The organism is Paracoccus albus (genome assembly GCF_027913035.1).
GTDB classification, from domain to species: domain Bacteria; phylum Pseudomonadota; class Alphaproteobacteria; order Rhodobacterales; family Rhodobacteraceae; genus Paracoccus; species Paracoccus albus.
Genome location: NZ_CP115775.1, coordinates 2248369 through 2303803 on the forward strand (window position 1 = coordinate 2248369; position 55435 = coordinate 2303803).

Genomic DNA, 55435 nt, shown 5'->3' on the forward strand with positions numbered 1-55435 from the left:
TGTCCGGTATCGACCCTGAACGCGTCGTCCGCATGACCTGGATCATCGCAGCGGCGCTGATGACGATTGCGGGCGTTCTTTACGGTCTGGACAAGGCATTCCGGCCCTTCAACTACTTCCAGATCCTGCTGCCAATCTTTGCATCTGCCATCGTCGGCGGTTTGGGCAGTCCGATTGGCGCGATTGCCGGTGGCTTTATTGTCGCCTTCTCCGAGGTGGCGATCACTTATCCCTGGAAGAAGGTGGTCGAGTATCTGGGCTTCGATACCGGATCCTCGCTCCTCCAACTGATGTCGACCGAATACAAGTTCGCCGTCAGTTTCGTCATCCTCATCATCGTTCTGCTGTTCCGGCCAACCGGCCTGTTCCGCGGCAAATCCGTGTAAAGGAGGTCAGAGTTATGGCAACCTCTCGTCAAGCCGAAGCCTCCAGCCGCTGGCGCGCACCGATCATGGCGCTTGTGCTGGTGGCGCTTTTCGTCCTGGAAGGCACAACCAGCAACGCGTTGTTCACCGGGTCCTGGAACACGTCGCTCGCCATTCTGAACATGGGCCTGATCTCTGCGATCATGGCGCTTGGGCTGAACATGCAATGGGGTTACGCCGGGCTGTTCAACTCTGGCGTTGTGGGTTTTCTTGCCATCGGGGGCCTTGCGCCCGTGCTTATTTCCGTCGCGCCTGTTGAAGGTGCATGGGGCGCGGGCGGTCCGCGTGTGATACTGGCCATTATCGTCGGGCTGGGCACGTTGGCTTTGTCCGCCATGACATGGAAACGAGCGGGCCGGAAGCTGCGCGTCCCGGCCATTCTGACGGTGCTGATCATCGGTTTCGTGGCCTATCGCTGGCTGTTCGACCCAGCGGTCGACGCGATCGAGGCGAACCAGTCCGCACAATTCGGTAACCTCGGCGGGCTGGGCCTTCCGGTCCTTATCTCATGGCCTGTCGGCGCCTTGTTCGCGGCCGCCGCAGCATGGGGCGTCGGCAAAGTTGCGCTTGGTTTGCGGTCGGATTATCTGGCCATCGCAACGCTCGGCATCGGTGAAATCATCGTTGCGGTTCTGAAGAATGAAGAATGGCTGGCCCGCGGCGTCAAGAACGTCACTTCGATCCCGCGCCCGGTTCCGTATGAAATCAACCTGCAACAAGACCCCGATTTCCAGTCGCTCGCCAATAGCTGGAGCATGTCGGTAGCAGAGGCATCGGGTATCTGGGTGAAGCTTTGCTATGCGGGGCTATTCGCAGTCGTGCTGTTGTTGCTGATCCTGCTGGCAGAGCTGGCGCTTAAATCGCCCTGGGGCCGGATGATGCGCTCTATCCGCGACAACGAAGTCGCGGCAGAGGCGATGGGCAAGGATGTGACGGGTCGCCACCTGCAGATCTTCGTGATCGGCTGTGCGGTAATGGGTCTGGCCGGTGCGATGATGATCACGCAGGACGGGCTGATGGCACCTACGCAGTATAACCCGCTGCGCTATACCTTCGTGATCTGGGTGATGGTGATCGTCGGCGGCTCTGGCAACAACTGGGGCGCGGCGCTTGGCGGCATCCTGATCTGGTTCCTTTGGATCAAGGCGGAAAGCTGGGGGCCACAGCTGATCGGGCTTCTGACATCGCCGCTGCCTGCCGGGGACATCAAGTCGCACCTGCTCGCAAGCTCTCCGCATATGCGGTTTATAGCGATGGGGCTGATCCTGCTGCTGGTGCTGCGCTTCTCGCCACGCGGTCTGGTGCCAGAGAAGTAAAGCCATCGGGCAAGCACAAAAAAGGGGCCCTTGCGGCCCCTTTTCCATGTCAGCACCCTGCGAAAGGTCAGCGGCAATTATCGGCCATCACGACGGACCACCAAAGCCTTCCGCCCATGTTGACCACGCCTATCCCGGCGTCGTCGAATTTCTGGTGAACCAGAACTTCCTCATCCGGCTCATGCGCCATCCAGTTCGCCATCTGGGAATAGGCATCGCCCGAACGACCGATCAGCTGCGCTGAAGAGCAGGCCGAGTATTCTACCGCCCGGACACGGTGAACAACTGACGACCCGTTCGAGCCCGCGACCGAGGCGCGGCCCATCGTTGCCATATCGCAGGCATGCGCCTGCGCGGCGAAGGTCAGATTATCCCGGAATGTAAGCGGAGAACGACCCAGTGCTGTGCGCTCTGCGTTGATACGTTCCTTCATCTGCTCCACCGCGCCAGCGTCGGCGGGTGCGCAAACCGGGCCTATGGCCTCGACTGCGGGCGCAGGCAGACCGGGATCAGCAGCAGGAGTTACACTGATAGGCGTGTCGCTGTCGCCTGCAGCGGCTAGATTATCAGCTGAGCAGGCAGATAACGCAATTGCCGCGCCAGCAAGCGCAGCTAAGGTGGTCCGGGCCGGCGGTCTATACATTCATGCCTCTCCTGTGAATCAAGTCGTTGTTTCGGAAGTCTAATTCACAACGCTGCGATTTACGAAAGGGTTCCTGACGCTTCCCGGAGCAGCTCCACTCTTGCCACGCAGGCATCCGCGCCGTAAATGCCGACCATGACCCAGCATCAGCGCCTTCTCATCATCGATTTCGGATCTCAGGTCACACAGTTGATCGCGCGCCGCCTGCGCGAACTGGATGTGTATTGCGAGATCCATCCCTACCAGAACGTCACCGACGCGAGCCTTGCCGAGCTTGCGCCCCGCGCGGTGATCCTGTCCGGCGGCCCGGACAGCGTGACGCGCGAAGGCAGCCCCCGCGCGCCGGACTCGCTGTGGTCTATGGGCGTGCCGATTTTCGGCATCTGCTATGGCCAGCAGGTCATGATGACGCAACTTGGCGGCAAGGTAGAGGCAGGTCATCACGCCGAATATGGCCGCGCCTTTGTGGCACCCGCGCCGGGTCACAAGAAAGACGGTATCTTCGCGGGCCTGTCAGACCGGGAACAGGTCTGGATGAGCCATGGCGACCGGGTCACCGCACTCGCGCCGGGGTTTGAGGTGATCGGCACCTCGCCCAACGCGCCTTTCGCCATCACCGCCGACGAATCGCGCGGCTTCTTCGCCGTGCAGTTCCACCCCGAGGTGCATCACACCCCGAACGGCAAAACCATGCTGGAGAATTTCATCCGCATGGCGGGCTTCACCGGCGACTGGACCATGGCCGCTTACCGGGATGAGGCGATCCGCAAGATCCGCGAACAGGTCGGCGACAAAAAGGTGATCTGCGGCCTGTCCGGCGGGGTCGATTCCTCGGTCGCCGCCGTGCTGATCCATGAGGCGATCGGCGACCAGCTTACCTGCGTTTTCGTCGATCACGGGCTTTTGCGGCAGAATGAGGCCGAGGAAGTCGTCTCCATGTTCCGCGACAATTACAATATCCCGCTGATCCATGCCGACGAATCCGACCTGTTCATCGGTGAGTTGGAAGGTGTTTCCGACCCCGAAATCAAGCGCAAGACCATAGGCCGTCTGTTCATCGACGTGTTCCAGAAATATGCGAACGAAATCGAGGGGGCAGAGTTTCTGGCGCAAGGCACGCTGTATCCGGACGTGATCGAAAGCGTGTCCTTCAGCGGCGGCCCCTCGGTCACGATCAAATCGCACCACAATGTCGGCGGCTTGCCCGAGAAGATGGGTCTGAAACTGGTCGAACCGCTGCGCGAGCTGTTCAAGGACGAGGTCCGCGCCCTTGGCCGCGAACTGGGCCTGCCCGACAGCTTCATTGGTCGCCACCCCTTCCCCGGACCGGGTCTGGCGATCCGCTGCCCCGGAGAGATCACCCGCGACAAGCTGGACATCCTGCGCAAGGCCGACGCGGTCTATATCGACCAGATCCGCAAGCACGGGCTTTACGACGAGATCTGGCAGGCTTTCGTGGCGATCCTGCCCGTGCGCACCGTCGGCGTGATGGGCGACGGGCGCACCTATGATTACGCCTGCGCGCTTCGGGCGGTGACTTCGGTCGATGGGATGACGGCGGATTACTATCCGTTCAGCCACGACTTCCTTGGCGAGACAGCCACGCGGATCATCAATGAGGTGAAGGGTATCAACCGCGTAACCTATGACATCACATCCAAGCCACCCGGCACGATTGAGTGGGAGTGATCGCGTAACAGCGCGTCTTAACTTCGATTGCCCTCGGCGTGCCGGTGTATCCGGGGCGCTACCGTGGATCCGGATACGTGTCCGCTTCGGATGCGCCTAACGCGCGCATTCATCCAGTGGCGGATCAGATATTTGTAAAGCAGCGCCTTTAATCCAACGATATTCTGATGGTGCTTGGCGTAGAACGCGTCGGGGCTGTCAAAAAGACCAAAATCCGCGTTAATGCCGGTCCGCTGGATATAGGTGTCCGTTCCACGCCAATCCACGGGCGGATCGGACAAACACATTGTGCCGACGCCATACCCGCAAAACTCGCTGACCTCATTGTTAAAGCGCTGTTGGATCGCCGACAGGAAGTCCCGGTCCAGAATGAAGCCTTCAAGGTTGATCCAACGATCCTGATGGCGTATCTCGACCCAGCTGTGCAGGATATTGTCAGGCGCTAGCGGGTATACGAGTTCCGGCACAACGCCGCGCTGTAACTGCTTGTGAATTGCAAACCCATGCAGTCGGCACGGGATACCAAGTCGGCGCAACATAGCCATCAGAAGCGTGCCCTTGGTGTTGCATTGACCATAGCCATCGGCGAGCACCTCGGACGCGAGGATATCGTCGCTGCGGTTATAGCCGAACTTGATTTCATCCCGGACGAAATCATAGGCGGCACCGATCCGGTCAAACTCCGCCATATCGGGCCACCCGCGCCGCTTCACCAGATTGGCTATCGCCGGGGCGCTGAAGTCCAGCAACTTCGTTTCACTGAGATATCTTTCCATATCGAAGCCCTCCATCACTGGCCGGGGCGGCTCCATCTCGAAAACTCGCCTCGGCAGCTTTTATACTCAGGCCAACGTCGCGCTAATGCGCGTGGCCGTGCTCGTGGTCTTGGCCATGGTCGGTCTGCTCGCGCCTCTCTGCCAGCGATTGCCGGATGATCTGGAAGGCAGATGACAGAAACAGCCCCGCCATGATGATTGCGACGATCACGTCAGGCCAGCCCGTCGCCGTTCCCCAGACACCAAGCGCCGCAACCATCACGGCGACATTGCCAATTGCATCATTGCGCGAACACAACCAGACAGAGCGGACGTTGGCGTCGCCATCCTTGTATTGAACCAGCAGCATGACACTTGCCAGATTGGCCGCCAGTGCCATGAAACCTATGATGCCCATGATATTCGCCTCTGGCACGGCGGTGAAGAATACGCGCCAGATGGTAGAGCCGAACACCCACAATCCCATTGCCAGCAGGCTGATGCCCTTTGCCATCGCCGCAATGCTGCGAACGCGCAACGACGCGCCGATCACCGCCAGCGAAATCCCATAGGTCAGTGCATCGCCCAAAAAGTCCAACGCATCCGCCTGCAGCGCCTGTGATCGCGCGGCGTGGCCCGCGAACATTTCCACGCCGAACATCACGGCGTTCAGCGCGATTACTATCCACAACCGCCGTTTGTAGTCCGCTGAGACCCCATCAAACTTTGCGTCGTGGCCGCAACATCCGCTCATCTCGTATCCTTTCGAATCATCTGAGTTTCTGTTCTAATTGCTCTAGTCGCTAGAGGTTCAAGGACTGATTTCATGTATTCCATCGGCCAGATGTCAAAACGCACCGGAGTGAAGGTTCCGACCATTCGCTACTACGAAGAGGTGGGGTTGCTGGATGCAAGTGGACGGACCGAGGGCAATCAACGTCGCTACGACAAAGCCGGTCTTGAGCGGCTTGGTTTTATCAAACATGCGCGCGAGCTCGGCTTTTCACTGGACGCGATTAACGCGCTGATCGACCTTCAGGATCATCCTGACCGCAGCTGCGCAGAGGCAAACGAGATCGCCCAAGCGCAGCTTGTCGATGTCCGGCAGCGTATCGCTCGACTTCGCGCGTTGGAGGCGGAGTTGATCCGGATTGCCGACGGCTGCTCTGGCAATGGGGTGACCAGCGATTGCTATGTTCTGGCCTCGCTTGCCGATCATCAGCATTGCTGCGCGGATCACTGAAATCGCCATTTGCAGATCCTCAACTGCGCTCAGGATATTGCAGTCCTTCGCACGATCCGTTTGGCTGAACCCCGGACCTATCTGATGGAGATTCGAGATGACATGCGGATGTGGACAGGATCACTCTGGAAGCGGCGGACATGCCCGGCCAGATCCGAAACCCGGTCAAATTGCACTTTCAGGCACGATCACCTGCAAAAACGCCGAACAGTTGAAAACCGTGCTTGAGCAGGTTCCCAAGCACATAGCGCTGAGCCGGCAAGAGCCGGGATGCCTGTTTTTCGAGATCAACCAAACGGACGATCCGATGGTCTGGCGCGTTGAGGAGCTATATGCGGATCAGGATGGGCTCGACGCGCATAAAGAGCGGCTTGCCGCCAGCGAATGGGCCAGCAAGACGACAGAGCTCACGCGCGACATCCAGCGAATCGACGGTTAGGCCGAAAGCTTGCAGACGCGCCTGACCGCTGCGGCATAGCCGTCTGTCCCGAGGCCGGCGATGACCGCGTCGGCCCGGTTACTGACATAGGAGTGATGGCGGAACGCCTCGCGCTTGTGGATCTGGCTGATATGAACCTCGATCACCGGACCTTCGAAGGCGTTCAGCGCATCCAGCAATGCAATCGAACTGTGGGACAGACCACCGGGATTTATCACGATACCAACAGCGGTTTCGCGTGCCTCATGTATCCAGTCGATCAGTTGGCCTTCCCAGTTGGATTGCATAGCCTCGATCCGGAAGCCCTCGGCGCAGGCGCCCTGTGCCAATGCTTCGACATCGGCCAGTGTCTCATGTCCGTAATGCTCTGGCTGGCGCTTGCCCAGCAGGTTCAGGTTCGGGCCGTTCAGCAAAAGGATCGTCTTCACGCCTTATCTCCAACAGGGAAGTCGCGCTGATATTTGATGAATGGCGTGCGCGTGGCAACCCGGTCATACAGCATCCGACCCGCATAGTTGTCTTCGGCGGTCAGCCAATAAATGGCCTCGGCGCCGCGAGATTCGGCAGCCGAAGCGACTGCCTCGATCAGGGCGCGACCGACGCCTTTGCCACGGGCATCTGGGGTTGTGAACAAATCCTGCAGATAACACACGCCGCCGGGCCGCCAGAGGTTCGGATGGAAAACGTAATGCGTCAGTCCAAGCAACGCATCGCCTTCCTCGGCAACAAGGCCCATGAAGTCGTTTTCGTTGCCAGAGGTCAGCCGGGTGAAGGCCGAATCGAAAAATGACTGTGGGCGGTCGGGATGGCCATAGAACTGCTGATAACCATCCCATAGCACCTGCCATCTCGCTTTATCGTCGGGTTCGAGCGCACGAATTTTCAATGGTTTACCTTCCCTGACGGCGAGCCATAAAGGCCAGTTTTTCAAACAACGCGACATCTTGTTCGTTCTTCAGCAAGGCACCGTGCATCTTAGGCAGCATTTCACCGGGCGCCTTCTTCAGATCCTCTGGCGCAATATCTTCGGCAAGGATCAGCTTCAGCCAATCCAGCAGCTCGGACGTTGACGGTTTCTTTTTCAGCCCCGGAACGTCGCGGATCTCGAAGAACTGGCTCAACGCCTCTTGCAGAAGTCTTGGCTTCAGACCGGGGTAATGGACGTCCACGATGCGGGCCAGACCTTCCGCATCCGGGAAGCGGATATAGTGAAAGAAGCAACGCCGCAGGAATGCGTCAGGCAATTCCTTCTCATTGTTCGAAGTTATGATGACCACGGGCCGATGCGTGGCCTGCACGGTCTGGCCTGTTTCGTAAACAAAGAACTCCATCCGGTCGAGTTCCTGCAATAGGTCATTCGGAAATTCGATATCGGCCTTGTCGATTTCATCAATCAGCAGAACGGTTTTCCCATCTGCCTCAAAGGCTTGCCACAGCTTGCCCTTGCGGATGTAGTTGGCCACGTCATGCACACGCGCATCGCCCAACTGGCTGTCGCGCAGCCTGCTGACCGCGTCATATTCGTAAAGACCCTGCTGCGCCTTGGTCGTGGATTTCACATTCCATTCGATGATCGGCAGACCAAGCGATGCGGCCACCTGCCGGGCAAGCTCTGTCTTGCCGGTTCCGGGCTCTCCCTTCACCAGAAGCGGCCGTTCCAGCGTGATCGCGGCATTGACCGCCATCGTCAGTTCAGGCGGCGCGACATAGCTTGCGGTCGAGGAGAATTGCATTATCGGCATCCTTCTTATGGCGCGGCGACCCTAGCTGCCGCGCGATGCCGCAGCAAGCAGCCTCACCGACATTTGCGACCAATGCCCTAGTGACAAGTGCCGATGCTTACCGTAAAGGGGGGCGCGAGGATCGGGGGACAGGCACCTCGACCCGTCGGAGGACGTATGAAACAGCAGATTTTCCTGCCCGATGATTACCGCCCAGCCGAAGACGAACCGTTCATGAACGATCGCCAGCTGGAGTATTTCCGTCGTAAGCTGGAGGCCTGGAAGGCCGAGTTAATCGAACAGTCCGCAGAAACGCTGGAGGGGTTGCAGGACAGCGCCCGAAACGTGCCGGATCTGGCTGACCGCGCGTCAGAGGAAACCGACCGCGCGTTAGAGCTTCGGACTCGCGACCGTCAGCGCAAGCTTGTTGGCAAGATCGATTCGGCGCTTCGCAGGATTGGAAACGGTGAGTATGGTTATTGCGAAGTGACCGGAGAGCCTATCAGCCTCAAGCGTCTGGACGCGCGGCCAATCGCCACGATGACCCTTGCGGCACAAGAAAAGCACGAGCGGCGAGAGCGCGTTCACCGCGACGACTGACGGTCCCTGGCGGGATCGTTGAGTGTGTGTCGGGCAGGACCATTGCTGGCGGCACGTATGGCAGGACGTGTCATCAGCTGTGCGGCACGGTTAACTATCGGAGCATAAGCTGAGCCGATATCTTAAGAACAGGAACGTCGCAGTTATCGGCGGCGGCATTGCGGGCCTTACGGTGGCCATCGCGTTGGCGCATCGCGGCGCAAAAGTCACGGTGCAAGAGCGAGCACCTCAACTGACAGAGGCAGGTGCAGGTTTACAGATTTCGCCCAATGCCGGGCGGGTTCTGGAGGCACTCGGACTAGGCGCGGCCTTGGATCAGGTCTCGGCCCGGTCGGCTGGCGTCCTTCTGCACGACCATCACGGCAAGCAGGTCGCGGCACTGGCCTTGGCCGCACGACGTCCGGGCGCAGCATTCAGGATGGTGCATCGTGCGCGACTGATCGAGGTGCTAGAGCGCGGTGCGCGTGAAGCAGGCGTTCTGATAGAACTTGGCAAGGAGGTTGGCGAGGTGTTGCCCGATGCACCGCTGGTGATTGGGGCTGATGGCCTGCACAGCATCATCAGGCGCAAGCTGAACGGGGTCGAGCATCCGTTCTTCACCGGCCAGACTGCGTGGCGTGCATTGATCCAGGATGGGTCAGAAGATGCCTGCGCCCGCGTGTTCATGGGGCCGCGAAAACACCTCGTCACCTATAGGCTTGGCGGAGGGTTGCGCAACATTGTGGCTGTGCAGGAGCGCCCGGATTGGGCCGCAGAGGGCTGGTCACATCAGGATGATCCCGCAAATCTGCGCCGCGCCTTTGCCGGATTCGGCGGTCCGCTTCCGGGGTGGCTTGCGCAGGTCGACACTTGTGGGGTCTGGGGCTTGTTCCGACATCAGGTCGCGCAACGCTGGCACGACGATCGGCTCGCTATCCTTGGCGATGCGGCGCATCCGACCCTGCCCTTCATGGCGCAGGGTGCCGTCATGGCGATCGAGGACGCATGGACAATGGCCGAGTGTCTGGATCGGATCGACGATCAATCAGCAGCGCTTGCGCGCTATCAGGCGCTTCGCCGCCCGCGCGTCGAAAAGATCGTTGCCGCCGCCAATGGCAATGCCCGCAACTATCATCTCAGCGGGCCGGCGCGGGTCATCGCCCATGCCGGTTTGCGCAGCCTGTCACGCCTTGCGCCGAACCGGCTGATGGGCCGGTTCGACTGGATCTACGACTATGATCCACTGGCGGAAGCGGTGAGTTAAGCCGCGTCCTCGACCGCGGCGACGATGCTGTCGACGACCTCACGCAGAACTCCCTCATCCTCAGCCTCTGCCATGACACGGATCAGCGGCTCTGTCCCCGATTTGCGGATAAGGACGCGTCCGGTTCCGTTCAGTCGTGTCTCACCCGCTGCGATGGCCTGCTGAACCGAGCCGGCGGCCAGCGGATCGGCCCCGGCAGCGTAGCGCACATTCTTCAGCAGCTGCGGCACAGGGTCGAACTGGTGAACAAGTTCTGATGCAGTCAGCCCGGTATCGGTCATCGCCGACAGGAATTGCAGACCGGCGATCAGGCCATCCCCGGTTGTCGCATAGTCGGTCATCACGATGTGGCCGGACTGTTCGCCGCCAAGGTTGAACCCGCCTTCACGCATCCGCTCAACCACGTAGCGGTCACCGACTTTTGTTCGTTCCAGCTTCAGCCCTCGACCGGTCAGGAAGCGTTCGAGACCCAGGTTCGACATGACAGTCGCAACCAGTGCGCCGTTCTGCAGCTTGCCCTTATCGGCCCAACGCCCGGCCATCAGGGCCATCAGCTGATCGCCATCGGCGACGCGGCCCTTTTCGTCGATCAGGATGACACGATCCGCATCGCCGTCCAGGCAGATGCCCAGATCCGCCTGATTGTCCAGAACAGCCTGCGCGGCAGTCTCTGGATGGGTAGAGCCTACGCCATCATTGATATTGCGTCCGTTCGGGTTGACGCCGACGGCAACGACATCGGCACCGAGTTCATACAAAACATCCGGTGCCGCGCGATACCCGGCACCATTTGCGCAATCAATGACGATTTTCAGACCGTCCAGTCGTTGACCGGCGGGAAAAGTTGTCTTCGCATATTCGACATAGCGGCCAAGCGCGTCGTCTATCCGCTTGGCGCGACCGATATTCTGGGGCTCCGCCGGGCGTATCTGACCCTCGACAATCGCCTCGATCTTCGTCTCCGCATCATCCGAAAGCTTGAACCCATCGGGACCAAAAAACTTGATTCCGTTGTCATCGGCAGGATTGTGGCTGGCGGATATCATGATTCCAAGGTCCGCGCGCATCGAGCGGGTCAGATATCCAACGGCCGGGGTCGGCAGCGGCCCCAGCAACAACACATTCATCCCGGTGCTGGTCAGTCCGGCGGTCAGTGCATTTTCCAGCATATAGCCGGAAAGCCGGGTATCCTTGCCAATGACGACGCGGTGCCCGTTGCGCCCGTCGCGGCGGAAATAGCGGCCCGCCGCGGCGCCCAGCCTCATGGCCAGTTCGGCCGTCATCGGCTCACTATTGGCCCGGCCCCTTACGCCATCGGTTCCAAAAAGCTTGCGCACCATCTAGTCATCCCTTTCCGTCACGGCCCGCCACAAGGCCAATCCCTGCACCGCATGCGCCACGTCGTGGACACGGTGCATCTGCACACCCTGCGCCACAGCCGCAAGCGCGACGGCAAGTGTTCCTGCCTGCCGCGCCTGCGGATCTTGCGCCTCTGTCACCTCGCCGATGAACCGCTTGCGCGAAACACCCAGCAAGATCGGGCAACCCAAGCTGTGAAACAGGCTGATCCTGTTCAGAATAGACAGGTTATGCGCCAACGTCTTGCCAAACCCTATACCCGGATCGATCAAAATGCGCTCGTGGCGGACACCGGCCTCGGCAGCGCGCAGGATACGCGTCTGCAGCGCATCATAGACGTCGAGCAACACATGCTCATAGCGCGGATTGTCCTGCATTGTTTCCGGCAGACCCTGCGCGTGCATCACACACACAGGAAGGTCATTCTGCGCGACAAAACCGGGCAGATCATCGTCGAAATCAAATCCCGAGACATCGTTGACCATCGATGCACCGGCCGCGACGGCCTGCCGTGCGACTGCTGCCTTGCGCGTGTCGACCGAGATCGGCAGCGCCCCGGCCATTTCCCCGATCACAGAAACAACACGCTCGGCCTCGTCGGCGAAGCTCACCTCTGCCGCGCCGGGCCTGGTGGATTCGCCGCCGATATCCAGAATATCGGCTCCTTCTCGGGCCAATCTGCGCGCCTGCGCCAATGGGTCGTAGGTGCCGCCGTCTGAAAAACTGTCAGGCGTCGCGTTGACGATGCCCATGATAGAAGGACGAGACATATCGATATCGCAGATACTCGCCCGCGTGGCCGTCAGACGGTCAATCACTTCCGGCGGCGCGGCAGAGGCAGGTACGATCTGCGGCAAAGCACGTCGCGAAAGCCGCTCAACACGCGAAAACCGCAGCCAGCCGCCCGCAAGCGGATGCGATCCGCCCTCTTCCGGGATCGGGCGCCAATAGTCGCTCATTCAGTGATCCGCCGAACGGGAATATCAGTGGTCAGGGAAGGCGTGTCTTTTCCCTCCGGCAAGGCAATATCCAGCCGTTCCGCGCCAAGACGCTCTGCCAGCCATAACGCTACCGCAATAGGATCAGCCTCCAGTCCCGAAACATCGGCAACCATACGCGAGGGCGCCCAGACAATCGGACGGGCTTCCTTTATCGCCCAGTCAAGCTCTGTCCTGTTATCGGCGACATCCAACCCAAGACGACCGCCAAGCGACCACGCAGCCTGATCTAGCGCGAGCAGCGCCACGCGGCGCTCATTGCCGCCTGAAGGAAGCGGCAGATCCGGCGCATCAGGAGACAAGATGACAGCGCCGGTGTGCCGTGCGATGTCGGCACCGTGAAAAACCACGACCGGAGACAGGCTGCCGGCAGCGGTATCGACCCGCCCCTGCTGTCTGACCAGAGTTACACCAAGTGCTCCGGGCACCCGGTCAAGCTTTTCAACGCAAATCCTGACCCGCTTTGCCTGGGCGTGCTTAAGCACATCCGCGGCGATACGTTCCGCCAGTGTTTCCAAAAGGTTATACCGCTGATCTGCCAAACCAGAGGCGACCGCGTCCGTCAAAACGTCATATGACAGAATGCGGTCAACATCGTCACGAACACCAATCACCGGATCGGCAAGGTCAACGCAAAGGTTGAAGCGCAGACGCTGGCGGCGACCACGCTCTGACTGGAAAGCACCGATCTCGGCTTCCACCACATAGTCACGCAGGTGAATTTGGTCTGGTTCGTTCATTTGATCCAGATTTCAAAGAAAACGCCCCACCGCAAGGGGTGGGGCGATACTTGGCATTCAGAGCGATATCAGCGGTGCATCAGTTCGATGCGACGCGGCGGCCCTGACGATAGAAGATATGTGCGCCGATACGGGTCGTGCGAGTGAACCGACGCGACCAGGACGGGCTGACGGCGGTGGTGTGGAAGTAGGTCGCACCATCGGTCAGCGAACGCGGCGCACCGGCCAGTGCCTCGGCGGCAATCTGACGCGCACGGGCAGCCGATGCTGCATTCGACATCCGGCGACCCTTTTTGTAGCTGAACTGACCGCGTTGGTACACGACACCGCAGACAGAGTTCGGGAACGCGCCACTGTCGACACGGTTCAGAATGACCTCGGCAACCGCACGTTGACCGCTGCGGCCTTCGCCACGGGCTTCGAAATACAGTGCTTCGGTTAGACAGGCGAGGGAATCAGCACCGCCATAGCGGGCATTGGTCACAGTCTCGGGACCGCGGGCGGGATCGGCCTGGGCCACAGTTGGGGCAGCGACCGGCAGTGCAAGCGAAAAGCTAAGACAAAGCGCGGCCAGTTTACGGGTCAGCGTCGGCATTCAGCAGTTTCCTGTTCGTGGGTGCCGGTCCGGTGGCAGCTGGCCGGCGAAATCCCGCGGAAACTACACAGAGCGTTTCAAACGCTGCTACGCGAGAGGACGTGAGGTTCCAGATTCCATGGCGTTGGCGAAGATTCAGGCAGTTTCTTGCCGACAGGTTTCCGCCGTTCTGGCGAGAACACGCCAATTCGCGCTTGCGGCATGGTCCGCGCGCAAGCGACAACCCACCCGAATCAGTCGTTTTTCTTTACTTGGGCCCGAATCGATTCCTGCGCTGCAGCAAGCCGCGCGACGGGTACCCGGAAAGGCGAACAGGAAACGTAGTCGAGCCCGGCCCGATGACAGAAAGCAATAGATTGCGGGTTGCCACCATGCTCTCCGCAGACGGCTATCGTGATTTCCGGCTGCGCCTCGCGCGCACGGCTTGTGCCGGTCAGCAGCAACTCCCCCACACCGTCGATATCAAGGATGTGGAACGGGTCCTCATCATAGACGCCCTGTTGAACATAGGTTCCCATGAATCGCCCCGCGTCGTCGCGCGACAGCCCATAGGTCATCTGCGTCAGGTCATTTGTGCCGAAAGACAGGAAAGCCGCATGCCGGGCAATATCGCCGGAGCGCAGCGCCGCACGCGGCGTTTCAACCATGACGCCCAAACGATAGGTAAAGTCCCTGCCCGTTTCGTTCCGCACGGCAGCAGCAACGGAATCGACACGGTTCTTGACGATTTCCACCTCGCGCCGCGCACTGACAAGCGGGATCATGATTTCGGGCACGACCGCCGCGCCTTCTGTGGCGCTTGCAATCGCTGCTTCAAAAATGGCGCGCGCCTGCATGTCGTAGATTTCGGGGACAGTAATGCCCAGCCGCACGCCGCGCATACCCAGCATCGGGTTGAATTCTGACAGCGCCTCGATCCGGCGCGACACATCGGAAATCGGCAGGTCCAGGGATTCCGCCAGCTCCCGGATGCCTTCGCGATCCTGTGGCAGGAATTCGTGCAAGGGCGGATCGAACAGCCTGATCGTGACCGGCAAGCCAGCCATGATCCGGAACAGCTCGGAAAAATCCTTACGCTGGATTGGCAGAAGCCGCGCAAGGGCGACGCGTCTGTCCTCTGGCCGGTCGGCAAAGATCATCTCGCGCATGATCGGCAGACGCATTTCGTCAAAGAACATATGTTCCGTCCGGCACAGGCCGATACCTTCCGCCCGGAACATCCGCGCTGTGCGGGCGTCCTCGGGCGTGTCGGCGTTCGCCCTGACGCCCAGTTCACGGAAGTTGTCGGCCCAGTCGAGCAACCGGTTGAAGCTATCGTCAAGCGCCGGCTCCATCATTTCCGCCACACCGGCCAAGACCTCGCCCGAGGTGCCATCGACCGTTATCTCTTCACCTTCACGGAAACGACGATCACCAACGCGCAGCTCTCGGGAACGGACGTCAATCGCGATGCCGTGGGCACCCACGATACAAGGCAAGCCCAGACCACGCGCGATCACGGCGGCATGGCTGGTCGTGCCACCGCGTTCCGTAAGGACGGCGACCGACGCGTGCATGCCGCGAATATCTTCGGGCGATGTTTCGCGACGCACCAGAATGCAGGATTCGCCACGCGCGGCAGCAGCCTGAGCGGCGGTCGCAGAAAAAACGATCTTGCCAGAGGCAGCACCGGGGCTTGCATCAATGCCACGCGCGATCACATCGCGTGGCGCGCGCGGGTCGGTCTGATAGTGCATGAGCTCTGAAAGCGCGCGCGGCTCTACCCGCATGACTGCCTCTGCCGGCGGAATAATATCGTCCTCTGCCAAGGCCACAGCGACCCGGACCGCAGCACGGGAAGAGCGCTGCACGCGCAGTGCGTCGATGATCGACAATTCGCCGTCCGAGATGACAAATTCGATCTGCATTTCATCACGCAGACGGCTGCGTGCCAGGCGGCAATATTCAACGAGATCCGAAAACGCGCCCGGCGCGATTTCTTCCAGCGAAGGCCCGCGCGGATCCTTTGTCAGATACATCGTCTCGGCACCTTCGGCACGCAGACGGCCATGCATCTGCCCCCGGAAGCGACCATTGATGCCCGACACGCCGGTCACGCTGTCAATCATCTGAATGGTGCCGGAACCGCTGATGCCGGGTCCGACCGCAAGCGCCATGGCCTGCACCACCAGCCCGAGGGGTGCATCCTCTGGCGCACCCTTTGCCTGACGCAACAGCCGCGCTGTCGGGGAATCCCACGCCCTTGCCATCGAACGCAGAACCTCGGTCAACTGACGCTTAGGGTCCTGCGGGAAATCCTCGTCCATCTCGGCACGATAGGCATCGAGTGATCGGGCCAACGCGCCCTCTCCGCTTTCGGCAAACATGTCCGGGTCGAGGCGAGCGACGTTCACGGCGTAGGATTGCACGAAGCTGAGATATATCGCGTCAGCCGCCTCTTGCCCGCGAGCTTCAACGATCTTGCGGTGGCATTCGTCATTGATACCGACGTTCAGCACCGTTTGCGGCCCGCCCCATTCCGGCATCACCGCCGAAGGGCGCACACTGACCAGGCCGTCGCCTTTTTCGAACAGCCCGCCAAGCAGGCTGGCCTGCGGTGTCGCGCCCTGCGCCATCGCCCGCACCGCTTCGGCGGACAATGCGAATGAGGTCGGAACAGGCATGTCCATGCGAACGAGGCGCTGAAGGCATTTTGCCCGCCAACCGTGCACAGTTGTCTTGACCCCCGAGGACGGGGTGATTTCAATCAGCTCGGAATGGTCTAACACGCGATTCATTACGAATGCACATTACGCATGAGCCCACAAATGCTGCAAGTGCGAGATCGTGTGCAACCCACGAAACACGCAATCCCAAGGCCGCTGGATCACGAAGGAAGCAAAACGATGAAACTGACAGAGCTTGCACATGGTGGCGGCTGCGGCTGCAAACTTGGCCCGGCCGTGCTGAGGGAGTTGCTGACTGATCAGCCGGTCGCACAGATGTTTCCCCAGCTTCTGGTGGGCAACGCGGAATCCGATGACGCCGCCGTCTGGCAGGTGGATGACAAGACCTGCGTGATTGCGACCACGGATTTCTTCATGCCGATGGTCGATGATCCGCGCGATTTCGGCCGGATCGCCGCAACGAATGCGATTTCGGATATTTATGCGATGGGTGGCAAACCGATCATGGCACTTGCGATCCTTGGGATGCCGATCAACGTGATGGGCCCAGAAACCATCCGCCAGATTCTTGCAGGTGGTGCCGAAATTTGTGGAGATGCCGGTATCCCGATTGCCGGCGGGCATTCCATAGATGCGCCCGAGCCGATCTATGGACTGGCAGTCATTGGCATATGCTCTCCTGAACAGGTGCGGCGAAACGGCGGCGCACAACCCGGCGACAAGCTGATTCTGACCAAGCCGGTTGGCGTCGGTATCTATTCCAACGCGATCAAGAAAGGCACCGCGACCGCCGAGGACATTGCGGAAATGGTGAAAACCTGCACCACCCTGAACCGTATCGGGCAGGATCTGTCAGGTCACGACGGGGTTCATGCGATCACTGATGTTACCGGCTTCGGCATTCTGGGGCATGGGCTGGAGATGGCGCGGGGTGCGGGTCTCGCGCTGAAAATCGACCGGTCCTCAATCCCGCTTCTTACTCGCGCTGCTGATTTGGCAGGCTCAGGCCACAGGACGGGCGCGAGTGACCGGAACTGGGATGCAGTAGGCCCTGACGTGCAACTGCCGGACGATATTACGGATGCCGAGCGCGATATTCTGACAGACCCGCAGACATCGGGCGGTTTGCTGGTTGCCGTTGCGGCGGACCGGGCAAATGAATTGCTTGCAGAAATTCGAAAACAACACCCGTCAGCGGCGATCATCGGCGAGGCGGAACCGGGCGAAGGTCTGATCGTCGTCTAGGAAAAAGGCGGCACGCCAGGGTGCCGCCTTCTGTAAACTTAACGCATTAAAATCAGGACGCGCCGGGGCAGCGATAATAGCGCAGGCCGACGCCGTCTTCTTCCATTTGCAGGATCCCGGGCGACAGACGAAGCAGAACCAGACGCTCGAAGGCCTGGCCTTCACCGCCGCAAGATAGCCGAACTTCGGCTGCATCACCTTTGGTTGTGCTATCAACAGCGGTGCATTGCGATTCGTAGAACTGGAAGCGGCTGCCCTGAATGCTCAGCGCGCCTTCGCTGGCTGATTGACCACACTCTGTCGAGCGTAGATTATACGAGCCGTTCAGCGTATTTGCCGGGTCGACCACACCAGAGGCTTCTTCTGGCGCTGCCGGGGCAATCGTTTCCTCGACCATAAGGTCAGCCTCGGCGCGGCTGATCGGCTCTTCTTCAATCGGCATACAGGCCGCGATGCTCAACGTGGCAATGGCACTGGCAGCACCCAGAATAACGAAACGCTTCATTCTGTCCTCCTTGTTTGACTGGGGCCGCGGTCCTCAAATCAAGCCGCGCCCTTTCAACAAAGGCTCAACACCCGGCATTCGTTCCCTGAAATTGATCCAAAGTTGATCAGCTGGTGCTGATCCACCCCTTGACAAGATCTCTTCCTCAAGCCGTCGGGCCGTCTCAGGATCAAAAATATCCCCGGCCTCGCGGAACGCTTCGAACGCATCGGCGTCCATAACTTCGGACCAGAGGTACGAGTAATATCCGGCCGAATAGCCGTCGCCGGAAAAGACATGACCAAAATGCGGGGTGGCGTGGCGCATCGGGATGGCAGCGGGCGCGCCCAGCCCTGTCAGAATTTCTGCCTGCCTCGACATGGGGTCGGCTGGCGGAGTGCCACGGTGGAACGCCAGATCGACGAGCGCACTTTCAAGATATTCCAGTGTCGAAAAACCCTGATCGGCGTTCCCCGCCGCGATGATCCGGTCACGCAGGTCGGCGGGCAAAGGCGCATTTGTGTCAGCATGGCGGGCGTGTTCATCCAGCACTTCGGGCTGATCCAGCCAGTGCTCATACAACTGGCTGGGCAATTCGACGAAATCGCGCGCAACCGATGTGCCCGAAATAGAGGGCCAGCGGACGTCTGAAAGGATGTGGTGCAAGGCATGACCGAATTCATGGAACAGCGTTTTTGCGTCGTCCCATGAAAGGAAGGCATTGGCGCCTTCTGACGAGGGAGGTGTGAAGTTGCAGACATTGACCACAATCGCGCACTGCCCGTCGCCGATTTTATGCTGGTAGCGCAATGCGCTGCACCACGCACCAGAACGCTTTGACGGTCGCGCGAAATAGTCGCCGAGGAAAATGGCCATTTCCTTGCCATCGCGCATGATCCGCCATGCTCTGACGTCCGGTGACCAAAGCGGTGCCTCAAACGGTTCGAATGTCAGTCCGAACAAGCGGTTAGACACATCGAACGCAGCGGCCAGCATTGCATCGAGTGTGAGGTAGGGCTTGACCTCCGCCTCATCCAGATCGTGCTCCTGCCGACGCTTTCTGCCCGCATAATAGCGCCAGTCCCAAGGCGCGAGCGCGGCGTTGATACCGTCTTGCTGCATCATGGCTGATAGTTCGGCGCTGTCCTGCTCGACGCGCTTTTCGGCGGCTTGCCATACCTCCGTCAGCAGTTCCTCAACCCGCTCTGGGCTACCGGCCATTTCGGTTTCAAGCTTGTATGCCGCGAAGTCTTCATAGCCCAGCAATCGTGCACGTTCATGGCGCAGCGACAGGATTTCTGCGACAATCGCGGTGTTGTCCGTTTCTTCGCCGCCTGCCCCTTCACCAGAACCACGCGCAACCCATGCGCGCCACGCGATCTCGCGCAGGTCCCTGTCATCCGAATATTCCAGGAATGGCGTGATCAGCGACCTGTTCAGCGTGACAACCTGCCCGCTGCTCCCACGTTCCTTCGCGGCGGCACGCATTGCAGAGATCAGCCAATCGGGCAGCCCGGCAAGCTGTTCATCACCAACGGCCATGACGAAGTCGCGTTCATCCGCCAGCACATTCTGGCCGAACTGCGTGTACAGCACGGCAAGACGGGACCGGATGTCAGCCATCCGGTCACGGTCCATGCCAGTCAGGCCTGCGCCCGAACGGCGAAAATCGCGCATTGCAAGTTCAGTGATCCGCCGATCTTCCGGGTCCAGATTATCGGCTCCTTCCCAGACCTTCGCCACACGGTCATAAAGCCTCTTATCCATACCAACCTTGCTGCCATGTGCCGCAAGCATCGGCGCGAACTCTCTGCTAAGCTCCTCCCGGCGGTCGTTGGAGGCCACGCCGGTCAGCGTGTAAAACACGGCGCAGACATTGTTCAGTGGCTGCTCTGCCGTTTCAAGCGCGGCGACCGTGTTCTCAAAACTTGCGGGTTCGGGATTGGCGGCAATCGACTCTATCGCTGCATCCGCTTCGGCCAGCGTGGCTTTCATGGCCGGCGCAAAGTCATCGTCCCCGATCAGGTCAAAGCGCGGCAAGCCGAATTGTCCGGTCCAGTCGGTCAGTTCACGATTCATGGCAAATCTCCTTTGCGGGAAATCTATGCCTCGTGTGGGCGGGCTTCCACCCCGGAACAGACCGGGCAGTCAGGACGCCGTTTGACGGAGATGCTGCGCGTCTCACCATAGAGGCCATCATAGATCATCATTTTGCCGGTCATGCCCTCGCCAGCACCGGTTATATACTTGATCGCCTCAAGCGCCATCATGGAGCCGATGACACCCGGCAAGGGACCAACCACGCCTGCCTCGGCACAGGGCAGCGCCAGCCCCGGCGCCGGTTGTTCAGGGAAAACGCAGGCGAAGCAGGGACCGCCGGAACTTGGATCATAGGTCGCCAATTGCCCTTCCCACTGCGATATTGCCCCCGCAATCAGTGGCACACCCGCAGCGACGCAGGCTGCGTTAATGGCGGCGCGCTCGGAAAAGCTGTCCGTGCCATCGAGCACGATATCAAACTTACCAATCAGGGACTCATCCTGATCTGTGATGCGGCGGCGCGTTGCCTCGACATTGATCAACGGGTTCAGCGCACGCAGCGCCTCTGCCGCAGCCAGTCCTTTGGGGCGTCCTGTGTCAGTCGTGCGATAGATGATCTGGCGTTGCAGGTTCGACAGGCTGACGGTATCGGGATCGGCGATATTTATGCGCCCGACACCCGCGCCCGCCAGATATAGCGCCGCCGGGGCACCAAGCCCCCCTGCCCCGACGATCAGGACGGATGCGTCGCGCAACTTCTGCTGGCCCGGTCCGCCAATTTCACGAAGCACAATGTGGCGCGCGTAACGCTCCACAGCCGCGTCCTGTTCGGAGTCCGGCGCTTGCAGCCTGGCACCTTCCGACCCTGTCATGCCGGGTGCCGCTTGCGCGCCCCCCAAATTGGCGCCAACGCGGGCCCGAATCGCCCCGACGAGCGAGGCGTAACCGAGTCCGAGTCCCAACGCCACGCCAAGCGCCAGCCAACTGCGCACATCGAGCGTTCCGAACGCTTTGAATTCAGAGGCGGGCGCCGCCAGCATCAGTGCCAGCACGATCAGCCATATCAGGAAAAGCCCGGCAAGGACGCGCAGTATGCCCCAACCCATCAGCCACGCTGCGGCAACAATGCTGAGCAGGCAAAGGGGCAGAAGCAGCGCCAACCCTACCCCCTGCCCGTAGAGCCGAAGCCGCCCGTGCCTCGCGCGGTCTCTTCCAGCGTTGCGGTCTCAGTGAACCGAGCCTGCACGACCGGGGCGACGACAATTTGCGCGACGCGATCCCCGTGGCTGATGACAAGCGGCTTATCTGACAGATTTATCGCGATCACACCGACCGGACCGCGATAGTCCGAATCGATCGTGCCGACGCCATTGACCATCGCCAGACCGTCGCGCAGCGCAGCACCAGAGCGGGCCCTTATCTGCACCTCGAACCCCGGCGGAATCTGCATCTTCAATCCCGTCGGGATCAGTTTCCGCTCCATCGGGGCGAGGGTCATCTGCCCCCCGCCTAGATCGGCGCGCAGATCGGCGCCAGCGGCGCCAGCAGTCTCGTAGCCGGGCAGTGGCAGCGAGGCATCCGCGCCCTCGGCTCTGAGAATAAGAATTTCTGGTTCCATCCGAAGAAAAGGCCGCCCGAAGGCGGCCCCCTTTTACTATCTGATCAAGCCTATTTCGGCGCGATCATCATGACCATCTGCCGGCCTTCCAGCTTCGGCATATTCTCGATCTTTCCGGCTTCACCCACATCATCGCGGACGCGGTTCAACAGGTCCACACCCAGATCCTGGTGCGCCATTTCACGGCCACGAAAGCGTAGCGTGACTTTGACCTTGTCGCCGGCCTCAAGGAATTTCATCACGTTGCGCATCTTCACGTCGTAGTCATGCGTGTCGGTGCCGGGACGGAATTTCACTTCCTTAATGTCGATAATTTTCTGCTTCTTACGCGCCTCGGCCTCGCGCTTTTGCTGTTCATATTTGAACTTGCCGAGGTCCATGATCTTGCAGACGGGCGGGGTCGCGTTCGGCGAGATCTCGACAAGATCGAGACCGGCTTCCTGCGCCATCTCCAGCCCGCGCGCGGGCGAGACGACGCCGACATTTTCACCATCCGCCCCGATCAGGCGGATTTCGGCGACACGAATTCGTTCATTGACTCGGGGACCGGAGTCACGGTTTGGGGGCGGCGCATTATGTGGACGACGAGCTATGGTCGGATTCCTTTTATGGATTCGAGTGAATGGGCGGCAAACTATGCAGTTGCGCCCTGCTATTCAACCAGATTCGCCACTTTCGGGTTCCATTCGCGGGGTTTCCGCAAGTCGAGGCATGTGGCAAGAAACAGACAACCGGCAGAGAGACGTGAATGAACAGAACAGTCGCAATCATAATTGCCGCCCTCGCTGTCATATGCGCGGGTTGGTGGGGCCTTTCTCGAGTGAATCCTCCCGAACAGGAGGTTTCCGAAGAGACGATGCCAGAAAATGAGCCTGCCGAAACAACGCCTGCTCAGACCGAAGACGCGGCGGAAGAGGCGCATTTGCCTTTGCCCGAAGATATCGCGCCTACACGGGAAGAGCCGGAAGTAGCTGTCGAGCCTGTTCAGACCCCGGCACCGCAGGACGCGGAATTGCCGCCAGAGACGGGCTCTCAGATGGCGCAGGAAACAGAATCCGTCGCTGAGGCCGCCATTGCAGCCGCAGATGCACGCGCCGAGGAAGAAGCGGCCGAGCGGGCACAGATGCTGGCACAACAGGCCGCACAGGAAGAACTGGCAGAGGCGCTTTCGCCTTTCATGACTGTTCAGGCGTTCTCGGCCCCATCGATTCGTGCGGCGATATCCGCCCTGCCGCCGAGTGATGATCCGATGATCACCCAGGCACGCGCAGATATCGTCGCAGAGATTGAAGCGATCCTTCAAGACGCTGACGACGCCGAAAGATCGTCTTCAGCGCCCGCGCCTGTGTCCGGCGATGCTGCAGAAGCGACGGAGCAGGTCGCTGCGCCCGCAGAAACCGATACCGAGACGGCAGCGGAGCCTTTTGACCCCGCGCTTTATATCAACCGAATAGAGCAGCTGTTCTGATGGGCATTTCACTTCAGGACTATCTGGCAGGAAAACCCACCGAACTGGCCACCGGCCCGATCGCAATCATCATTTGCGAGGATCAGACCGAGGTCGCGTCGACCCTGCGCCATGCCGAATATGCCGGCTTTCGGCTTGTGCTGGCGCTGTCGCCAGAGCCGCTGCCGCATGGCTTCACGACACCCAACACCCGCAATCTTATCTTCGACGCCCGGCGCTCTGACGCGCATGTCCGGGCTGTCAATCAGATCAATGAGGCCGTCAAGCCAGGCACATGGCTATATTACGGCTACAACGCAGAATATCTGTTCTTTCCCTTCTCGGAATCGCGTCGGGTCGGAGAGATGCTGACCTTCCACACCGAAGAGCGGCGCGCCTCGATGCTGACTTATGTCGTCGATCTGTATGCGCCCGATCTGACCACGCACCCGAACGCGGTCGATCTTGATGACGCAATGTTCGACCAGACCGGCTATTACGCACTTGGCAGAAAAAACGCGCAGGGCGACTATCTGGAACGCCAGCTGGACTTTCACGGCGGTCTGCGGTGGCGCTATGAGGAACATATCCCCGAAAACCGCCGACGCATCGACCGGATCGCGTTGTTCCGGGCCAAGCCGGGCTTGACCCTGCATGTTGATCATCGCTTCGACGATGAGGAATATAACACCTATTCCTGCCCCTGGCATCATAACCTTACCGCCGCTGTCGCATCGTTCCGGGTGGCGAAGGCGCTTGCCTGCAACCCTGGCTCTCGCGATGAGATCACCGATTTCCGCTGGCGGAACTCAACCCCGTTCGAATGGAGCGCACAGCAGCTTATGGATCTGGGCCTGATGGAGCCGGGTCAGTGGTTCTGAGCCTGTGCTTGCGTGGACGCATCGGCAGGTGATAGACGTCGCGTCAATGTGAAAACCACCGCCCCGACAGGAAAGTGTGACCAGGCATGGCAATGCAGAAGACACAGTTCGACAAAGACGACCTTTTGGCCTGCGCGCGCGGCGAACTTTTTGGTCCCGGCAATGCGCAACTGCCAGAGCCGCCGATGCTGATGATGGACCGCATCACCGATGTCTCCGAAGACGGCGGCGCGCATGGCAAGGGCCACATCACAGCCGAATTCGAGATTCGTCCGGACCTGTGGTTCTTTGAGTGCCATTTTCCCGGCAACCCGATCATGCCCGGCTGCCTTGGCCTTGACGGGCTGTGGCAGCTGACCGGTTTCAACCTTGGCTGGCGCGGCTGGAAGGGGCGCGGCTATGCCCTGGGCGTTGGCGAGGTCAAGCTGACCGGCATGGTCCGTCCGGACCGCAAGCTGCTGACCTACAAGGTCGACTTTACCAAGGCCGTACAGACCCGTCGCCTGACGATGGGCGTGGCCGACGGCACCGTCGAAGCTGACGGAGAGGTCATCTATCAGGTCAAGGATATGAAGGTCGCGCTATCAGAAAGCTGAGCGCGGCTGTATCGCCCGCGGGGGCGCTGCCCCCGCACCCCCGAGGTATTTCAGCACCAAAGAACGAAAAAGCTGCGACCTTCTGCGGGGTTGTGCGCTTCATGGTGCGCGATTAACTTTGGGACAAACGGGGATTCCCCCTTTGAACGAACGGGAAGAGGAGCGTGCATGCGCCGCGTCGTCATCACCGGGCTGGGTATCGTCTCGCCCATCGGAAACAATGCGTCAGAGGTGACCGAAAGCCTGAAAGCGGGCAAATCGGGCATCGTGTTTGCGCCTGAATATGCTGAACATGGCTTCCGCAGCCAAGTCCACGGAATGCCGCAAATCAAGCTTGAAGACCACATCGACAAGCGCAACCTGCGCTTCATGGGTCCCGGTGCGGCATATAATTTTATCGCAATGGAACAGGCCATTGCCGATTCCGGGCTGGAAGAAAGCGACGTCTCCAACCCGCGATCCGGCCTGATCATGGGTTCGGGTGGTCCATCCACCAGCAATTTCTTCGATGCGCATCAGATCGTTATCGAGAAGGGTTCACCCAAGCGAATGGGGCCGTTCATGGTCACGCGCTGTATGTCCTCGACCAATTCGGCCTGTCTGGCCACGCCGTTCAAGATCAAGGGCGTGAATTACTCGATCACCTCGGCCTGTTCGACGAGCGCCCATTGCATCGGCAATGGCGTCGAGCAGATCCAGATGGGCAAGCAGGATATCGTCTTTGCAGGTGGCGGCGAAGAGTTGGACTGGACACTGTCCTGTCTGTTCGACGCGATGGGTGCGATGTCGTCGAAATACAACGATACGCCAGAAACGGCATCCCGGCCCTATGACGTGAGCCGCGACGGCTTTGTCATCGCTGGCGGCGGCGGTGTCGTGGTTCTGGAAGAGCTGGAGCATGCGCGGGCCCGCGGCGCCAAGATCTATGCCGAAGTCACCGGATATGGCGCGACCTCGGACGGCTATGACATGGTCGCACCTTCGGGCGAAGGGGGCGAGCGGTCGATGCGCGTGGCTCTGGCAACGCTGCCGGAAGATCGCAAGATCAGCTATATCAACTCTCACGGGACCTCGACCCCGGTTGGCGATATCGGTGAGGTGAAGGCGATCCGGCGCGTCTTTGGTGAGGGCTCGACGCCGCCGATTGCCTCGACCAAATCGCTGACCGGCCACTCGCTTGGCGCGACGGGCGTGCATGAGGCGATCTATTCGTTGCTGATGATGCAGAATGGCTTCATCGCCGCATCGGCGAATGTCGCTGAGCTTGACCCCGAGCTGAAACCAGAGGAAATCGCGACGACCCGCGTCGACAATGTCGAATTCGACTCGGTCCTGTCCAACAGCTTTGGCTTTGGCGGTACCAACGCGACGCTGGTGATGTCGAAATTCCTGGAGTGATTTTAGCATGGGCGATCTTCTGAAGGGCAAACGCGGTCTGGTCATGGGGGTCGCCAATGACCGATCCATTGCCTGGGGGATCGCCAAGGCACTGGCAGATGAAGGGGCGCAACTGGCCTTTTCCTATCAGGGCGACATGTTCGCGGGCCGCGTTAAGCCATTGGCGGAATCGGTGGGCTCAGACCTTCTGATCGACGTCGATGTAACGGACGATGCCAGCCTGGACGCGGCATTCGCGCAGATCACGGAACGCTGGGGCAAGCTGGACTTTCTGGTCCATGCCATCGCCTTCAGCAACAAGGACGAGCTGACTGGCCGGTTCATGGATACCAGCCGTTCCAATTTCAAACATTCGCTGGATATATCCTGCTACTCGCTGATCGAGGTCGCCCGGCGCGCCCACCCGCTGATGAGCGAAGGTAGCTCGATCATCACATTGACCTATGGCGGCTCGAACAGGGTAACGCCGTTCTATAATGTCATGGGCGTGGCAAAGGCAGCGCTTGAAGCCTCGGTACGTTATCTGGCCAATGATCTCGGCCCTGACGGGATCCGGGTGAATGCAATCAGCCCCGGCCCGATGAAAACGCTGGCCGGCGCTGCCATCGGCGGGGCACGGAAGACCTATCGCCACACCGCCGCCAATTCGCCCATGCGCGCCAATGCGACGCTGGAGGCGATCGGCGGCACGGCTGTCTGGTTGACCAGCGACTGGGCCAGTGCCACTACGGGCGAGATCATCATGGTCGATGGCGGCTATCATGTGCTGGGCATGCCCCAGAGCGAGAACCTGTGACCACGAGGCGCATATGACGCAGTTCTTCACGGCCGAAGACGGCGCGAAGCTGGCCTATTCGGATGAGGGCGAAGGACTGCCGGTCCTGTGCCTTGCCGGGCTGACGCGGAACATGGCCGATTTCGACTATGTCGCGCCGCATCTGCCAGGCGTTCGCATGATCCGCATGGATTATCGCGGGCGTGGCCAGTCGGATCACACCGGTGCCGACACCTATACCGTCCCGCAAGAGGGCAAGGACGCGCTTGCTTTGCTGAATTATCTGGGCATCGACAAGGCAGCGGTGCTTGGGACATCTCGGGGCGGGCTGATCGGGTTGCTGCTTGCAGCTGTGGCCAAGGACCGACTGCGGGGGCTGTGCCTGAACGATGTCGGCCCGGTGATCGAACGCGCGGGGCTGGAGCGGATCTTCGACTATGTCGGCCGGAACCCGGCCTCGAAAACGCATGAGGAACTTGCCGCCAAGCTGCCAGCCAACATGCCCGGCTTCGCCAATGTCCCCGAGGGCCGCTGGCTGGCGGATGCGCAAAAGCATTATGACGAAACGCCGGACGGGTTGCGCATCAAATACGACCCTGCCCTGCGAGAAGCGTTTCTGGCGGCGTTTGAGGGAGAGGCCCCGGACCTCTGGCCGCTATGGGAAGCGACGGCAGGACTGCCGGTGGCCGTGATCCGTGGGGCGAATTCGGATTTGCTGGGGCGCGAGGCGTTTGCCGAGATGCAGCGACGGCGGCCCGACGGGATTTATGCTGAGGTGCCGGATCGGGCGCATGTGCCGTGGCTGGATGAGGCCGAAAGTTTGGGTGCTGTCCGACGGTGGATCGAAGCCGTCAAGACAGCACCAGTCATACGCGCAGCGCATAGTTCAGAATAGGCAATCGCGCTTATTCGGAAACGGTAATGGTTTTTGTACCGGACATAATCTCGCTATTATTGCGGATGACCGCGACTTCTACCCGGTAATCCCCCGGAAGCGGTTGTCCCGGCCTGCCCGCGTAGAAAGTGAAGTCGGCCTTTTGGCGATCCTGCGGCTTGCTTTCACCTTCCGAAAATAAGGTGCCATCGGGTGCAACAATGGAAATCGACAGGATGTCAGCGGGTTTGAGATTTATCACCCAGACCCAACCAACGATGCCCGGACTCGTTGTCCGCGGCTCTTCCGGGGCACCTTCAACTGTAAGTCGGTCATAGTCAAGCGGCGCGCCCGCGAGGCCGAAATCTATGATCTGGACGTCATTCGTCGACAGCTGCGATCGTAATTTCTCTTCGAAAAGTGATGCATCGCTGTCGCCCTCAGCATCACACCCCCGCGTGAGATTTCGACCTGAGAACGGGTCAACTTCTGACCCGTCGCGGCGAACCGTAAGATGTACATGCGGGAACTGGGCCAAGCCCGATGCGCCAACAGAACCAAGCCTGTCGCCCGCCTGCACCTTATCACCCGGCTGCACCGCAACACTTCCGCGCTTCATGTGACAATATTGTGTCTCCAGCCCGTTTCCGTGCCGCAGAACAACACCATTTCCACATTCCTTGTCGCGGACGGCGTCGCGGGTTTCTTCATCAATCACAAGCCGATCAGGTTCACCATCGCGGACTGCTAGCACCACACCCTCTGCCGCAGCGACGACAGCGACATTTCGGGCCAATTCATTTAACGAGCGCAGCCGGATATCCAGCCCTTTATGGCCGTCATAGCTTGCTTTCCCGCAAAAGGGATCCTGCGCCCCTTCGCTGGGGTCCATGTCCGGGAACTGCTGGACGAAGCAATCCTGACCAATCTGACAGTCAATCGGAAGCTCTAGCTGTTGTGCGGCGAGGGGCGCTGTCCACGGAACAGAAAGGGCCATGACTAAAGCTGCAAGCTTATGAATTTTGATCATCGTCGCTCCTTATCAGTGTCGTCTGCTTAACGGTGTTGAGGCCTCGATCTTAACCAGCAGATTCCGCCGAATTAATCACGTTGTCATGACAAGCTAAAAAAGTGCGGTTTGCGGCCGACGCAGAAGTCTGCTGACTTCCGCGGGAGGTGCCGAAAAACTTCTATGGCCTTAGTGCGGCCTAAGATCTTCGCTGTTTTTCCAATTTCTGATAAGCTCGCGGAACTCAAAGTGATGGCCCGAAGCGTTTTGTGCGATCCGCTGGCAGTCCAGCCAGTCGTCCGGCGCAAACTCCGGGAAAAACGCATCCGCATCGTCAATTACCGTATCGACCTCGGTGATCAGCAGGCGATCCGCGCGAGGCAGCAATTCGCGATAGATGCGCTCGCCCCCGATACCGTAGATGCGGGCATATCCGGCGTCCTGTGCGGTCTGGATCGCGGTTTCGAGGTTCGGCACCGCATGGCCGGGCAGGTCCAGCGTCGAGGTGACGACGAGGTTCAGGCGGTCTTTCAGCGGCTTGTAGGGCAGGCTTTCCCATGTGCGGCGGCCCATGATGATCGCGCCGCCGAGGGTCTCACGCTTGAAAAAGGCCAGGTCCTCGGGGATGTGCCAGGGGATCTGGCCGTTCTTGCCGATGGCCCCGTTGCGGGCGCGGGCGACAATCAGGGTCAGCATCACACGGCCACCGGCGCCTTGATGCCGGGTGCTGGATCGTAGTTCAGGAACTCGAAATCCTCAAAACGGAAATCGAACAGAGAGTCGACCCTTCGGGTCAGCCGCAGTTGCGGCAGCGGGCGGGGATCGCGCGACAGCTGCAGTTCAACCTGCTCCAGATGGTTCGAATAGATATGCGCATCGCCGATGGAATGGACGAAATCGCCGGGCTCATAGCCCGTCACCTCGGCCAGCATCACAAGCAACAATGCGTATGACGCGATGTTGAACGGCACCCCAAGGAACATATCGGCAGAGCGCTGATAGAGCTGAAGGTGCATCTTGCGACCAATGATACGCACCTGCCACAGGGTGTGGCACGGCGGCAGTGCCATCTTTGGCACATCGCCCGGATTCCAGGCCGATACGATCAGGCGGCGACTGTCCGGCGTGTTACGGATCGCATCAAGCAGATCGGCAATCTGGTCCACTTCGCCCAGCAGAAGCCTAGGTTCCTGATCATCGGAGACGAGGCGGCTGGTCTTCGGGAAATGCCGCCACTGATGCCCATAGATCGGGCCCAGATCGCCGTCTTCGTCGGCCCATTCGTTCCAGATGCTGACGCCATTGTCTTGCAGGTATTTGACATTCGTATCGCCCGACAGAAACCACAGCAGTTCATGAATGATCGAGCGCAGGTGGAGCTTCTTCGTCGTGACCAGCGGAAAGCCCTCGGACAGGTCATAACGGCACTGCATACCGAAATAGGAAATCGTGCCTGTGCCGGTCCGGTCGGTCGAGACCGTTCCCTTATCGCGAACCAGCCGAAGTGCATCCAGATATTGACGCATGGCACGCCTCCACTCGCATATGTCGATATATGCTCGATACCGTCCGTGGCTTGTCATCTCAAGCCGGGAATCCGATATTGCCCCCCGTCCCGCCCCGTGCAAAGTTCGCCCACGCAACGCCAAACGGAAGGACATTCCCATGCCGCTACGCTATCTGCATACGATGGTCCGCGTGAAGGATCTTGAGAAATCCATGGAGTTTTACCGACTGCTGGGGCTTGAAGAGACACGGCGGATCGAAAACGATCAGGGCCGTTTCACGCTTGTGTTCATGGCCCCTCCCGGTCAGGAAGAATGTCCGGTCGAGCTGACCTATAACTGGGACGGCGACGATGGGCTGCCGTCCGACAGCCGGCACTTCGGACATTTGGCTTATCGTGTCGATAATATCTATGACATGTGCCAGAAGCTGATGGATGCGGGCGTCACGATCAATCGTCCGCCGCGCGATGGCCACATGGCCTTTGTCCGCAGCCCCGACAACGTGTCGGTAGAATTGCTTCAGGACGGACATCTTGAGCCGCAGGAGCCCTGGGCAAGCATGGAAAACACAGGTCACTGGTGATCCTCGCGGCCTGAAAAATGCGCAACCAATCGCCGAATGACGATTTGCAGTCGCGATGGATGCCGCGAATCCAAAGCATAGCTGAAGCGGGATCGCCTTATCGGGCGATCCGGCATTATCTCTGCCTTTTCTGGCGGGCGCAGCTTACAGCTTAAGCCGCTGGTTGCGACCACTTACGCTTGCTGACTGCGCGCTCTAATGTCAGGGGTATTTTCACGATTGGCATGGGCCCGAACAGACCATGAGCGAACGAGCAGAGTTCTCCGCAGGCTTTTCAGCACGCCATGATGTGGCGGTTGTCGTCGCTTGCGATGAAAATTACCTGCCCTACGCATCGGTCGCTGCGGCTCAGCTGGCACACCCGGAACGAAGCTATGACGTCCTGATTGGTGGGCCGCTGCCGCTGGAGCTTCCAGATTTTCTGCGGGTCCAGGGGATTGGCCATGTCGCCGCTGTCGATGCCACGATTGTTGATGCTCTGCCAACAGACGCGCGCCGCTCTGTCGCGACCTATATGGAGTTGTTCCTCGCCTCCGCCTTGCATGGGCAATATCGCCGGATCTTGGTGCTCGACAGCGATGTCGTTTTCGAACGCGGTGATCCGGGGCGCCTGCTGCGTGCTGACATACTGGACCATGCGGTTGCTGCCGTGCGTGACAACCGGCAATGGCGCACACCGAACCGCAGGGTGAGAGAGTTCCGGCAGCTTGCCCTGCCTGCCGCGCCATATTTCAATGCTGGTGTCGTCATGATTGACACCGAAGCTTGGGCAGAGGCTGGGTTGACAGCGCGCGCCGCAGAGTTCGCAAGAACCAAGCTTGCGGGTCTCGGGCGCGATCAGGCGCTGATGAACGGTATGCTGCACGGTGACTGGGCCGAGATCTGCCCGCTTTGGAACTGGCAGTTTACATGGTCCTCGGCGCAACTGATGTCCATGGCGGATCCTTGCATCGTCCACTTCATCGGCCCGAACAAACCGTGGCTGGACAGTGCCGATGGGATCGTGCCGATGCGCTTGCGGCAGGATTATGCACGAATCCTGCCGCAGTATTTCGCGGACGCAAAGCGCGGCTGCGGGCTGGATCGGCGGCACTGGCCTGCGAAAAGGACGCTCGGCAAGGCAATGTTCAAGCAGTGGCGGGCGGTTGGGCCTATGCTGGATTATCTGAATCGGTTCCCGGATGAGTACACCTTGCTTAGTCCTAAGCGCTGATCCCGCTCCCGACCGACACTAAGCGGTTGGCCTAACGTGGCTTAACGCCACTTCTCCGCAATCCATGTTGCGGGCAGATAGAAATGCCGCAGGTGCTTCGACAGGCTTTCACGGCGGCGGCCATCAAAGGTTGCCTTCAGGTGATCGCGCGGAGCGCGCACCGGATCATGCTTGGACCACTGCCCCAGCACCGCATCGTCGGGATTCAGATGACCGGCGAAGATCACCACTTTCGTACCCTTGGGGATTCGAGGCGGCTTGATGTAGTTCAGCGGAAACGGCGGAATGCAATGCAGCCGAAAATGGCTGACCCAGCCGCGCGGCCAGAACCTGACCCCGCCAGGGGCGTTATGGGTCACGAAACGCTGTTCGTAGCGGTACTTATCCGCTGCCGCTTGTGGATCGGCGCGGAACACATCCTGCATCGGTTTCAGCTTGCCAACCTGCATCCGATAGATCGACGTCTGGGCCATACGCTCAAACGGCGTATTGGGGTTCTTCGCGGTGATTGTGTCCGACGGGTCGCCGTATTCGAAGAACCCGTCGATATTGCCGGTGATAATGATATCCAGGTCCATGAACAGGACCGTGCCGGTGATGTCGCCCAGATCGCCCCAAAGCTGGGATTTCGGCCATTTGCCGGGGGTGTTCTTCGGCATGACAAAATCGGGCTCAGGCAGCGGGCGGACGACAATATCGGGGTGAAACCCTGTGCCATCATCGGTAAAGCAGATCACACGGAACGGAGGCGTGATGTTCCGCGCCACCATATTGTAGAAGCGGTTCACATATTCGGGCCCGTATTTTGTGCCCCATTTGATGCAGATGATCTGTTTCATGCCTGCCTTTGTGCAGCCCTTTCCGCAGCGCGGCAAGGGCTGTTGACTCTGTCTGCTGGCGCGCTATAAGCGCCGCTTCATTGGTGTTGGTGGACTCCGCAAGGGGAACCCTGTCAGGCGCAAGCCAAAGGACAACGCCCTTTTGAAACTGACAAAAGGAGATCAGCCGTGACCAAACGCACGTCTGCCAAGTACAAAATCGACCGCCGTATGGGCGAAAACATCTGGGGCCGCGCCAAATCCCCGGTCAACCGCCGCGAATATGGCCCCGGCCAGCACGGTCAGCGCCGCAAGAACAAACTGTCCGACTTCGGTACTCAGCTGCGCGCCAAGCAGAAGCTGAAAGGTTACTACGGCGACCTGACCGAAAAGCAGTTCCGCCGCATCTATGCCGAGGCAGAGCGTGTGAAGGGTGATACCGGTGAAAACCTGATCGGCCTGCTGGAGCGTCGTCTGGACGCCGTCGTCTATCGCGCGAAATTCGTGCCGACCATCTTCGCTGCACGTCAGTTCGTGAACCACGGCCATGTGGAAGTGAACGGCCAGAAAGTGAACATCGCGTCCTACCGCGTAAAGGAAGGCGACGTCGTCTCCATCCGCGAGCGTTCGCGCCAGCTTGCCATCGTTCTGGAAGCTGTTCAGCTGACCGAGCGTGACGTCCCGGATTATCTGGAAGTCGACCACAACAAGATGACCGCAAGCTTCGTGCGCACCCCTGCCCTGGGCGATGTGCCTTACGCTGTGCAGATGGAACCGAATCTGGTCGTCGAATATTACGCGAAGAACTGATCCTTCTGCGTTAGCATTTCAAAGGGCCGTCCTTCTGGGCGGCCTTTTTCATTTTGAACGACTGACGTGTCATACAGGGCAACGCATCGACGCGCTCAGATGCTGTCATGCCGGGCCGGGCGGATCCTCAGGCCATTCTATGAATAAAATTCGCAACCGCCTGTTTGGCGATCAACCACCCCATCCCCGAAATCCCGAATAAGTGTGCCTTGCATGTCGGGCCGGACCGTCATCAGATACTCCGCCGAGTCGCCACTTCCCCGATAGCGGACTTCTCCTGCTTCAGTCATCGTGACCTGACCGTCCGACAGCAGATCGGCACCCACGATTGACGCTTCGCCGGGAATGTCGCCCCAGACATCGAGATCCACAGGCTCATCGTTCTCGTCAACACACTTCCCGTCGGAGTAGCAGATGGTCGTGAAATCGCAGGTCATCCCATACGGGCCTTGCGAAAGGTCCTCGGCTTGCGCCGCCGATACGAGAGACGCGACCAGCAAAACACCAGCGAGCTTTGTAGCAAACGTCACCATAGCGTCCTTGCTGCACGATCCGGCCATTCGCGATCATAGTCCTCGCCTCCGACCTCTCCATCGGTCATACCCGCCAGGATGGCCCCGGCACGTGGCAAACCACTGCTGTCATCTTGCCCTGACCAAAGACCGGCACGCATCACGGCACGGGCACACTGAAAATAGACTTCGCCGATTTTGATGACGACGACGGTGCGCGGCTGCTTGCCATCCTTTGCGAAGCTTTCGCAAAGTTCGGCGTCATCGGTCACGCGCGCCCGCCCATTCACGCGGATAACAGTGTCAGAGCCGCGAATGAGAAACATCAGGCTCACCCGCTCGTCGCGGGCGATATTCCCAAGCGAATCGACCCGATCATTGCCCCGCCAATCAGGCATCGCAAGTGTGCCCGGATCGAATTCGCGCACCACCGGCCCATCGTCGCCGCGCGGGCTTGCATCGGTGCCTTCAGGTCCAACTGTGCTGAGGACGCAAAACCGCGCCCTTTCGATATAGGCGCGGTAAGCATCCGTCAGTCGTGTCGAAACCTTACGGATCGCGGCCGGCTTCGGCTCCCCGTAAATCTGTTGAAGATCTTCAGGGGAAAGCCAACGCATTATGTCAGTCCTTCTTGACCAGTCCGGCCAGAGCGGCCGCGAATGGGTTATCGGGATCTATCGGCTTTTCACCACGGGGCGGCCGCGCGGAGTAGTTCTTGGCCTTGTCACCACGATCATCCTTGCCGCGATTCTTGCCCTTGCCCGGTTTGCCGCCCTTGCCATCCTGTTTCTTGCCGTGACGAGGACGACCGCCATCGCCCTCCGCCCGCTGACCGGCCTCTTGCCGCGCGCCACCCTGGCGCCGTCCGCCGCCCTGTTTCTGGCGCGGTCCGCGCGGCTTGGGCGCCCAACGGAAAGTATAGAATACCTCCATCTCCGGCGCGGCTTCCTCGGCAGCGGCTTCGGCGTCTGCGGTGCTTTCGCCAGCGGCAGCGGCGGCCTCGGCCTCGGCTTTCTTTTTTTCAGCCTGCTCCGCTTCCCATTTCGCCCGTGTTTCAGCGGCCAGAACCGATTCTTCCTCGGTCACGGGGTGTTCGTGATCAACCTCTGCCGGTTGTGCTGGTGCAACTGCGGGTTCTGCCTTGGTCTTTTCCCGCTCGCCCTTCTCGGCACTGTAGCCAAGCCCCTCCATCAGGTTGGCGAATTGCTCCAGCGTCATGCCGGTGATGGAGAGCATATCTGCATTGGCCTCAAAGCCGCCGCGCGTATCCTGATTGCGCAGCATGTCTGCCAGACGCTCGACCATGTCTATGCGGATGGCGCGGTCCCCCGCTGGGCGATAGCCGGACAGCGTATAAACGCGCGCCGGCACATCCTTGATATTCGGAATGGTGACCAAACCGGGCGGCGGGCTTTCGGGGAACTCATCCAGCCCATCCCAAAGCCCCGACAGCACCAGCCGCAGCCGCGTCGGCGCGGGCTTCAGCAATGCAGGCATGAAAATCGTGAACTGACCGAAGCGAACGCCATGCTTGCGCAGCAAGCCGCGGGCATCCTGATCAAGCTCTTTGACCTCTCCGGCAACTTCCTCGCGGCGGATCAGACCAAGGTTTTCGACCAGGCGGAAAGCGAAGCCCCGTGCCAGCCCCGTCAGAGCCTCATCCTTCTGCATCGCCAGAAGCGGTTCGAACTGGGTTGCCACCTTACGGTCGATGAAATGCTGCAGGCGGCGCGTTACCTTTTCTGCAATCTCCGGCCCGGCTTCTTCATCGACAAAAGCCTGCACCGTCGGCTTCAGCGGCTCGGACCCTTTGACCAGCTTGCCGACAGCGGCATCGCCCCACATCAGGCCGCCCTGTTCGGTAAAGTCCAGCTCCGTATCCGGTGCATTATAGAAACGATCCGCCCGCAAGTGGAATTCGGGACGCAAAGCCTCGTAAGACGCACGGTTCAGCATCTTTGCCTCATCCGCGTTCTGGGTTGCATCCGCCCGGAAACGAAATCCTTCCAGTCGTCCGGCAAACTCGCCCTCGACACTGACTTCGCCCTTGTCATTCACCTCGGCCACGAGGGTCTCCTTCTGCTTGAGCCGGCGCATCAGCACAGAGGTGCGCCGGTCCACAAATCGTTGCGTAAGCGCTGCGTGCAGCGCATCTGACAATCGGTCTTCTACAGTGCGCGTCGCTTCGCGCCAATACGTCACATCCTCGACCCAGCCGCTTCGCTGCGCCACATATGTCCATGTTCTGATAAATGCCAACCGTTTCGACAACGCATCAATGTCGCCTTCGGTTCGGTCGATTCGTTCAATTGAGCGGGTCAGCCAGTCCGAGGGGATGGCCCCTTCCTGAAGAAAGGTAAAAATCCTCAGCAGCAGGCTGGTATGTTCGGCAGGTGAAATGCTGCGGAAGTCCGGAATGCGGCAGACCTCCCATAGCAGTCGAACATCCGGGGCACCGGTGACGCGGTCGATGATCTCTGGCATCTCGCGGAGGGTTTTCAACGCGGCCAGATCATCCGCCTCGCGTCCGCGGGTCAGCCACTCACTGTCCGGCGCGGCCTCCAGACTTTGAACCAGTCGGTCCATCGTGCCGAATTCCAGCCGGGGGTTTCGCCAGATAAGCCGGTTGATGGGCGCGAAGCGGTGGTTTTCGATGGCACCGATCAGACCTTCGTCCAGGGGGCTCGCCTCTCCGGTGACGCCGAATGTTCCGGGTTCCGTATGACGGCCCGCACGCCCCGCGATCTGGCCCATTTCATGTGGAAACAGCGGGCGCATCCGCCGCCCGTCAAACTTCACGGTCGAGGAGAACGCGACGTGCCGGATATCGAGGTTCAGCCCCATCCCGATGGCGTCGGTCGCGACAAGATGATCAACCTCGCCCGACTGATACATCTCGACCTGCGCATTGCGTGTGCGTGGCGAAAGCGCGCCCATCACGACGGCAGCCCCCCCCTTCTGACGCCGCAACAGCTCGGCAATCGCGTAAACATCATCGACCGAGAATCCGACGATTGCCGAACGCGAAGGCATCCTGCTGATCTTCTTAGATCCGGCCCAGCTGAGCGTCGAGAAACGCTCTCTCCGCATGAACTGGATCTTATCGACAAGCGCTGAAATGGCTGGCCGCATGGTGTCTGACCCCAGCAGGAGCGTTTCGTGCAGACCACGCGCACGCAGCAACCGGTCGGTAAAGACATGGCCGCGCTGCGGATCAGCGCAAAGCTGGATTTCATCGACGGCGACGAAATCGGCCACCACCTCTGGCATGGCTTCGGTCGTGGCCACCCAATATTGCGCCCGTGGCGGCACGATCCGCTCTTCCCCGGTCACGAGCGCGACGACAGAAGGCCCGCGCGCCTTCACGATCCGGTCATAGACCTCTCTCGCCAGCAGGCGCAGCGGCAAGCCGATAACGCCAGTACGATGCGCCAGCATCCGCTCTATCGCGTAATGGGTTTTGCCGGTATTGGTCGGGCCCAGCACAGCCGTGATACGTGACATGCCTGCCCCTTTTAAGTTGGCTCAGATGTCGGTACCGGTCTCGACCGCGTCAAGACGCTTGGTGGCCTCAATCGCATCCGGCTGATTGGGGTGGATGTCCAGACTACGCCGAAACGCGTCTGCCGCGCGTTCGTTATCGCCCAGCTCCTCCAGCATGGCGCCAAGCTGGCTCAGCGCCAGAAACTGCTTCGGCTCCAGTTCCAACGCCTTCGACAGATCATAGGCGGCCGGTCCGTAATTCCCGTTCAGCCAATAGGCCAGCCCGCGAAGCTGATAGCCCATCGCGTGATCGGGCGCGTGATCGACAAGGGCGGTCAGATGGCCGATGGCGGTTGGGAAATCGCCCTCGTCCAAGGCATTTTCGCCGCGCATCTGGATCAGGTTCAGCGGCTCTGACCCGGTATCCTCCCATGCGGACAGGATTTCGGCCTCGGCCTCCATCCACGCATCACCTTCTTTTTGGGCCAGCAGGTCGAACAGCGCAGCGTCTGCGGGGGCCGCTTGCGCTTGCACCGGGATGCCTGCGATGGCAAATGCCGTGACGGCACATTGGAAAAAGCGGATGGGCCAGATCATATGTGTGTTGTAACCCGACAGACCGGGCAACCGCCAGTCACGTTTACGGAGGAAAACATGAGCGATGTGATCAACGCGGCAGTAACCGCACTTAACGAAAAACTGGGCAGCTTCGACGAGGGCACCGCCAAGTTCGTGATCGAGGACGAAGGTTCGATCATGGTCGATGGCGAAGGCGCCCGCGCAGGCGATGATGAGGCAGAGGTCACACTGACCGCAAGCCGCGAAACCTTCGAAGGTATGCTGAATGGGGATGTGAACCCGACCACCGCCTTCATGACCGGCAAGCTGAAAGTCGACGGCAATATGGGCCTTGCGATGAAGCTTGGCTCCGCCCTCGCCTGATCGCCCCACATAAGGCCTGACACTTCATGGATCTTTCGCCCGCCCCGTTTCATCAGCTTCCCGACACGACGGAAACCCCGGCAGAAGCCTTCTGGCTGCGCACGGATGACGATGTCAGGTTGCGTGTCGCTCTGTGGCGGGCGAAAAATCCTGTGGAAACGGTGCTGCTGTTTCCGGGTCGTACCGAATATGTCGAAAAATACGCCCCTGTCGCGGCGCTGCTGAACGAACTCGACATCAATGTGCTGTCGATCGACTGGCGCGGTCAGGGTCTGGCCGACCGGCTTCAGGAAAATCCTCGCCCCGGCCATATCGGAGAGTTCGCGCAGTATCAGCTTGATGTTGTCGCCCTTGTCGAGGCCGCAGCGGCGCTGAGCCTGCCTGAACCCTGGCACTTGCTGGCCCATTCGATGGGTGGGGCCATCGGGCTGGCAGCGCTGATCAATGGCCTGCCTGTTCGGACGGCAACATTCTCTGCGCCGATGTGGGGGATCAACCATGCGCCGATGCCCCGCGGCGTCGCAATGGGCCTGTCACAGATCGCGGCAAAGCTGGGTCGCGGCGGACGTGCGGCCTTCGGCACCGGCGGCGACGGCACCTATCTGCTGGATGAACCGTTCCGCAACAATATGCTGACCGGCAATGCCGATGCCTGGGCCCGTCAGCTGCGCGAATCAGCCAATTGGCAAGACCTCACAATCGGCGGTGCAAGCTATCGCTGGGTCGGTCAAGCCCTGGAAGAGTGCCGCCGTCTGGCCGCAGAGCCATCTCCCGACATCCCTATGCTCGTCTCACTGGGGTCAAAAGAACTGATCGTGTCGGCCCCCGCGATCCGTGAGCGCGCCGCCGGTTGGCCCGCCGGGACGCTGCTGGAACTGGATGGCGGACATCACGAGGTGATGTTCGAAACGCCGGATCTGCAACAGGAATTCTTCAGCGCCTTCATAAATCTCATCCGTTCCGCCCAGCCGGCGGTCAAACAAGCCGCCGGGGGTTGAACAGCGGCCAGTCAGCCTGCACATCTGGGGCAACAGAAAGGAAGCCCCGATGCGCTTTGACCGAGAGATTGCCCGAGACACCTCCCTGACCGCCACCAAGACCGATTTCGGCGACCTCCCGGATTGGGACCTGACCGACCTGTACCCGGCGCCCGATGCAGCTGAACTGAGGGTCGACCTGGAGGCGCTTGAAAAGAAAACCGCGAGCTTCGCAGCGGATTATCAGGGCAAGCTGGCGGATCTGGACGCGGCAGCGATGTTGGAATGTATCCGCCGCTATGAACAGATCGACATCCTTGCCGGTCGCATCATGTCCTATGCAGGTCTGCGCTATTACCAGAACACCACTGACGCCGCACGCGCCAAGCTGCTGTCCGACCTGCAGGCCAAGATCACCGATTTCACCGCCCCGCTGGTTTTCTTCAGCCTCGAATTCAACCGCATACCGGATGAAACCTATAACGCAGTCTTTACAGCCCCGGACGGCCCGGCCCGCTACAGACCCGTCTTTGACCGGATGCGCACCATGCGTCCCTATCAGCTTTCTGATGAGCTTGAGACATTTCTGCACGACAACTCTGTCGTGGGTGCGGCTGCGTGGAACCGTTTATTCGATGAAACGATGGCGGGGCTGGAATTCGACGTCGATGGCGAGACCCTGCAGCTAGAGGCGGTCCTGACCCTTCTGACCGATCACGACCGCGCCAAGCGAGAGGCAGCCGCGCGCGCACTTGCAAAAGTATTCGGAAAGAACGTGAAGCTGTTCGCGCGCGTTCACAACACATTGGCCAAGGAAAAGGCGGTCGAGGACAAATGGCGCAAGATGCCCACCCCTCAGCATGCGCGTCACCTGTCCAACCATGTCGAGCCTGAGGTGGTCGAGGCGCTGCGAAACGCTGTCACAACCGCCTATCCGCGCATCTCGCACCGCTACTATGCGCTCAAGGCGAAATGGCTCGGGCTCGAAAAACTGCAGGTCTGGGACCGCAACGCCCCGCTGCCGACCGAAACGCCCAAGACAGTCGGCTGGGAAGAAGCGAAAGCCACGGTGCTGGACGCCTATGCCGGCTTTTCGCCCAAGCTGGCCGAATTGGCAGAGCCGTTCTTCAATCGCGGCTGGATCGACGCCGCGGTGAAGCCCGGCAAGGCACCGGGTGCGTTCGCCCATCCGACTGTCACCACGGTTCATCCCTATGTCATGTTGAACTACCTCGGCAAACCGCGGGACGTGATGACACTTGCGCATGAACTCGGCCACGGCGTCCATCAGCGACTGGCGGCAGAACAGGGTGAGCTTCTGGCCTCTACCCCTTTGACACTTGCCGAAACTGCAAGCGTCTTCGGCGAAATGCTGACCTTCCGCAAGCTACTGGCAGAAACCACAGACCCGGCGCAGAAAAAAGCGCTGCTGGCTGGCAAGGTCGAAGATATGATCAACACGGTCGTGCGCCAGATCAGCTTTTATGATTTCGAGGTCCGGCTACACGCCGCCCGCGCAGAAGGCGAGCTGACGCCGGATGACATTAACGCCATCTGGATGGAGGTCGCACATGAAAGCCTTGGTCCGGCCTTTGAATTCATGCCGGGTTACGAAACCTTCTGGTCCTATGTCCCGCATTTCGTTCACTCACCCTTCTACGTCTACGCTTATGCGTTCGGTGACGGGCTGGTGAACGCACTTTATGCCGCCTATGAGGCCGCGCCAGAGGGCTTCCAGCAGAAATATTTCGACATGTTGGCCGCCGGTGGCTCCAAGCACCATAAAGAATTACTATCCCCCTTCGGCTTGGACGCGTCTGATCCAGCCTTCTGGGACAAGGGTCTTTCAATGATCGAAGGCTTCATCGACGAACTTGAAGCGATGGAGATCTAACTGCTTATCTCACCCGCCGCCTGTGCCGCAGTCGTGGCGCGGACGACGGGCCCTTACACATCCCGCTTCTTCTCAAAATAAGCAAAGGCTAATTGCCGGTGCAGACCGGGAAAGAGTTGCATCTCGCATGCATATGGTACCTGCTGTATAATTGCGGCTATGGACGCCGCGATCACCCTGTGCCGCATACCGCTACGCCGCCTGAACGAACTGGCCGGGCTGCGCCAGCTTCCGGGCCAATATGCCAATGACGGGGCGGATATGATCCTGGACGACACGCCGGCGCTAAGTTTCCACGCCATCCATGCTGACGGGCGTCTGGTCGGCATGTTCAAGCTTGATCCGAACTATCCAGAGCGCCACGCTTTCGCAGCACCAGATGATCTCGGCCTGCGCGGAGTGCTGATCGACGTCGATTTTCAGGGTCACGGCTATGGCACAGCCGCCATGATGGTATTGCCCGGATATGCCGCGATGAACTATCCCGATAAGCGCCGGCTTTTTCTCACCGTCAATCTGCTGAACCCGGCCGCCTACATGGCCTATATCAAGGCCGGCTTCGTTGATGAGGGGCAGATCTACACTGGCGGATCGCGCGGACCGCAGCATATCCTCTGGGCACACCTGCCCCAGACAGAAAAGACGCCATGCTCCGGAAAATCATCATCGCCATGCTCGGCCTGATCGCCATTGCGGCTATCGCCTTTTTCACCTTTGCACCCGGTTACGTTGAAGACAGCCTGAACCCGGTGACGACACCGGAAGGCGGCTGGCCCGTCAGCGCAGATGCGCAGGCACTGCACGACCGCTTGATTATCGGTGACTGGCATTCCGACGCATTGCTGTGGGACCGAAATCTGCTGAAGCGGGCGGGTCGCGGCCATACGGATGTTCCCCGCCTGCAGGAAGGCAACGTCGCGGTACAGGTCTTTACCACCGTGACCAAAAGCCCGTCGGGTCTCAACTACGGCCGGAACAGCGCCGACGCGCCCGACAGCATCACCAAGCTCGTCATGGGCCAGCTACGTCCGATCCGGACATGGTCAAGCCTGAAGGAACGCGCCCTCGATCAGGCCGCTCGCCTGCAGGCAATGGCAGAGCGGGAGCCTGAAAACCTTCGTATCATACGATCATCCACAGATCTGGGCCAACTGCTCGCGGCCAGAGAGGACGGCGCAAAGACCGTCGGCGCCATACTCGGAACCGAGGGCGGGCACCCGCTGGAAGGCGACATCGCCAACCTGGCGACGCTCTATGACGCCGGTTTCCGTGTGATGGGCCTGACCCATTTCTTCGACAATGAAATCGGCGGCTCGCTGCACGGCGAAAGCGGCGCGGGTCTGTCCGATTTCGGCGCAGAGGTCGTGGAGGAACTGATGGTCCGGGGCATGGTCATAGACCTCGCCCATGCGAGCCCCCAGATGGTCCGCGATGTCCTTGCAATCCAAGGCGCGAAACCAATCATTTCGCACAGCGGTATCCACGGAAATTGCGACACACCGCGTAATCTCCCCGATGATCTGGTCCGCGCGGTGGCAGACGAGGGTGGCGTGATCGGCATAGGCTACTGGCGGGATGTGAACTGCGGTGCCACGCCCGCCGATATCGCAAAATCCATACGCGCCGCTATTACGCTGGTCGGCGAAGATCACGTCTCTCTCGGCTCGGATTATGACGGCTCTGTAGATGCGCCTTTCGACGCGGCTGGCATCGTCGCCCTGACGCAGGCACTGATGGACAGCGGCCTCAGCGAAGATCAGATCGCGAAGGTCATGGGCGACAATATGATGCGCTACCTGTCAGAAACCCTGCCGGATGGCTGATCTCTTCGGTGCTGAAATACCTCGGGGTGAGGTGCGCAGCACCGAGGGGCAGAGCCCCTTATCACCAGACGATTTCCTCCATCGGGTCATACCAGGCCGCATATTGCCCCCAAACGGCGCGGCCCAGCATACGCGGCCGGTGATGCAATTTGGCAAGCTCTGCCTGCGTGACCCATCGTGCCCGGTCTACGACGCCTTCAGGATCGTTCAGGATAATCTCGCTTTCATCCACCAGCGTCGCGCGATGGATCAGGTCGACCTGATGAAACCCTTTCTTTGAATCGCGGAACTCATTGACCAGAATGATCGCGCCGACCTTGATCCGCAGGCCGGTCTCTTCCATGACCTCACGCTCAAGATTTTCGGGCAGCGATTGCCCCGGCTCTGCCCCGCCACCCGGCAAGCACCACATGTCAGAGCCGTATTCCGGCGGATAGGCATTGACCACCAGCACCCGGTCATCACGCAGAATAGCGGCGCGTACGGCCAGACGTGGCCGCGCCATTTTCATCGGGTGATCCGGTTGATGTGACCCATCTTGCGCCCGTCCCTGACCTCTGCCTTGCCGTAAAGGTGCACTTGCACATCCGGCTCACGCAACAGCGCGGGCAGCCGATCCATATCCGCGCCGATCAGGTTTTCCATTACCACATCGGCATAGCGCTTCCCGTCGCCCAAAGGCAGGCCGGTGATGGCACGGATATGCTGCTCAAACTGGTCAACCGCACAGCCCGCCTGTGTCCAGTGCCCGCTGTTGTGCACTCTCGGCGCGATCTCGTTGACGATCAGGCCGGAAGGCGTCACGAACAATTCCACCCCCATGACGCCGACATAATCCAACGCGCCCACGATTTGCGCGGCCAGCAGCACGGCATCGGTGACCAGTGATTGCGGCACACCGCTCGGCACCGTCGTCGTCCGCAAAATGCCACCTTCATGGACATTCAGTCCCGGATCGAAGGCTGCAACCGCGCCATCCACACCGCGCGCGACGATTACGCTGATCTCGCCAGTGAACGTAACGAACCCCTCCAACACCGAGGGCGCACCTGTCCACTCACGCTGCGCAGGATCGCTAAAACGAACTTGCCCCTTGCCATCGTAACCCATGCGCCGGGTCTTGAGGATCGACGGCGTGCCTATCTGCTCCAGTGCTGCAGGCAGGTCAGCCTCAGTCTCGACATTGGCGAATGGCGCAGTCTTCAGGCCGAGTCCCTGCAGAAACTCTTTCTCGGACAGACGGTCCTGCGACACAGCAAGCGCACGACGATTGGGACGGATAGGACAAATAGATTCCAGGAGATCCAGCGATTGGGCCGGCACATTCTCAAACTCATAGGTGATGACATCCACCGACTCGGCAAAGGCACGAAGCGCTGCCTCATCCTCATAACCGGCCTGAGTCACCTGATGCGCAACATCGCCCGCGGGTGAAGCACCTGGTTCATAGATGTGGGTGCGATACCCCAGCCGTGCCGCCGCGACCGAGAGCATACGCCCAAGCTGACCTCCGCCAAGTATGCCGATCACTGCGCCCTGCGGAAGCGGATCACTCATCTTTCGGCTCCTCCGGGATAGAGCCAGAAAGCTTCTCTCGCCACGCATCAAGCCGTTCTGCCAACGCCGCGTCCGATAAAGCAAGAATACCCGCCGCCATCAGACCCGCATTGGCTGCACCCGCCGCGCCGATCGCCATGGTCGCAACCGGGAAGCCCTTCGGCATCTGAACGATCGAATACAGCGAATCGACCCCTGACAGCGCCTTGGTCTGCACCGGCACGCCCACAACCGGGACGCGCGTCTTAGACGCCATCATCCCCGGCAAATGGGCGGCACCGCCCGCGCCTGCGATGATCACCTTGAGCCCACGATCTGCCGCGCGCTTGCCATAGTCCCACAGCCGGTCCGGCGTCCGGTGGGCGCTGACGATCTTCGCCTCGTAACCGATGGCCAGTTCATTCAGAATTGCCGCAGCTTCACGCATCGTAGGCCAGTCCGACTGACTGCCCATGATGATGCCAACCGGCACGCCTGCTTTCTCGCTCAAACTCATATCGCCCCCGTCGCAGAAAGCCGCACTATATTCACCCCGTCGCGGGACGCAATAAATCCCGCCATTTCAGGCGATAATGTCGGGCGTCAGCTCATCTTCCAGCCGCGAGATCTTGTCCTTCAGCGCCAGCTTCTGCCGTTTAAGGCGCTGCAGAACCAGCGAAGAGGTGCCCGGCTGCTCGGCCAATGCGACGATCTGCTCGTCCAGCTCACGATGCTCCCGCCGCAGCACACTCAACTTGGCCCGGGCAATTTCTTCGTGGCTCATTTCGGACTGATAGCTCATGTCGGGCTCGTGCTGGATGCGGCGGTCGCTGATTATACGCAGCGATGCGAAAATGTTAACTGGCATCGCACATCTTGTCGCAGACAGTATTCATCCACATATTAACCACACGGGTCGCCGCTTCCGGGACCCGCTGAATGGGACGAGTCGCTGTATAAGGGCTTGAATAAGATGACGAAACTGACACTGGCGGCACATCCGCATCTTCTGGGCTTCGACCAGATCGAGCGCCTCGCAGAACGGGCCTCTAAAGGGGCAGAGGGTTACCCGCCCTATAATATTGAACATCAGGAGCCTGACGGGTTTACCATAACCCTCGCCGTCGCCGGTTTTTCCGAGGACGATCTGACGATATCTCTTGAAAACAGTCAGTTAACCATTGCCGGCAGGCAGCCCGATCAGGGAACTGATCGCGTCTGGCTGCATCGCGGCATCGCATCCCGCGCCTTTCAGCGCAGCTTCGTACTGGCTGACGGGGTCGAGGTGGATGGCGCGCGGCTGGAAAACGGGTTGTTGAGCATCGCGCTGAAGCGCAAGCCCCAGCCCAGCATTGTCAAAACCATTCCGATCAGCCGTAAATGAAGGGGATCACCATGGATACCAAATACGAAGAACTGCCGGAAGTGACCGGCAACACCGTTTATATTCGCCGCGTCGCGATGGACAGCTTGCCTGATGAGGTGCGCGAACAGGCGCCCGGCCTTGACAGCCTATACGCCGTTCACGGCCTTGATGGCGAACGTCTGGCCCTTGTGAAGGATCGCCAGATGGCTTTCTTCCTCGCACGCCAGAACGACCTGACCCCGGTCAGCGTTCACTAGAAAACCCCGACACGCGCCGTTGCGATCACCGTATCGCGGCGGCGCAGGGCTATTCCGGCCAGTCATATTCCGCTAGCATCGCCTGCACCGCGCGGTCATTGCCGCCTGTCCCCAGATTGGTCGCGCGCAGATTCTGCGCCTGACTTCCCGGCCACTCGATAACGCGGAAACGCCCGCCGATTTTTTCCGGGCGCGATCCCCTCAGCCGGTGCATCCAGTAAAACCAGACATCGTCAGCCGAAGGTGCCAGCCTCTGGAATTTGTCTGCATCTGTCACATCAGGGTGAAAAACCCCCGGCGCATAAAGGACCCCACCAACGCCCGTCGGAAAGATCAGCTCATTGCGATCTGGTGACCTCAGGTTCCACTCCCAGTCATCGTAGGCAGCGGGCCGGCCCTGCGCATCCAGCGTGACGCGATGCGTCCGATGTGCAACAACGCCTGCGTCAGCGCGCGCGATCAACCCTTCCAGCCAGCGGGCGCCGTAATACACATCATCATCTGCGGTCACGATATAAGCACCCGGCGCCTCCAACAGCGTCGGCACCAACTTTTTGTAGGATTTCCAGTTCGGACAGACGCAAACCTCTGCATCTGATTCGTGTATGGCAGCGGGCACCCGATCCATATCCTCGGCCGCGACCCACAGAATCACTCGATCAGCTTTCACAGTCTGACGCGAGACAGAGGCGACGACCCGCGCAGCCGCAGACAGCCGCGCGCCATAGCTCGTCAGGCTGACAATCAACGGCGCGTCCAGCCCATGAGGCCGCGCCGCAACATCGCGGGACGCAATTTCTGCTTCGGCGGCGCGAATACGGCGGGCGTGTTTCCAACGCCGGAATGCATCGGCGATCATCCCTGCCACGCCTTTCGAAGCCAGTCGATATTGCCGATCCGTCGGTACCATTTTCCGCCCCGTCCGGCAAAGACATCCTCCATTTTCGGATTGCCGGCAAATGCCACGATCTTCGCGCCTTCAGGCAATGTAGGATCGCCCAGATAGCTCAGCAAATGTCGCGGGACGCAATCATTCTTGAAGCTGACCACCCAGCCCTTCGGCCAGTAATTCAGATGCCCATGCTCAGCCAGTTGCGCCGATTGGAACTGCTGACTGATTTCGTAATTCGAGGTCGCGGCCTTCGGATCGGCCAGATAGGCGTCGAGGATATAGGTATGTTCGCCCACGACATAACGAAAGACAGAGCTATTGCCGACGGAATGCAGGAACCGGTCCCGCTCCGGGTTGACCTTGCGCAACGGCTTGGCCCGGAACAGATCGTCGTCGCGGATGATGAAATAATCGCCCTCCAGATCGAAGAAGGGCGACAGATCGTCGACGACCACCAGATCGAGGTCCAGAAAAAGCGCCACCTGCCCCGTCATCCCGCCCAGATCGCGCCGAAACAGCGCCAGTTTGCGCCAGCGGGTATCGCCATGTCCGTCCGGCAGGCCCAGTTCTGGCAGTGGCTGGCAATCGACACCGGGGTCTATCCCTGCTGTATCATCGGTGAAACAGACGAACTGGTGCGGACGGACCAGATGCCGCTGAACCTGCCTGTATAACCGGTTGACGTCATCGGCCCCATACATCGTGCCCCATTTGATGCAGATGACGTTAACGATTTCAGCCATTTCACCCCCGGCAAAAGAAAACGCCGGGCCATATTGGCCCGGCGCGTCATCTGGTTCAATGCTACGCTCAGCGCAGGCCGATCAGCCCCATATTCTCCAGCGTCAGCAGCACCTGATGCGCCGCGTTGTCAACATCAATATCGCTGGTGTCGACGCGCAGTTCGGGCGTCTTCGGCTCTTCATAGGGGTCCGAAATACCGGTGAACTCCTTGATCTTGCCCTCACGCGCCAGCTTGTAGAGCCCCTTGCGGTCGCGACGCTCACACTCTTCCAGCGGGGTCGAGACGTGGACTTCGCAGAAGGCACCATATTGCTCGATCATCTCGCGCACTCTGCGGCGGGTCGAGGTATAGGGCGCGATCGGCGCACAGATGGCGATGCCGCCATTCTTGGTGATTTCCGATGCGACATAGCCGATCCGCTGGATATTTATGTCGCGATGCTCTTTGCTGAAGCCCAGTTCCGACGACAGATGCTTACGCACCACATCGCCATCAAGCAGCGTGACTGGACGACCACCCATTTCCATCAGTTTGACCATCAGCGCGTTCGCAACCGTCGACTTGCCCGAACCCGAAAGGCCGGTGAAGAAAACGGTGAAGCCCTGCTGCGCACGTGGCGGCGAGTTCCGGCGCAGTTCCTGCACCACCTCGGGGAAGCTGAACCATTCCGGGATATCCAGACCTTCACGCAGACGGCGGCGCAGTTCCGTGCCAGAGATGTTCAGGACGGTCACGCCTTCTTCGATCTCATCCGCAGGCTCGTATTGCGCACGCTCCTGCACATAGACCATGTGTTTGAAGTCGACCATTTTGACGCCGATTTCATCCTCATGCGTGCGGAACAGTTCCTGCGCGTCATAGGGGCCGTAGAAATCCTCACCGGCAGAGTTCTTGCCGGGGCCGGCATGGTCGCGGCCAACAATGAAATGAGTCGCACCGTGGTTGCGGCGGATCAGCCCGTGCCACACCGCCTCGCGCGGGCCTGCCATGCGCATGGCAAGGTTCAAGAGCGACAGCGTGGTGGTTGCTTGCGGATACTTGTCCAGCACAGCTTCATAGCAGCGGACGCGGGTAAAGTGGTCCACATCGCCCGGCTTGGTCATGCCAACGACAGGGTGGATCATCAGGTTGGCCTGTACCTCACGCGCGGCGCGGAAGGTCAGTTCCTGATGGGCGCGGTGCAGCGGGTTGCGGGTCTGGAAAACCACGACCTTGCGCCAGCCCAGCTTTTTGAACATCGCGCGCAATTCGTTCGGCGTGTTTCGACGACCGCGGAAATCGTAATGGGTCGGCGACTGCAAGCCTTTGACCGGGCCGCCCAAATAGACGTTGCCCGCCTGATTGTGCAGATAGTTCACCGCCGGATGGGCCAGATCGTCTGCACCAAAGACCTTTTCGGCCTCGCGCGATTTGTTCGGCACATATTTATCCGTGACAGACATCACTGCCAGAATTACACCTTCCTGATCGCGAAGCGCGATATCGTTGCCCGGCTCCACCCCCTCGGCGAACTTGTCCGAAACATCCAGCGTGATGGGCATCGGCCAGAGGCTGCCATCGGCCAGGCGCATGTTTTCCACGACACCGTTATAGTCGTCCTCAGTCAGGAAGCCTTTCAGCGGACTGAAGCCACCATTCATCAAGAGCTCCAGATCGCATATCTGGCGCGGGGAAAGGTCCCAGCTTGGCATATCACCGGCCGCGTCTTTCAGGCTTGCAGCGGCTTCTGGTGAAACGAAAAGTTCAGGGATCGGAATGTGGTTCTCGGTCATCTCAAGGCTCGGTCAATACGGATAATGCACAGTCACAGCGACAGGCGATGCCCGCGGATAGCCCCACCGGCCGGGACAATCAACCGCAGGCTTCCCGATTTTGCGGTATCCCGCCGCATGGCGGCATTTCGGCCGATGCATGACAATCCTATCCTCCGTCGCATCGACGTGGCAGCGGAAGGTCATCCAGCTCATGCCGTGACATGCGACGTATGTCGGGATGATCCAGCAGATCACCCTGCGATGGCGGCGGGGTCAGAAACCTTGAGAGACGGTGCTTCAATCGGCGAATGAGATTTTTCATTTTATTAATATAAGGGAATAATTCTGCCTATAGTGTTGAGAAGTATTCGACATGATTTTAGATAATCTAAATGCAGAACCTGAACAGAATATCTCTCTCCGGGCTTCGCGCCATTGAGGCTGTGGCGCGCCTGGGCAGTCTGGGTGCCGCCGCAGCAGAACTTGGCGTGACCGCAGGTGCGCTTAGCCAGCGGATCTCCCGGACAGAGGCACAATTGGGTCAGCCTGTCTTTGACAGAACGTCACATGGCCTGCGCCCGACAGACACCGGCGCACTTGTCATTGCCCGCTTACTGCGCGGCATGACTGAACTTTCGGCAGCCGTCAGCCTTGCCGATCCGATACAGGAAGATGTTCTCAATATTTCTGCCGCGCCGCTCTTTGCCAGCCGCTGGCTCATCTGGCGGCTTCCGCGCTTTCACAGCCAGCATCCGGGTATTCGCGTCAGGATCGAGCCCGTCGTGACCATGATCACACCGGGTGTCGACGGCATCGACATCGGCTTGCGGGTCGGTGGCGGCGACTGGCCTGGCGTGCGAACCCAAAAGCTTCTTGATCAGCGTGTATTACCTGTCTGCGCGCCCGCACTCGCCCGCGACATCAAGACGCCGGCCGATCTTCTTGAACTTCCCCTCATCCGCGAGAACGACCATTTTGCAGGCTGGCGAGAGTGGTTGGCTTTGCATGAGATGAGCTTTCAAAAAATTGCTGCGGGCCCGGAATACGCCGATGGCGGGCTGTGTCTGGACGCGGCAATCTCTGGCCAAGGTGTGTTCATGGCATGGGAAACACTTGCCGCAGATGCCATTGCAGATGGCAGGCTTGTCGCCCCCGTTCCCGGAAGGGCACTGTCAGGCGACGCCTACTGGTTCGTTTCCGCAACAGAGGGGCGACGTAAACCGGCCATAGCGAAGTTTCACAAATGGTTGCAGGACGAACTTCTGTCGGTCACTCACGCTGACGCGGCGCGACCCTAAAGCTTGCGGCTGTCATAGGCCCAGTGCAGCAGGGCCTGCCGCTGGCGCGGGCGGCAAAAGACATCCCCCGGATCGCACGCTTTCGTCAACTGCCCGACATGGCGGCGCATCGCGCGCCACCGCCCGATCTGACGTTCGTCATCATCATGACGGCGACCCATCCAGTAGCGGCAATACCACTGAAACCAGCCGCGCGGATCGTCCTGATGCAGCCAGCCCTTGCGCCGCCATTCGGACAATGGCTGGCTGGCATCCTCGCCGAAACAGTTCAGGCTTTTGTCGGATTTCCCCGGCGACAGTTTCGCGTCACTGAACCATTCCGCGGGAAACTCATCACGACAATCGGTCATATAGCAGCCGCCGAAGACGCCAAGTCTCAACATCTCTGCCGGGGAAAGGTCGGGCGAGAAGCCTTCGTCGAACCCCTTACCCGCCGGCGCGGTCAGTTCATAGCTGTAACCGCTCTGCATCTTGTCATTGACAGTGACGCGGCTTCCCATCGGCTCAGGCCGGGACCTCTTCAATCTGTGCGGCGTCGGGCGCGGGCTCACCTGCCTCGTCATGCTCGGCAAGGAAGCGCTCCGCGTCCAGTGCGGCCATGCAGCCCATCCCCGCGCTCGTCACAGCCTGACGGTAGACATGGTCCGTCAGATCGCCCGCCGCAAAAACGCCCGGAATAGAGGTCCGCGTCGTCCCCGGCTCTACCTTCACATAACCGCCTTCCAACAACTCAAGCTGATCGTTGACCAACTCTGACGCGGGGGAATGGCCGATCGCGACAAAAACGCCAGAGGTATCCAGCGTCGATTCCGCGCCCGTTTTGACGTTGCGGATTTTCACCCCCGTCACACCCAGCGGGTCCTGTTCGCCCAGAACCTCGACCACCTCGTGATCCCAAAGCGGTTCAATCTTCGGATTCTTAAGCAGACGTCGTTGCAGGATCTTCTCTGCCCGCAGTTCATCGCGGCGATGGATCAGGGTGACCTTACTTGCGAAATTGGTCAGGAACAGCGCCTCTTCCACGGCCGTATTACCGCCTCCGATGACGACCACTTCCTTGCCGCGATAGAAGAAGCCGTCGCAGGTGGCGCACGCCGAAACGCCGAAGCCCTGAAACTTCTCTTCCGAGGGCAGGCCCAGCCATTTCGCCTGTGCGCCGGTCGCAAGCACAACCGCATCGGCGGTTACAACGTCACCTGAATCACATTCCGCGCGGAACGGCCGGACGGACAGATCCAACTTCGACACGGTGTCAAATTTTATGTCCGCGCCCATGGCGCGGGCATGTTCTTCCATCTTGACCATCAGGTCAGGCCCCTGAACCTCAACCAGACCCGGCCAGTTCTCGACCTCTGTCGTAATGGTCAGCTGGCCGCCGGGCTGCATACCCTGGATCAGCAGCGGTTCAACCATCGCGCGCGCCGCGTAGACCGCAGCCGTATAACCCGCAGGCCCCGAACCGATGATAAGCAATTTCCTGTGTTCCTGGGCCATCGCAGACTCCTGTATTGTGACTTGTCCTTTAGCTAATGCACCACCTGCACCTGTTCAATCGCGCATCAGCCATGCAGAGGGCGCCTCATCCGCATGTGAAATAATATTGCGTAGGAACAGCGTCGAGTATAGTTTCATTCCCACTCTAAGGGCACCTATTCCGGGGGCAGTTATGGCCAGCAGCAAACTCGACGACATTGACCGCAAGATACTGGCAGAGCTTCAGGCCGATGGTCGCATGACCAATGTCGAACTTGCGCGTCGAGTCGGAATTTCGGCCCCGCCGTGCCTGCGCCGGGTCCGCGTGTTGGAAGAAGCCGGATATATACGCGGCTTCCACGCAGAGCTTGATCCCGGCAGCCTCGGCTTCGAGGTACAGGTTTTTGCGATGGTTCGTTTGCAAAACCAATCGGAGCGTGATCTTGCCGCATTTGAACAGGCCGTGCGCGGCTGGCCCCTTGTTCGTGAATGCCACATGCTGAATGGCGAAATCGACTTCATCCTGAAATGCGTCGCCCCCGATCTTCGCAGTTTCCAGCATTTTCTGACCGAAAGCCTGACGACTGCGCCCAATGTCGCCTCGGTCAAGACGTCGCTCGTTATCCGTTGCGCCAAAGATCTGCCCGGAATCCCCTTTCCTGCCGGAATGCTGGGATCGGGGGAGGCCTGAAGTCGCACAGTCGCGCCGGTCAACGCATCCGAACGATTGTGAGATCAGCCCGGCAAAGCGATGGCCGAAATGAGGCGTCCGTAATCTGCCTCTCTACGATGCGAGCTGCGCCGATAGGAAAAGAAACGCTCAGGATCGGAATAGGTGCAATGCCGCGTCCATTCCGCCTCTACCCCCGCGGCCCGCAGCCGGGACAGACCGAATGCAGGCAAGTCAAACATCGGCTTTCCGTTCGGGCCGTTGGCGAAAAACCTTTGATAATCGGCATCTTCCGCCGTGAACTCATCCATGAAATCCCAGCCAACTTCATAGGCACCCTGTGAAATCGTCGGCCCTATAACGGCGCGAATGTCCTTCGCGCCAAGCGCGCGCATGGCATCCACCGTCGCCTCTAACACACCGCCAAGCGCCCCGCGCCAACCGGCATGAGCAGCCCCGATAACCCCGGCATCGACATCGGCAAAAAGGACAGGCTGGCAATCCGCAGTCAGCACCGAAAGCGCAACGCCTGGCGTCGCGGCAACAAGCCCATCGGCCTGAATTTCATTCGTTTTTTCGGCTTCCTCTGGCGCGCTCACCGTCACAACATTGGCAGAGTGAACCTGATGAACACCCGCCAGACGTTCCGGCGAAACACCCATAACCTCCGCAACACGCGCCCGATTCGTTGCCACCACATCGTTCTGATCTTTCGATCCGCGCCCGCAATTCAGCCCCGCATACAGCCCAGAACTCGCCCCGCCCTTGCGCGTAAAGAACCCGTGCCGGACACCATCCAAAAGGTCATGAGTTAGTATCTCAAGCGTCAGTTTCATTGCTCTCCGTCTTTGTCTGGGCCCGTCTTGCGGTGAAACCGGCCGGCGCGGGGGCATCGGTTGGCCAGATTGCAAGCACCTTAAACAACTCACCCATTTCGTCCGAGTCGGTCAAGCGCCGTGCCGCACTCCCTGCCCCACGATCACCCGCTGCGGCCAGTTTTGCAGCGCGCGCCCCGATGCCAAGCGCGTTAAGCAGATGTCCCTGCGTCGTATAACCAAACGAGCATCCCGCAGCATCCGCTGCCGCCGCAAGCGGCGCGAAATCAACATGCGCGGTCAGATCGGCGCCACCGGGATTATCAAAGGGATTAACGGTCTGGTGAGCTTCGACCACCTGAAAGGTATCTCCGCGCCCATTCCAGCCGCCATAATCTATGATCAATGCCACCCCGCCATCGCGGGCGATGCGCGAAGCGATTTCATTGACAATCGCCGCCGCCGCCGGACAACGCTCTATCACGTCGCCCTCATTTCCGGGCAGGTCGATACTCATTGGCGGACCAAGGCCGAAGGCAAGCCCGGCACCATCCAGCCCCACCAGCCGCTCGGCCCAACCGTTCGGACCGCGCTGAAACTGCTGGATCGGAAGCGCATCAAAGAATTCGTTCGCGATCAGGTATAAGGGCCCGTCGGGCAACTCGGACACATCGCCCAAGTGCACCACGTTTTCAAGCTTTGCCCGCTGCATCTCGCGCAAATGCGGTGATGCCTCGACCAGATGCAGCCGCACCGCATCCGACATGCCGGGCACGATTCGGATCGCGCGCAAGAGATCGGACATCAGCGTTCCCCGCCCCGGTCCAAGTTCAGCCAGCGTGAAGGGCTTTGGCTGGCCCTGATCCAGCCATGCTTGCGCAAGGCAAAGCCCCAGCAACTCGCCAAACATCTGGCTTATTTCCGGTGCGGTAATGAAATCCCCCGCCGTTCCAAACGGGTCGCGCGTTGTGTAGTAACCATGCACGGGATGCAGCAGGCACAGCTCCATATATCGCGCGACAGAAATCGGGCCCGAGCGCCTGATCTCATCAACGATCAGATTGCGCAGCGCCGTCATCTTGGTGGCAGGCGCAAGGCCCGGATGATGAAGGCTATTCCGATGACCAGCATCGGCAGCGACAGAAGCTGGCCCATGCTCATCCCCAGTGCCACTCGACCCAGCGGGTTATCTGGCGTGATGAACTGCGCATCGGCGACGCGGAAAAACTCCACGAATATCCGCGCCAAGGCATAGCCGCTCAGGAAG

Annotated in this window: 62 protein-coding genes (2 of these 62 running past the window's edge); 26 read left to right on the plus strand and 36 right to left on the minus strand. The window is 60.0% G+C overall.

The window, feature by feature from the left end; genetic code table 11:
- Together PAF20_RS11250 and PAF20_RS11255 are read left to right on the plus strand one after the other, a co-directional pair.
- A protein-coding gene (locus PAF20_RS11250; protein ID WP_271070729.1) for a branched-chain amino acid ABC transporter permease crosses the window boundary here: on the plus strand, positions 1 to 386 show its 3' end. 619 nt of this gene lie to the left of the window's left edge; the window shows 386 of its 1005 coding nt (coding positions 620-1005); the start codon falls outside the window, past its left edge; its stop codon occupies positions 384 to 386.
- 14 nt (positions 387 to 400) lie between these two features.
- The gene (locus PAF20_RS11255; RefSeq protein WP_271070730.1) at positions 401 to 1741 is read left to right on the plus strand and encodes a branched-chain amino acid ABC transporter permease; all 1341 of its coding nucleotides are present in this window, start codon (positions 401 to 403) and stop codon (positions 1739 to 1741) included.
- A gap of 67 nt (positions 1742 to 1808) precedes the next feature.
- Here PAF20_RS11255 and PAF20_RS11260 read toward each other — a convergent pair whose 3' ends face one another.
- Complete coding sequence (locus PAF20_RS11260; RefSeq protein WP_271070731.1) at positions 1809 to 2384, minus strand: CAP domain-containing protein; 576 nt, start codon at positions 2382 to 2384, stop codon at positions 1809 to 1811.
- 135 nt (positions 2385 to 2519) lie between these two features.
- Between PAF20_RS11260 and guaA the strand changes: the two genes are divergently transcribed.
- Entirely contained in the window at positions 2520 to 4073 is a 1554-nt protein-coding gene (gene guaA / locus PAF20_RS11265; protein WP_271070732.1) for a glutamine-hydrolyzing GMP synthase, read from the plus strand.
- A 17-nt stretch (positions 4074 to 4090) separates the two neighbouring features.
- On the opposite strand, the gene PAF20_RS11270 is transcribed toward guaA, so the two are convergent.
- Positions 4091 to 4849, minus strand: coding sequence for a transglutaminase-like domain-containing protein (locus tag PAF20_RS11270; RefSeq protein WP_271070733.1), 759 nt, complete (start codon positions 4847 to 4849; stop codon positions 4091 to 4093).
- A gap of 82 nt (positions 4850 to 4931) precedes the next feature.
- Positions 4932 to 5582 (minus strand): cation efflux transmembrane domain-containing protein, encoded by a 651-nt coding sequence (locus tag PAF20_RS11275; protein ID WP_271070734.1) that lies wholly within the window; start codon positions 5580 to 5582, stop codon positions 4932 to 4934.
- A 72-nt stretch (positions 5583 to 5654) separates the two neighbouring features.
- On the opposite strand from PAF20_RS11275, the gene PAF20_RS11280 reads away from it, so the two are divergent.
- Together PAF20_RS11280 and PAF20_RS11285 are read left to right on the plus strand one after the other, a co-directional pair.
- Positions 5655 to 6071 carry a MerR family transcriptional regulator gene (locus PAF20_RS11280; protein WP_271070735.1) on the plus strand — a complete coding sequence of 139 codons (417 nt, stop codon included), beginning with the start codon at positions 5655 to 5657 and terminating at the stop codon, positions 6069 to 6071.
- A gap of 211 nt (positions 6072 to 6282) precedes the next feature.
- Complete coding sequence (locus tag PAF20_RS11285; protein WP_271070736.1) at positions 6283 to 6510, plus strand: putative quinol monooxygenase; 228 nt, start codon at positions 6283 to 6285, stop codon at positions 6508 to 6510.
- On the opposite strand, the gene PAF20_RS11290 is transcribed toward PAF20_RS11285, so the two are convergent.
- The 3 genes from PAF20_RS11290 to PAF20_RS11300 are packed head-to-tail and all read right to left on the minus strand — an operon-like array spanning position 6507 to position 8243.
- Complete coding sequence (locus PAF20_RS11290; RefSeq protein ID WP_271070737.1) at positions 6507 to 6938, minus strand: type II 3-dehydroquinate dehydratase; 432 nt, start codon at positions 6936 to 6938, stop codon at positions 6507 to 6509. The genes PAF20_RS11285 and PAF20_RS11290 overlap by 4 nt on opposite strands.
- Positions 6935 to 7396: a GNAT family N-acetyltransferase gene (locus PAF20_RS11295; RefSeq protein ID WP_271070738.1), complete on the minus strand. Its 462-nt coding sequence runs from the start codon at positions 7394 to 7396 to the stop codon at positions 6935 to 6937. The genes PAF20_RS11290 and PAF20_RS11295 overlap by 4 nt, the downstream gene beginning before the upstream one ends.
- Before the next feature lie 4 nt (positions 7397 to 7400).
- Positions 7401 to 8243, minus strand: a complete 843-nt coding sequence (locus PAF20_RS11300) for an AAA family ATPase (RefSeq protein WP_271070739.1) — start codon at positions 8241 to 8243, stop codon at positions 7401 to 7403.
- A 165-nt stretch (positions 8244 to 8408) separates the two neighbouring features.
- Here PAF20_RS11300 and dksA point away from each other — a divergent pair, with 165 nt between their 5' ends.
- Positions 8409 to 8831: an RNA polymerase-binding protein DksA gene (gene dksA / locus PAF20_RS11305; protein WP_271070740.1), complete on the plus strand. Its 423-nt coding sequence runs from the start codon at positions 8409 to 8411 to the stop codon at positions 8829 to 8831.
- A 109-nt stretch (positions 8832 to 8940) separates the two neighbouring features.
- Positions 8941 to 10074 (plus strand): FAD-dependent oxidoreductase, encoded by a 1134-nt coding sequence (locus tag PAF20_RS11310; RefSeq protein ID WP_271073313.1) that lies wholly within the window; start codon positions 8941 to 8943, stop codon positions 10072 to 10074.
- Here the strand turns inward: PAF20_RS11310 and glmM are convergent.
- From glmM to PAF20_RS11335, 5 genes are all read right to left on the minus strand, one after another.
- The gene (gene glmM, locus PAF20_RS11315) at positions 10071 to 11414 is read right to left on the minus strand and encodes a phosphoglucosamine mutase (RefSeq protein ID WP_271070741.1); all 1344 of its coding nucleotides are present in this window, start codon (positions 11412 to 11414) and stop codon (positions 10071 to 10073) included. The genes PAF20_RS11310 and glmM overlap by 4 nt on opposite strands.
- Complete coding sequence (folP, locus tag PAF20_RS11320; RefSeq protein ID WP_271070742.1) at positions 11415 to 12392, minus strand: dihydropteroate synthase; 978 nt, start codon at positions 12390 to 12392, stop codon at positions 11415 to 11417.
- Complete coding sequence (locus PAF20_RS11325; RefSeq protein WP_271070743.1) at positions 12389 to 13171, minus strand: dihydroneopterin aldolase; 783 nt, start codon at positions 13169 to 13171, stop codon at positions 12389 to 12391. The genes folP and PAF20_RS11325 overlap by 4 nt, the downstream gene beginning before the upstream one ends.
- A 79-nt stretch (positions 13172 to 13250) precedes the next feature.
- Complete coding sequence (locus tag PAF20_RS11330) at positions 13251 to 13766, minus strand: cell wall hydrolase (RefSeq protein ID WP_271070744.1); 516 nt, start codon at positions 13764 to 13766, stop codon at positions 13251 to 13253.
- Between the two features lie 233 nt (positions 13767 to 13999).
- Positions 14000 to 16543 carry a putative PEP-binding protein gene (locus tag PAF20_RS11335; protein WP_271070745.1) on the minus strand — a complete coding sequence of 848 codons (2544 nt, stop codon included), beginning with the start codon at positions 16541 to 16543 and terminating at the stop codon, positions 14000 to 14002.
- Between the two features lie 108 nt (positions 16544 to 16651).
- Between PAF20_RS11335 and selD the strand changes: the two genes are divergently transcribed.
- Complete coding sequence (gene selD, locus PAF20_RS11340) at positions 16652 to 17677, plus strand: selenide, water dikinase SelD (protein WP_271070746.1); 1026 nt, start codon at positions 16652 to 16654, stop codon at positions 17675 to 17677.
- 52 nt (positions 17678 to 17729) lie between these two features.
- Here selD and PAF20_RS11345 read toward each other — a convergent pair whose 3' ends face one another.
- Genes PAF20_RS11345 through infC form a run of 5 tightly spaced genes read right to left on the minus strand, consistent with a single transcriptional unit; the run spans position 17730 to position 22475 of the window.
- Positions 17730 to 18182 carry a hypothetical protein gene (locus PAF20_RS11345; RefSeq protein ID WP_271070747.1) on the minus strand — a complete coding sequence of 151 codons (453 nt, stop codon included), beginning with the start codon at positions 18180 to 18182 and terminating at the stop codon, positions 17730 to 17732.
- Positions 18183 to 18215: 33 nt separating this feature from the next.
- Positions 18216 to 20240 (minus strand): M3 family metallopeptidase, encoded by a 2025-nt coding sequence (locus tag PAF20_RS11350; RefSeq protein ID WP_271070748.1) that lies wholly within the window; start codon positions 20238 to 20240, stop codon positions 18216 to 18218.
- Positions 20241 to 20263: 23 nt separating this feature from the next.
- Complete coding sequence (locus PAF20_RS11355; protein WP_353620588.1) at positions 20264 to 21361, minus strand: HesA/MoeB/ThiF family protein; 1098 nt, start codon at positions 21359 to 21361, stop codon at positions 20264 to 20266.
- 2 nt (positions 21362 to 21363) lie between these two features.
- Positions 21364 to 21819, minus strand: coding sequence for a dUTP diphosphatase (gene dut / locus PAF20_RS11360; RefSeq protein ID WP_271070749.1), 456 nt, complete (start codon positions 21817 to 21819; stop codon positions 21364 to 21366).
- Between the two features lie 50 nt (positions 21820 to 21869).
- Complete coding sequence (gene infC, locus PAF20_RS11365; RefSeq protein WP_434802957.1) at positions 21870 to 22475, minus strand: translation initiation factor IF-3; 606 nt, start codon at positions 22473 to 22475, stop codon at positions 21870 to 21872.
- A 200-nt stretch (positions 22476 to 22675) separates the two neighbouring features.
- Between infC and PAF20_RS11370 the strand changes: the two genes are divergently transcribed.
- From PAF20_RS11370 to PAF20_RS11395, 6 genes are all read left to right on the plus strand, one after another.
- On the plus strand, positions 22676 to 23287 hold the full coding sequence (locus tag PAF20_RS11370) for a hypothetical protein (RefSeq protein ID WP_271070750.1): 612 nt from the start codon (positions 22676 to 22678) through the stop codon (positions 23285 to 23287).
- Positions 23287 to 24147 carry a hypothetical protein gene (locus PAF20_RS11375; protein ID WP_271070751.1) on the plus strand — a complete coding sequence of 287 codons (861 nt, stop codon included), beginning with the start codon at positions 23287 to 23289 and terminating at the stop codon, positions 24145 to 24147. The genes PAF20_RS11370 and PAF20_RS11375 overlap by 1 nt, the downstream gene beginning before the upstream one ends.
- Before the next feature lie 86 nt (positions 24148 to 24233).
- Positions 24234 to 24743 (plus strand): bifunctional 3-hydroxydecanoyl-ACP dehydratase/trans-2-decenoyl-ACP isomerase, encoded by a 510-nt coding sequence (fabA, locus tag PAF20_RS11380; RefSeq protein WP_271070752.1) that lies wholly within the window; start codon positions 24234 to 24236, stop codon positions 24741 to 24743.
- A gap of 168 nt (positions 24744 to 24911) precedes the next feature.
- A complete protein-coding gene (gene fabB, locus PAF20_RS11385; protein WP_271070753.1) occupies positions 24912 to 26141 on the plus strand; it encodes a beta-ketoacyl-ACP synthase I in 1230 nt (409 codons plus the stop codon).
- A gap of 7 nt (positions 26142 to 26148) precedes the next feature.
- The gene (locus tag PAF20_RS11390) at positions 26149 to 26937 is read left to right on the plus strand and encodes an enoyl-ACP reductase FabI (RefSeq protein ID WP_271070754.1); all 789 of its coding nucleotides are present in this window, start codon (positions 26149 to 26151) and stop codon (positions 26935 to 26937) included.
- A 13-nt stretch (positions 26938 to 26950) separates the two neighbouring features.
- Positions 26951 to 27811, plus strand: a complete 861-nt coding sequence (locus PAF20_RS11395) for an alpha/beta fold hydrolase (protein WP_271070755.1) — start codon at positions 26951 to 26953, stop codon at positions 27809 to 27811.
- Between the two features lie 10 nt (positions 27812 to 27821).
- Here the strand turns inward: PAF20_RS11395 and PAF20_RS11400 are convergent, their stop codons facing one another.
- The 3 genes from PAF20_RS11400 to PAF20_RS11410 form a co-directional block, all read right to left on the minus strand.
- A complete protein-coding gene (locus PAF20_RS11400) occupies positions 27822 to 28820 on the minus strand; it encodes a M23 family metallopeptidase (RefSeq protein ID WP_271070756.1) in 999 nt (332 codons plus the stop codon).
- Positions 28821 to 28988: 168 nt separating this feature from the next.
- Positions 28989 to 29495 carry a dihydrofolate reductase gene (locus PAF20_RS11405; protein ID WP_271070757.1) on the minus strand — a complete coding sequence of 169 codons (507 nt, stop codon included), beginning with the start codon at positions 29493 to 29495 and terminating at the stop codon, positions 28989 to 28991.
- On the minus strand, positions 29495 to 30325 hold the full coding sequence (locus PAF20_RS11410; RefSeq protein ID WP_271070758.1) for a thymidylate synthase: 831 nt from the start codon (positions 30323 to 30325) through the stop codon (positions 29495 to 29497). The genes PAF20_RS11405 and PAF20_RS11410 overlap by 1 nt, the downstream gene beginning before the upstream one ends.
- A gap of 139 nt (positions 30326 to 30464) precedes the next feature.
- On the opposite strand from PAF20_RS11410, the gene PAF20_RS11415 reads away from it, so the two are divergent.
- Entirely contained in the window at positions 30465 to 30890 is a 426-nt protein-coding gene (locus PAF20_RS11415) for a VOC family protein (RefSeq protein WP_271070759.1), read from the plus strand.
- Between the two features lie 241 nt (positions 30891 to 31131).
- Positions 31132 to 32103: a glycosyltransferase family 8 protein gene (locus PAF20_RS11420; protein ID WP_271070760.1), complete on the plus strand. Its 972-nt coding sequence runs from the start codon at positions 31132 to 31134 to the stop codon at positions 32101 to 32103.
- A 41-nt stretch (positions 32104 to 32144) separates the two neighbouring features.
- On the opposite strand, the gene PAF20_RS11425 is transcribed toward PAF20_RS11420, so the two are convergent.
- Entirely contained in the window at positions 32145 to 32942 is a 798-nt protein-coding gene (locus PAF20_RS11425; protein WP_271070761.1) for a glycosyl transferase, read from the minus strand.
- Positions 32943 to 33110: 168 nt separating this feature from the next.
- On the opposite strand from PAF20_RS11425, the gene rpsD reads away from it, so the two are divergent.
- Positions 33111 to 33731 carry a 30S ribosomal protein S4 gene (gene rpsD / locus PAF20_RS11430; RefSeq protein ID WP_271070762.1) on the plus strand — a complete coding sequence of 207 codons (621 nt, stop codon included), beginning with the start codon at positions 33111 to 33113 and terminating at the stop codon, positions 33729 to 33731.
- Positions 33732 to 33868: 137 nt separating this feature from the next.
- Here rpsD and PAF20_RS11435 read toward each other — a convergent pair whose 3' ends face one another.
- The 4 genes from PAF20_RS11435 to PAF20_RS11450 are packed head-to-tail and all read right to left on the minus strand — an operon-like array spanning position 33869 to position 38323.
- Positions 33869 to 34261 (minus strand): hypothetical protein, encoded by a 393-nt coding sequence (locus PAF20_RS11435; RefSeq protein WP_271070763.1) that lies wholly within the window; start codon positions 34259 to 34261, stop codon positions 33869 to 33871.
- The gene (locus PAF20_RS11440) at positions 34258 to 34860 is read right to left on the minus strand and encodes a pyridoxamine 5'-phosphate oxidase family protein (protein ID WP_271070764.1); all 603 of its coding nucleotides are present in this window, start codon (positions 34858 to 34860) and stop codon (positions 34258 to 34260) included. The genes PAF20_RS11435 and PAF20_RS11440 overlap by 4 nt, the downstream gene beginning before the upstream one ends.
- Before the next feature lie 4 nt (positions 34861 to 34864).
- Positions 34865 to 37747, minus strand: coding sequence for a helicase-related protein (locus PAF20_RS11445; RefSeq protein WP_271070765.1), 2883 nt, complete (start codon positions 37745 to 37747; stop codon positions 34865 to 34867).
- 21 nt (positions 37748 to 37768) lie between these two features.
- Positions 37769 to 38323: a tetratricopeptide repeat protein gene (locus PAF20_RS11450; RefSeq protein WP_271070766.1), complete on the minus strand. Its 555-nt coding sequence runs from the start codon at positions 38321 to 38323 to the stop codon at positions 37769 to 37771.
- A gap of 57 nt (positions 38324 to 38380) precedes the next feature.
- Between PAF20_RS11450 and PAF20_RS11455 the strand changes: the two genes are divergently transcribed.
- From PAF20_RS11455 to PAF20_RS11475, 5 genes are all read left to right on the plus strand, one after another.
- Entirely contained in the window at positions 38381 to 38668 is a 288-nt protein-coding gene (locus tag PAF20_RS11455; protein ID WP_271070767.1) for an SCP2 sterol-binding domain-containing protein, read from the plus strand.
- Between the two features lie 26 nt (positions 38669 to 38694).
- On the plus strand, positions 38695 to 39666 hold the full coding sequence (locus PAF20_RS11460) for an alpha/beta fold hydrolase (RefSeq protein ID WP_271070768.1): 972 nt from the start codon (positions 38695 to 38697) through the stop codon (positions 39664 to 39666).
- A gap of 49 nt (positions 39667 to 39715) precedes the next feature.
- Positions 39716 to 41539, plus strand: coding sequence for a M3 family oligoendopeptidase (locus PAF20_RS11465; protein ID WP_271070769.1), 1824 nt, complete (start codon positions 39716 to 39718; stop codon positions 41537 to 41539).
- Between the two features lie 159 nt (positions 41540 to 41698).
- Positions 41699 to 42223, plus strand: coding sequence for a GNAT family N-acetyltransferase (locus PAF20_RS11470; RefSeq protein WP_271070770.1), 525 nt, complete (start codon positions 41699 to 41701; stop codon positions 42221 to 42223).
- Complete coding sequence (locus tag PAF20_RS11475; protein ID WP_271070771.1) at positions 42187 to 43362, plus strand: dipeptidase; 1176 nt, start codon at positions 42187 to 42189, stop codon at positions 43360 to 43362. The genes PAF20_RS11470 and PAF20_RS11475 overlap by 37 nt, the downstream gene beginning before the upstream one ends.
- Positions 43363 to 43423: 61 nt before the next feature.
- On the opposite strand, the gene PAF20_RS11480 is transcribed toward PAF20_RS11475, so the two are convergent.
- The 4 genes from PAF20_RS11480 to PAF20_RS11495 form a co-directional block, all read right to left on the minus strand.
- A complete protein-coding gene (locus tag PAF20_RS11480) occupies positions 43424 to 43867 on the minus strand; it encodes an NUDIX domain-containing protein (protein ID WP_271070772.1) in 444 nt (147 codons plus the stop codon).
- A gap of 2 nt (positions 43868 to 43869) precedes the next feature.
- The gene (locus PAF20_RS11485) at positions 43870 to 44919 is read right to left on the minus strand and encodes a 5-(carboxyamino)imidazole ribonucleotide synthase (RefSeq protein WP_271070773.1); all 1050 of its coding nucleotides are present in this window, start codon (positions 44917 to 44919) and stop codon (positions 43870 to 43872) included.
- Complete coding sequence (gene purE, locus PAF20_RS11490) at positions 44912 to 45415, minus strand: 5-(carboxyamino)imidazole ribonucleotide mutase (RefSeq protein WP_271070774.1); 504 nt, start codon at positions 45413 to 45415, stop codon at positions 44912 to 44914. The genes PAF20_RS11485 and purE overlap by 8 nt, the downstream gene beginning before the upstream one ends.
- A 66-nt stretch (positions 45416 to 45481) precedes the next feature.
- Complete coding sequence (locus PAF20_RS11495; protein WP_271070775.1) at positions 45482 to 45700, minus strand: YdcH family protein; 219 nt, start codon at positions 45698 to 45700, stop codon at positions 45482 to 45484.
- 171 nt (positions 45701 to 45871) lie between these two features.
- Here PAF20_RS11495 and PAF20_RS11500 point away from each other — a divergent pair, with 171 nt between their 5' ends.
- On the plus strand, positions 45872 to 46282 hold the full coding sequence (locus tag PAF20_RS11500; RefSeq protein ID WP_271070776.1) for an Hsp20 family protein: 411 nt from the start codon (positions 45872 to 45874) through the stop codon (positions 46280 to 46282).
- An 11-nt stretch (positions 46283 to 46293) separates the two neighbouring features.
- Positions 46294 to 46521: a DUF1150 domain-containing protein gene (locus tag PAF20_RS11505; RefSeq protein ID WP_271070777.1), complete on the plus strand. Its 228-nt coding sequence runs from the start codon at positions 46294 to 46296 to the stop codon at positions 46519 to 46521.
- 49 nt (positions 46522 to 46570) lie between these two features.
- Here the strand turns inward: PAF20_RS11505 and PAF20_RS11510 are convergent, their stop codons facing one another.
- From PAF20_RS11510 to PAF20_RS11520, 3 genes are all read right to left on the minus strand, one after another.
- Positions 46571 to 47431 (minus strand): glycosyltransferase family 2 protein, encoded by an 861-nt coding sequence (locus tag PAF20_RS11510; protein WP_271070778.1) that lies wholly within the window; start codon positions 47429 to 47431, stop codon positions 46571 to 46573.
- Positions 47377 to 48156: a hypothetical protein gene (locus PAF20_RS11515; protein ID WP_271070779.1), complete on the minus strand. Its 780-nt coding sequence runs from the start codon at positions 48154 to 48156 to the stop codon at positions 47377 to 47379. Before PAF20_RS11515 ends, PAF20_RS11510 begins: the two co-directional genes overlap by 55 nt.
- Positions 48157 to 48223: 67 nt before the next feature.
- The gene (locus tag PAF20_RS11520) at positions 48224 to 49930 is read right to left on the minus strand and encodes a bifunctional sulfate adenylyltransferase/adenylylsulfate kinase (RefSeq protein ID WP_271070780.1); all 1707 of its coding nucleotides are present in this window, start codon (positions 49928 to 49930) and stop codon (positions 48224 to 48226) included.
- 374 nt (positions 49931 to 50304) lie between these two features.
- On the opposite strand from PAF20_RS11520, the gene PAF20_RS11525 reads away from it, so the two are divergent.
- A complete protein-coding gene (locus PAF20_RS11525; RefSeq protein WP_271070781.1) occupies positions 50305 to 51210 on the plus strand; it encodes a LysR substrate-binding domain-containing protein in 906 nt (301 codons plus the stop codon).
- Here PAF20_RS11525 and PAF20_RS11530 read toward each other — a convergent pair.
- Positions 51207 to 51710: a hypothetical protein gene (locus PAF20_RS11530; RefSeq protein ID WP_271070782.1), complete on the minus strand. Its 504-nt coding sequence runs from the start codon at positions 51708 to 51710 to the stop codon at positions 51207 to 51209. The genes PAF20_RS11525 and PAF20_RS11530 overlap by 4 nt on opposite strands.
- 4 nt (positions 51711 to 51714) lie before the next feature.
- Complete coding sequence (trxB, locus tag PAF20_RS11535) at positions 51715 to 52704, minus strand: thioredoxin-disulfide reductase (RefSeq protein ID WP_271070783.1); 990 nt, start codon at positions 52702 to 52704, stop codon at positions 51715 to 51717.
- 172 nt (positions 52705 to 52876) lie between these two features.
- On the opposite strand from trxB, the gene PAF20_RS11540 reads away from it, so the two are divergent.
- Complete coding sequence (locus tag PAF20_RS11540; RefSeq protein ID WP_271070784.1) at positions 52877 to 53374, plus strand: Lrp/AsnC family transcriptional regulator; 498 nt, start codon at positions 52877 to 52879, stop codon at positions 53372 to 53374.
- Between the two features lie 44 nt (positions 53375 to 53418).
- Here the strand turns inward: PAF20_RS11540 and pgeF are convergent, their stop codons facing one another.
- The 3 genes in view from pgeF to lgt are tightly spaced (each overlapping or abutting the next) and all read right to left on the minus strand, a layout consistent with a single transcriptional unit that may run on beyond the window.
- A complete protein-coding gene (pgeF, locus tag PAF20_RS11545) occupies positions 53419 to 54183 on the minus strand; it encodes a peptidoglycan editing factor PgeF (protein WP_271073316.1) in 765 nt (254 codons plus the stop codon).
- Positions 54173 to 55246: a class I SAM-dependent methyltransferase gene (locus tag PAF20_RS11550; protein ID WP_271070785.1), complete on the minus strand. Its 1074-nt coding sequence runs from the start codon at positions 55244 to 55246 to the stop codon at positions 54173 to 54175. The genes pgeF and PAF20_RS11550 overlap by 11 nt, the downstream gene beginning before the upstream one ends.
- Positions 55243 to 55435, minus strand: the 3' portion of a protein-coding gene (gene lgt / locus PAF20_RS11555; protein ID WP_271070786.1) for a prolipoprotein diacylglyceryl transferase. Its footprint extends 671 nt past the window's final position; the window shows 193 of its 864 coding nt (coding positions 672-864); its start codon lies off the right edge, out of view; its stop codon occupies positions 55243 to 55245. Before lgt ends, PAF20_RS11550 begins: the two co-directional genes overlap by 4 nt.

Bases quoted from the DNA above. Each gene is read 5' to 3' on its own strand.
- PAF20_RS11550 (WP_271070785.1), bottom strand. From the start codon at position 55,246: ATGACGGCGCTGCGCAATCTGATCGTTGATGAGATCAGGCGCTCGGGC.
- PAF20_RS11480 (WP_271070772.1), bottom strand. From the start codon at position 43,867: ATGGCGCGGCCACGTCTGGCCGTACGCGCCGCTATTCTGCGTGATGAC.
- PAF20_RS11415 (WP_271070759.1), top strand. From the start codon at position 30,465: ATGCCGCTACGCTATCTGCATACGATGGTCCGCGTGAAGGATCTTGAG.
- fabA (WP_271070752.1), top strand. From the start codon at position 24,234: ATGGCAATGCAGAAGACACAGTTCGACAAAGACGACCTTTTGGCCTGC.
- PAF20_RS11330 (WP_271070744.1), bottom strand. From the start codon at position 13,766: ATGCCGACGCTGACCCGTAAACTGGCCGCGCTTTGTCTTAGCTTTTCG.
- PAF20_RS11400 (WP_271070756.1), bottom strand. From the start codon at position 28,820: ATGATCAAAATTCATAAGCTTGCAGCTTTAGTCATGGCCCTTTCTGTT.
- PAF20_RS11505 (WP_271070777.1), top strand. From the start codon at position 46,294: ATGGATACCAAATACGAAGAACTGCCGGAAGTGACCGGCAACACCGTT.
- dksA (WP_271070740.1), top strand. From the start codon at position 8,409: ATGAAACAGCAGATTTTCCTGCCCGATGATTACCGCCCAGCCGAAGAC.
- PAF20_RS11520 (WP_271070780.1), bottom strand. From the start codon at position 49,930: ATGACCGAGAACCACATTCCGATCCCTGAACTTTTCGTTTCACCAGAA.
- fabB (WP_271070753.1), top strand. From the start codon at position 24,912: ATGCGCCGCGTCGTCATCACCGGGCTGGGTATCGTCTCGCCCATCGGA.
- dut (WP_271070749.1), bottom strand. From the start codon at position 21,819: ATGGAACCAGAAATTCTTATTCTCAGAGCCGAGGGCGCGGATGCCTCG.
- PAF20_RS11420 (WP_271070760.1), top strand. From the start codon at position 31,132: ATGAGCGAACGAGCAGAGTTCTCCGCAGGCTTTTCAGCACGCCATGAT.
- PAF20_RS11280 (WP_271070735.1), top strand. From the start codon at position 5,655: ATGTATTCCATCGGCCAGATGTCAAAACGCACCGGAGTGAAGGTTCCG.
- PAF20_RS11540 (WP_271070784.1), top strand. From the start codon at position 52,877: ATGGCCAGCAGCAAACTCGACGACATTGACCGCAAGATACTGGCAGAG.
- PAF20_RS11350 (WP_271070748.1), bottom strand. From the start codon at position 20,240: ATGAATCGTGAACTGACCGACTGGACCGGACAATTCGGCTTGCCGCGC.
- PAF20_RS11395 (WP_271070755.1), top strand. From the start codon at position 26,951: ATGACGCAGTTCTTCACGGCCGAAGACGGCGCGAAGCTGGCCTATTCG.
- PAF20_RS11500 (WP_271070776.1), top strand. From the start codon at position 45,872: ATGACGAAACTGACACTGGCGGCACATCCGCATCTTCTGGGCTTCGAC.
- PAF20_RS11325 (WP_271070743.1), bottom strand. From the start codon at position 13,171: ATGAACGAACCAGACCAAATTCACCTGCGTGACTATGTGGTGGAAGCC.
- PAF20_RS11465 (WP_271070769.1), top strand. From the start codon at position 39,716: ATGCGCTTTGACCGAGAGATTGCCCGAGACACCTCCCTGACCGCCACC.
- PAF20_RS11525 (WP_271070781.1), top strand. From the start codon at position 50,305: ATGCAGAACCTGAACAGAATATCTCTCTCCGGGCTTCGCGCCATTGAG.
- PAF20_RS11485 (WP_271070773.1), bottom strand. From the start codon at position 44,919: ATGAGTGATCCGCTTCCGCAGGGCGCAGTGATCGGCATACTTGGCGGA.
- PAF20_RS11345 (WP_271070747.1), bottom strand. From the start codon at position 18,182: ATGAAGCGTTTCGTTATTCTGGGTGCTGCCAGTGCCATTGCCACGTTG.
- purE (WP_271070774.1), bottom strand. From the start codon at position 45,415: ATGAGTTTGAGCGAGAAAGCAGGCGTGCCGGTTGGCATCATCATGGGC.
- PAF20_RS11335 (WP_271070745.1), bottom strand. From the start codon at position 16,543: ATGAATCGCGTGTTAGACCATTCCGAGCTGATTGAAATCACCCCGTCC.
- guaA (WP_271070732.1), top strand. From the start codon at position 2,520: ATGACCCAGCATCAGCGCCTTCTCATCATCGATTTCGGATCTCAGGTC.
- PAF20_RS11495 (WP_271070775.1), bottom strand. From the start codon at position 45,700: ATGAGCTATCAGTCCGAAATGAGCCACGAAGAAATTGCCCGGGCCAAG.
- PAF20_RS11300 (WP_271070739.1), bottom strand. From the start codon at position 8,243: ATGCAATTCTCCTCGACCGCAAGCTATGTCGCGCCGCCTGAACTGACG.
- PAF20_RS11270 (WP_271070733.1), bottom strand. From the start codon at position 4,849: ATGGAAAGATATCTCAGTGAAACGAAGTTGCTGGACTTCAGCGCCCCG.
- PAF20_RS11370 (WP_271070750.1), top strand. From the start codon at position 22,676: ATGCCAGAAAATGAGCCTGCCGAAACAACGCCTGCTCAGACCGAAGAC.
- PAF20_RS11390 (WP_271070754.1), top strand. From the start codon at position 26,149: ATGGGCGATCTTCTGAAGGGCAAACGCGGTCTGGTCATGGGGGTCGCC.
- folP (WP_271070742.1), bottom strand. From the start codon at position 12,392: ATGAGCGACTATTGGCGCCCGATCCCGGAAGAGGGCGGATCGCATCCG.
- PAF20_RS11515 (WP_271070779.1), bottom strand. From the start codon at position 48,156: ATGGCTGAAATCGTTAACGTCATCTGCATCAAATGGGGCACGATGTAT.
- PAF20_RS11460 (WP_271070768.1), top strand. From the start codon at position 38,695: ATGGATCTTTCGCCCGCCCCGTTTCATCAGCTTCCCGACACGACGGAA.
- PAF20_RS11455 (WP_271070767.1), top strand. From the start codon at position 38,381: ATGAGCGATGTGATCAACGCGGCAGTAACCGCACTTAACGAAAAACTG.
- PAF20_RS11440 (WP_271070764.1), bottom strand. From the start codon at position 34,860: ATGCGTTGGCTTTCCCCTGAAGATCTTCAACAGATTTACGGGGAGCCG.
- selD (WP_271070746.1), top strand. From the start codon at position 16,652: ATGAAACTGACAGAGCTTGCACATGGTGGCGGCTGCGGCTGCAAACTT.
- PAF20_RS11425 (WP_271070761.1), bottom strand. From the start codon at position 32,942: ATGAAACAGATCATCTGCATCAAATGGGGCACAAAATACGGGCCCGAA.
- PAF20_RS11275 (WP_271070734.1), bottom strand. From the start codon at position 5,582: ATGAGCGGATGTTGCGGCCACGACGCAAAGTTTGATGGGGTCTCAGCG.
- PAF20_RS11255 (WP_271070730.1), top strand. From the start codon at position 401: ATGGCAACCTCTCGTCAAGCCGAAGCCTCCAGCCGCTGGCGCGCACCG.
- PAF20_RS11375 (WP_271070751.1), top strand. From the start codon at position 23,287: ATGGGCATTTCACTTCAGGACTATCTGGCAGGAAAACCCACCGAACTG.
- PAF20_RS11450 (WP_271070766.1), bottom strand. From the start codon at position 38,323: ATGATCTGGCCCATCCGCTTTTTCCAATGTGCCGTCACGGCATTTGCC.
- trxB (WP_271070783.1), bottom strand. From the start codon at position 52,704: ATGGCCCAGGAACACAGGAAATTGCTTATCATCGGTTCGGGGCCTGCG.
- PAF20_RS11470 (WP_271070770.1), top strand. From the start codon at position 41,699: ATGGACGCCGCGATCACCCTGTGCCGCATACCGCTACGCCGCCTGAAC.
- PAF20_RS11530 (WP_271070782.1), bottom strand. From the start codon at position 51,710: ATGGGAAGCCGCGTCACTGTCAATGACAAGATGCAGAGCGGTTACAGC.
- PAF20_RS11475 (WP_271070771.1), top strand. From the start codon at position 42,187: ATGCTCCGGAAAATCATCATCGCCATGCTCGGCCTGATCGCCATTGCG.
- glmM (WP_271070741.1), bottom strand. From the start codon at position 11,414: ATGGTGCGCAAGCTTTTTGGAACCGATGGCGTAAGGGGCCGGGCCAAT.
- PAF20_RS11410 (WP_271070758.1), bottom strand. From the start codon at position 30,325: ATGCGTCAATATCTGGATGCACTTCGGCTGGTTCGCGATAAGGGAACG.
- PAF20_RS11405 (WP_271070757.1), bottom strand. From the start codon at position 29,495: ATGCTGACCCTGATTGTCGCCCGCGCCCGCAACGGGGCCATCGGCAAG.
- PAF20_RS11445 (WP_271070765.1), bottom strand. From the start codon at position 37,747: ATGTCACGTATCACGGCTGTGCTGGGCCCGACCAATACCGGCAAAACC.
- PAF20_RS11260 (WP_271070731.1), bottom strand. From the start codon at position 2,384: ATGTATAGACCGCCGGCCCGGACCACCTTAGCTGCGCTTGCTGGCGCG.
- PAF20_RS11510 (WP_271070778.1), bottom strand. From the start codon at position 47,431: ATGGTACCGACGGATCGGCAATATCGACTGGCTTCGAAAGGCGTGGCA.